Source organism: Streptomyces lanatus, from assembly GCF_014655715.1.
Classification (GTDB): Bacteria; Actinomycetota; Actinomycetes; order Streptomycetales; family Streptomycetaceae; genus Streptomyces; species Streptomyces lanatus.
Genome location: NZ_BNBM01000009.1, coordinates 57,000 through 114,670, shown reverse-complemented (window position 1 = coordinate 114,670; position 57,671 = coordinate 57,000). Strand labels below are relative to the sequence as shown.

The following is a 57,671-nucleotide window of genomic DNA, read 5'->3' as shown; positions in this document are numbered from 1 at the left end:
GATCCAGGTCGCCCGAAGCCTGGGCTTCACTCTCGGCCCCGCGTTGGTCACCGCCGTCTGGTCCCTGGCCGGTGCTCGGGCCGGGCTCACGCTCGCCGCCGGGGCCGCCGCAGTCGCCGTGCCCCTGCTCGCGCTGCGGGGCCGGCGGTCGGCAGCGGGGCGTGAGCGGACCACCGACACCGTCTCCCGTGACCGACCCAGGCCCTGGTCATGAGCGCTGCCCCGGCCGAACGGACCGCCACCGTCGGCTCCACGATCCAGGTCGCCCGAAGCCTGGGCTTCACCCTCGGCCCCGCGTTGGCCACTGCCGTCTGGTCCCTGGGCCGGTGCTCGGGCTCGCCGCCCGGGGCTGCCGCAGTCGCCGTACCTCTGCTCGCGCTGCCGGGGCGGCGGCCGGGCCCAAGCGGGCCACCGACACCGTCTTCCGCTGACCTAGGAGTGAACCATGTGCGGAATCACCGGCTGGGCGTCCTTCCACAGCGACGCCCGCGCCCAGGCCACGGTCATCGAAGCCATGACCGCCGCCCTCTCCCGGCGCGGCCCCGACGCCGCAGGTGTCTGGCTCGGCGAGCGGGCCGCCATCGGCCACCGCCGCCTCGCAGTCATCGACCTCGAAGGCGGCACCCAGCCGATGACCGACCGACGGCACGAGCCCACTGCCGTCCTCACCTACAGCGGTGAGATCTACAACCACCACGCCCTGCGCACCGAGTTGCGTCGCCGCGGACACGACTTCCGGACCCGCAGTGACACCGAGGTCGTGCTGCGAGCCTACGAAGAGTGGGGCGACGGGCTTGCCGAGCACCTGGACGGCATGTTCGCCTTTGCCGTCTGGGACGAGCGCGCCCAGCGTCTGTTCCTCGTCCGTGACCGGCTCGGCGTCAAGCCGCTGTTCTGGGCGGCCGTCGACGGTGGCCTGGCCTTCGCCTCCGAGCCCAAGGCGCTCTTCGAGCACCCCGAGCTACGGCCGAAGGTCGACGCGGACGGGCTGCGGGAGGCGTACAGCCTGCTGTTCAACACCGGGCCGGCGGTGTGGTCCGGTGTGCGCGAGGTGGAGCCGGGCGGCCTGCTCGTCCTGGACCGGGACGGCATCCGGGAGCGTCGTTACTGGCAGTTGGAGGCCGGTGCGCACGACGGCGACCGGGACGCCGCCGTGGAGCGGATCGGACACCTCGTCGGTACGGCCGCCCGCGGCCAGCTTGAGGCCGACGTACCGCTGTGCAGCCTGCTGTCCGGCGGTATCGACTCCACCGTCCTGACCGCCCTGCTCGCCGATGAACTCCGGCTGCGCGAGGGCCCGGACGCCCGTATCCGTTCCTACGCCGTCGACTACAGCGACCAGGCCGACAGCTTCACCGGCGACGTCCTGCGCACCGGCCATGACACGCCGTACGCCCAGGAGGCGGGCGCGTTCATCGGCACCGAACACAGCACGGTCGTACTGGATCCGCTCGCCCTGCTCGACCCCGAGCACCGCAGAGCCGTCGTCGTGGCCCGGGACTCGCCGATCGGCGTCGGCGACATGGACACCTCGCTGTATCTGCTGTTCGGGGAGATCCGGCGGCACTCCACCGTCGCCGTGTCCGGAGAGGCGGCCGACGAGGTGTTCGGTGGTTACCCCTGGTTCCACAGCCCCAGGGCCCTCACCGCAGACACCTTCCCCTGGCTGCTGGTCACCGGCGACGACGCGGCCATGCCGCTCAACCCCGAACTCGACCTGCGCATCGGCGAGTACCGCGACGACACCTACCGCACCGCCCTCGCCGCCGTGCCGCACCTCGACGGCGAGAGCCCCACCGAGCACCGGCAGCGCGAGATGCAGCACCTGTCCCTGACCCGCTGGCTGCGCCAACTCCTGCACAGGAAAGACCGGTTGAGCATGACGCAGGGTTTGGAAGTCCGCGTCCCTTACTGCGATCACCGGCTCGTGCAGTACGCCTTCGACACGCCCTGGGCGCTGAAGAGCTTCGACGGGCGGGAGAAGAGCCTGCTGCGCGCCGCCGGGGCCGGGCTGGCGCCGGACTCGGTCCTGCACCGCCCCAAGAACCACTACCCGGCCACCCACCACCCCGACTACAACCGCGGACTCCAGGACTTGGCCCGTGACGCCCTCGCCGACGAGCAGGTGCGGGCCCTGGCCGACGAGGCCCGCATCAAGCCCTGCCTAGACACCCCGCCCGAACACCTGGAGTGGGGCCACCGCCTCCGCCTGGAACGCGTCGTCGACCTCGCCCTATGGCTGGACCACCACCGCCCCGAACTCGCCCTCTGAGGAGCACCACCACCCATGACGTCCCTCACAGACCCGATCCCGCTGATGGGCTGCCCGTACAAGGCCGACCCCTATCCGCTGTACGAGCGGATGCGCGACGCCGGTCCGGTCCATCGCGTCCTGTTCCCCAGTGGCGTCCGGGCCTGGCTCGTCACCGGTTACGACGCCGCCCACGCCGCCCTCAACGACGACCGGCTCGGCAAGAACCACGACCGGGGCAACGACCGCTGGCGCGAGCGCGCCTCGATCATGCCCGAGCCGCAGCACTCCCGGCTCCAGGTCCACCTCCTCCACCAGGACCCACCGCGCCACACCCACATGCGGCGCTTCGTCACGGACGCCTTCACACCGCGCCGCATCGAGCAACTGACGCCGCGCTTCCAGGAGTTGGCCGACGCTCTGGTCGACGCGCTCCCCGACACCGGCCCCGCCGACCTCGTCGCCGGATTCGCCGCCCGCTTCCCCTTCCAGGTCCTCGCCGAAGTCATCGGCCTGCCGGAGGAGTTGGCGACGCGCTTCGACCGCGACTGGGGCAAGGTCGTCCAGCCGGTCGGGCCCACGGACCCCGGGCGGCCGCTGTACGAGGCCCGGCTGCACGGCCTGGAGAGCTATATCGCCGAGATCGTCGCCCACAAGCGGGAGCAAGGGGACGGTGATCTGCTCGGCCGCCTCGTCGCGGCCCGCGACCAGGGTGAACTGGCCCAGGAAGAGCTCGACTCGATGATCTTCCAGCTGCTGGTCGCCGGACAAGAACCGGTCACCAACCAGATCACCACAGCCCTGATCGCCCTCTTCCGTCACCCCGCCCAACTGGCCCGACTGCGCGACGACCCCGGCCTCATGCCCCGCGCCGTCGAGGAACTCCTGCGCCACGACAGCGCCTTCGAGCTCACCACCTGGCGCTTCTTCGACCGCGACAGTGACCTGTCCGGCACCGAGGTCCCGGCGGGCGACTCCGTGATCGTCTCCCTGTGCGCGGCCAACCGCGACCCGCGCCGTTTCCCCGACCCCGACGCCCTCGACCTCGACCGCAGCCCCAACCCCCACCTCGCCTTCGGCCACGGCATCCACTTCTGCCCCGGCGCCGCCCTCGCCCGCACCGAACTCCGCATCGCCCTCGGCACCCTGCTCACCCGCCTGCCCGGACTGCGCCTCGCCGTCGAGGACGAGGACATCGAGTGGATCCCGGCCGTCCTGGGACGCGGCACGAACCACCTTCCGGTGGCCTACGACCGACGGCTGTGAAACCAGGCCGGGCCATTGACCTGACCCCGCAACACCCCGCCCGCGACGGAGGACCCATGCCGCCGACGACGACCGCACCCGACCCCCTCACCACAACCCGTATCAGCACCGCCATCCTCAACCTCCTCCTCCCGCACCACCGCACCACCGACCAACCCCACGCCCCGGCCGAGGCGTTCCCCCATCAACTGCGCCGGATCGCCGACTTCGTCCGCGCGGACGCCCCCGTCGTCCTCACCCTCCCCGGCTTCCCCTGCAAGTCACCCAACCCGGCCAAGACCCTCGGCCACCTCCCCGACATGGGCGAACGCCTCTCCCTGACCTTCCTCGACACCCTGTGCGCCGAGATCGAGGAGATCCACCCGCCCGGCGCCCAGGTCGTCATCTGCTCCGACGGCCATGTCTTCGGCGACCTGATCCGGGTCCCTGATGAACACATCGACGCCTATGCGGACGAACTACGCGCACAGATCCGGAAGTTGGGACTCCGCCACCTGACCGTCTTCGACCTGCGTGACGTCCTCGGCGACCTCCCGCACGACGCCAAACGCGCCCATGTACACGACCGCTACGCCCCAGCCCTGGACGCCCTGCGCGCCGAGGTCCGCGCCGACGCGCCCACCCTCGCCCTGTACCGGGGCATCACCCGTTTCCTGGTCGAGGACACCGCCGACCACGCCGGCAGCACCCGCTCCGCGCTGCAACGCGAGTGCCGTAGACGGGCGTACGGCGTCATCCAGCGCAGCCGCGCCTGGGGTCGGCTGATCGCCGATCACCATCCGCGTGCCGTACGGCTGTCGATCCACCCCCAGCCGGTGGGCGCGGCGAAGTTCGGCATCCGGCTGCTCGACGCCCCCGATGTGTGGACCACGCCCTGGCACTCCGTCGCCCTGCGCGAGGCGGACGGCGGGTGGACCCTGATGCCCCATGCCAGGGCGCGACGCCTGGGCCGGCTGGTCCACCGGGACGGCAGGCCCAGCCACTACGAGCGGGCGTGACGACTCACCGCTGGTGTAAAAGACGAGGCCAGGGCCCATTGTCAGTACCCCGTGGTTGCATCGGGATGTCATCGGCACTCCAAGGGGGAACCACCGGCCATGGGCATGTACATCTCGTTCATCAGCGCGACCACGGAAGAGCTGGACAAGGCGGTCGAGGACCCGGGCTGGGCGGTGGACCACGTCGATGAGCTCTACGAGAGCGAGGACTCCGCGGTTCCGGACCGGCCCAGCGCCGACCTGGACAAGGCGTGGGGCGGCCTGCAGTTCCTGCTGGACGAGGCCGAGATGGGACTCGAGTTCATGATGGACGGGTTCGTGATCGTGGAGGAAGGAACCCTGTTCGGGTGGTCCGTTGAGGACGTGCGGACCGCGGCACGGGAGCTGCGGGCCACACCGTGGCAGCGGCTGGCGGTCCACTACGACGCGGAGCGGATGAACAAGGAGGACGTCTACCCCCGCGTCTGGGACAACGAGGGTGAGCCGGAGTGGCTCGAGAGCGCCTACGGCGAACTGGTCGAGTTCTTCGGCGCGGCGGCCGACCGCGGCCTCGGTGCGTTCATGACCTTCAGCTTCTGAGGAATCCGACAGCTTCCAGTTCCGCGGAATCCGACAGCTTCCAGGGAATCCGGGAGGGCCCGCATGCTGATCGAAACGACATCCCCGCTCGCCCACGCCGTCGTGGAGGCGATCCGTACCGGCCACGTCGCGGCGCTCCAGGATCTGCTCACCGCGCATCCCGGGCTGGCCACGGCACGCGTCGGCAACCTGAAGACGGCGCGAACCCTGCTGCACCTCGCCACCGACTGGCCGGGCCATCTGCCCGACGGTCCCCTGACGGTCGCCACGCTGGTCACGGCCGGCGCGGACGTGAACGCCCGGTTCACCGGCGCGCACCGCGAGACCCCGCTGCACTGGGCGGCCAGTTGCGACGACGTGCGTGTCCTGGACGCCCTGCTCGACCTCGGCGCGGACATCGAGGCCGACGGAGGAGTCATCGGCGACGGCACACCCCTGGCGGACGCCGTGGCCTTCGGACAGTGGACCTGCGCACGGCGCCTGGTGGAGCGCGGCGCCCGCACCACGCTGTGGCAGGCCGCCGCGCTCGGCGAGACCGACCGTGTCGCCGCCTGCTTCGCCTCCGACGCCGACCCGCCCGGAGCCGAGGAGATCACCGCCGCCCTGTGGTGCGCCTGCCACGGCGGACAGCACGACATGGCCGACTACCTGCTGCGACGGGGCGGTTACCTCAACTGGATCGGCTACGACCGGCTGACCGCGCTGGACGCCGCCCGCCGCGAGGGCCACGACACGCTCGCCGGGTGGCTGCGGGAACAGGGGGCGAAGTCCGCCGAGGAGTTGCTCTGACGCCCTGCCGCCGTCCGAGGTGCGGGTGCCAGGGGAGGGGTGAACACTGGAGAGGGCGGGGCCACTGCGCCCTGCCGACATCGACACGAGGTGCGAACGGATCCGCGCACCACGCCCCCGCAGCCCGCCCGGACGTCAGGAATCGCCATCCGTCCGCGGCTCACCGTCCTCACACGGAGGGAGCCGGCCATGGGTGGCTTCGGCGGAACAGCGCTGGAAGGCCTGCGCGAGGGGATGCGGGGACCCGTCATCACCGCACAGGATCCGGGCTACGACGAGACCCGCGCCATCTACAACGCCATGATCGACCGGCGCCCCGCGGCCTTCGCCCAGTGCGTGGACGCCGCGGACGTACGGACCGTGCTCTCCGTCGCCCGGGACACCGGAGTGGAGCTCGCGGTGCGCGGCGGCGGCCACAGCGGACCCGGACTGTGCCTGGTCGACGACGCGCTCGTCCTCGACCTGTCGACGATGCGCGGTGTGCGCGTGGACCCGGGCGCTATGACCGCGCAGGTCGCCGGCGGCGCACAGCTCGGCGACCTGGACCACGCGGCCCACACCTTCGGCCTGGGAGTGCCGGCCGGCATCATCTCGATGACCGGCGTGGGCGGCCTCACCCTCGGCGGCGGCCACGGCCATCTCACCCGCAAGTACGGCCTGACCATCGACAGTCTGGTCGCCGCCGATGTCGTACTCGCCGACGGAACCTTCGTCACCGCGTCCGAGGACGAGCACCCCGATCTGTTCTGGGCGCTGCGGGGCGGCGGCGGGAACTTCGGCGTCGTCACCTCGTTCACCTTCCGGCTGCACCCGGTGGGCACGGTCGGCGTCGCCGTGACCGTGTGGCCCGTCGACCGCACGCCCGAAGTGCTGCGCTGGTACCGGGAGTTCCTGCCCGCCGCGCCACCGGACCTCAACGGCTTCTTCACCCTGTTCACCATCCCGCCTGGGCCGCCGTTCCCCGAGCCGATCCACGGCCGGAAGATGTGCGGCGTCGTCTGGTGCTACACCGGCGACCTGGAAGGCGACCGTCTGGAAGAGGTCCTGGCCCCCGTGAACGAAGCGGCGCCGTCCGCCTTCCACTTCACCACGCCCATGCCCTACCCCGCCCTGCAGGGCATGTTCGACGAGCTGATCCCCAAGGGCTACCAGTGGTACTGGCGCGGCGACTTCCTCGACACGATCTCCGACGCCTCGATCGACGTCCACCACAAGTACGGCGAGAACCTCCCCACCGAACTGTCCCTGATGCACCTGTATCCCGTGGACGCCGCGGCCCATCGGACCGGCGCCGATGACACGGCCTGGGCCTACCGGGACGCCGTCTGGTCCGCGGTGATCGCGGGCGTCGACCCGGACCCCGCCAACGCCGGGCTGATCCGGGAGTGGTGCGTCGACTACTGGACCGATCTGCATCCGCACTCCATGGGCGGCGCCTACATCAACTTCATCGGCGAGGGAGAGAGCACGGACCGCGTCCACGGCACCTACCGCGGCCACTACGACCGGCTCGCCGCGACCAAGCGCACCTACGACCCGGACAACTTCTTCCACGCCAACCAGAACATCCCGCCGGCCACCGGCTGATGTCCTCGCGCCCCGTCGTTCACCCGGAACCGCCCCCTGGGGTAGGGTCCGCAGGGGTGTTCGGCTACTCACTGGTAGTGCGCCGGTGCGGGGAGTGTCGGAGGGCGACAGGACGATGGAATCCCAGGTGGGCGAGGGCGGATCCGTGGGCGTGGACGGCACCCGCCTGGAGGAGCTGACGCCGCAGCCGCTGCTGACCCGCGACTACGAGACCCGCCCCTCGCTGGTGTACGAGCGCCTCAGGCAGCAGCACGGCCCCGTCGCCCCGGTCGACCTGCTGGGCGTTCCCGCCTGGCTGGTGCTCGGCTACCGCGAGGCCCTGAGGGTGCTCCAGGACGACGACGGCTGGCCGAAGGGGCTGGAGAACTGGCGGGCCCGCACCGACGGCGAAGTCCCCGCCGACTGGCCGCTCGGCCCGTCCCTGGAGGTCAACCACATCCTGATCCAGGGCGGCCCCGGATACGGCTCGCTGCGCGGCGCGTGGGACGCGGCGCTCAAACCGTTCCAGGATCCCGGCCACCCGCAGGCGAAGCGGCTGAAGGCGGCCGTCACCGCCTACGCCGACGAACTGATCACCCTGGTCGGACAGGGCGGCGGCACCGGTGTCGCGGACCTGTCCGCGCAGTTCTCCCGTCCGCTGCCCCTGATGGTGGCCAGCCATCTCCTCGGCTTCCCCGGATCGCAGGGCGACGACGCCCTGATGGACATGTGGCGTGTCCTGGACGCGGGCCCGGACGCCGAGCCGGCCCTGGAGCGGCTGCTGGCCACGCTCGCCGAACTGGCGGCCGTCAAGCTCAAGGAGCCCGGCGACGACTTCCCCTCCTATCTCCTGGCCGCGCACCCCGACCTGTCGCTCGACGCGCTGGCCCGTGAGCTGTTCATGCTGCTCGGGATGACCTCCGATCACGTCGGCATCCTCATATCGAACACCGTCGTCGAGGTCATCTCCGGCGACGGCGGGGGAGTGCGCGCCAGCATGTCGGCGGGGATGATCCGGGAGACCATGAACCGGGTCGTCATGCGCAAGCCACCGCTGGTGAACTTCGTGCCGCGGTTCGCCGCCAAGGACACCCCGCTCGGCAACTACACGATCCGCGCGGGCGACCCGGTGTGGGTCTCCGCCGCCGCGGCGCACGCCGACCCGCTGTTCGCCGACCATGTCGCGGCCGGCAGCACCATCAGCACCCGGGCGCATCTGTCCTGGGGCGCGGGCCGCCGCCAGTGCCCGTCCCGGGAGCTTGCGTCGACGGTCGCGGCGGTCGGCGTGGGCCGGCTCTTCGAGCGGTTCTCCGACCTGGAACTCGCCCTGCCGGCCGACCAACTCCCATGGCGTTCCTCGCCGTTCATGCGGGGCCTGCGCTCACTGCCCGTACGGTACGAACTCGCCCCGGTGATCGAGCGACCCACGGCACCTGGCCGGGCCGAGAACCTGCCCGCGGTACCGGACGCGGCCGATCCGGTGCTGCCGGACCAGTCCGCGCGGCAGCGCTCGTCGCTGTGGCGCTATCTCACGGGGCTGATCCGCGGCGGACGCTGATCCCCGGCGGCGGTTGATCGACTGGAGGCCCGTCCGGCACCGGCGTACCGTCGAATGGTGGCGGGAACCAGCCACCTGACACCCGCCCACGGCTATGCCATGAGCAATCCGGAGCCGACACCCGAAGCACGGACCAGCCCGCAGGAGACGGAGCGGAGCGAGGGCCGTGGCAGCGGTATGGCGTTGCTGGTCATCGCGTCCTGCCAGCTGATGGTGGTGCTCGACATCACCATCGTGAACATCGCCCTGCCGGACATCCAGCGCTCCCTCGACTTCTCCACGACGAGCCTGTCCTGGGTGGTCAACGCCTACACGCTCACTTTCGGCGGACTGCTGCTGCTCGGCGGCAGGATGGGCGACATCCTCGGCAGACGGCGGGTGTTCGTCTTCGGCGTCCTGCTGTTCGTCCTCGCCTCGCTGCTCGGCGGACTGTCGCAGAACTCCTGGCAGCTCCTCGCCGCCCGCGCCCTCCAGGGTGTCGGTGGCGCCATCGCGTCCCCGACCTCCCTCGCCCTGATCAGCACGACGTTCCGTGAAGGCCCTGAACGCAACCGGGCGTTCGGCGTCTTCGCCGCGGTCTCCGCGGGCGGTGGCGCGATCGGGCTGCTGGCCGGCGGGATCCTCGTGGAGTGGCTCAACTGGCGCTGGGTGCTGTTCGTCAACGTGCCCATCGGGCTGCTCATCGTGCTCGCCACCCCGCGCTGGATCCGGGAGTCCGAGCGCCACCCCGGGCACTTCGACATCGCGGGCGCGATGACCTCCACCATCGGCATGGTGCTGCTGGTGTACGGGTTCATCCGGGCCGCGCAGGACGGCTGGCGGGATCCGGTCACCCTGGGCTCGTTCGGGGCGGCCGTCGTCTTCCTGATCCTGTTCGTCCTGGTCGAGCAGCGCTCCAGACAGCCGATCACGCCCCTGCACATGTTCGCCGACCGCAACCGCGCCGGCACGTACGGCATCATGCTGAGCCTGGCCGCCGCGATCTTCGGCATGTTCTTCTTCCTCACGCTCTTCGCGCAGAACGTGCTGGACTTCAGCCCGCTCCGCACCGGCCTCGCCTTCCTCCCGGTGAGCGCCGTCATCGCGGTGGGCGCGGGGCTCGCCTCCCAGCTCCTGCCGAAGTACGGGCCCAAGCCGTTCATGGTGACGGGCGCGATTTTGGCCGCCGCGGGACTGGGCTGGCTGACCCTGACCGACGTCGACTCCACCTACCTCGGCAGCATCCTCGGCCCGATCCTCGTCTTCAGCCTCGGCATGGGCATGGAGTTCGTGTCCCTGACCCTGATGGCGCTGTCCAATGTCACCGTCCAGGAGACCGGCGCCGCCTCCGGCCTGCTCAACGCCACCCAGCAGGTCGGCGGATCCCTCGGACTGTCCATCCTGGTCACGACGTTCGGCACGGCCAGCAACAACGAGGCCGACAAGCAGATCCCCGCGTTCCTGTCCCAGGCGACCCCACTGGAACGGCTCCAGTTCGAACGCACCGGCCGGCTCCCGGCCCAGTACGCCGACGAGATCCTCGCCTCCGGAGTCTCCGCCGCCTTCATCGCGGCCGCGATCTTCACCGCCATCGCCGCGGTGATCGCCCTGCTCGTCATCCAGGTCCGGCCCTCCGACCTGGAGCGGCTCCAGGGTGGGGGGATGCCGACGCCCTGAGGTGTTCGAACCTCGTTGGCAATCGTTGGCGCACCCGTCACCCGATGCTCTTACTGTGCGCGTCATGAGAAGAATTTCGATCATGGTCAGTGCCGCGGCACTCACCTTCGGCCTCGCGTCCCCCGCCGTGGCCCACCCCGGCGGACAGGGCTTCGGCCGGGCCACGCTCACCGGCTTCGCGGTGCTGCCGGCCGAGACGTTCGTGCCGGGCAGCGAGCCGTCCGGTGCCGCCATCGGCGCGGGCCCCTTCAACGGGATCGCGGCGCCGTTCGCGCATCAGCCGGTGCAGGGCTTCAGCGGAGTCGTCAACCGGCGTGACGGCACCTTCGAGGTGCTGTCGGACAACGGCTACGGCAACAAGGCCAACAGCGCCGACTTCCTGCTCCGCGTCCATCGCATCAAGCCGGACACGCGCACCGGGAAGGTCGCGGTGCTCGGCGGGTTCAACCTCAGCGACCCCTACCGCCATGTGCCGTTCCCGCTCACCCGGGCCGACCGGGTGCTCACCGGCGCCGACTTCGACGTCGAGTCGATCCAGCGGATGCCGGACGGGACGTACTGGATGGGCGACGAGTTCGGCCCCTGGCTGCTGCACTTCTCCGCGAAGGGCCGTCTGCTCGAGGCGCCGATCGCGCTCAAGGGGGTGAAGGCGCCGGAGAACCCGTATCTGAACGGCGCCCAGCCGGACATCGCCGGCAGCAAGGGCTTCGAGGGCCTCGTCCGTTCCGTCGACGGCCGCCGCCTGTATCCGCTGCTCGAAGGCACGGTCAACGGTGACACCCCCGGGGACCTGCGGTTCAGCGAGTTCGACCTGCGCACGCGCGCGTACACCGGGAAGCGGTTCGTCTACCGCCTGGAGTCGACCGCGAACGCCATCGGCGACGCCATCGCCGTGGACCGGCACCGGTTCCTGGTGATCGAGCGGGACGGCGGACAGGGCGACACGGCGAAGTTCAAGCGGATCTACCTGGCCGACACCCGGGACCGTGACGGCGACGGCCTGATGGACAAGACCCTGGTCGCCGACCTGCTGGACATCGCCGACCCGAAGGGGCTCGGCGGCTCCGGGGAGACGTTCCGCTTCCCGTTCCAGACGATCGAGGACGTCAACCTGGTCGACGACCGCACGCTCGCGGTCCTCAACGACAACAACTTCCCGTTCTCCTCGGGCCGTACGGCGGGCAAGGCCGACGACAACGAGTTCATCACCATCCGGCTCTCGGCCCCGCTGCACGCGGACCGGCGCGCGTTCCGCTGACCTGCTGACCGACCGGCACCTGTGACGGTTGCGGCCTTCCCTTCGATGAACGAATCGCGGGGAAGGCGTGCAACCGGTGATGCTGATGTGACGACCAACACCCCGTTGTGGCGGAAAGTGATGAATTCCTTACGCAAGACGTGCGTAAGTGACGGTAATTCAAGCAACGCGACACGGAGGTTTAAAGTGCAACCGTTCACCCTCAAGTACGCCTTGCCCAGAGGGATTTCCGCCGCGGTGACGCCGTATCACTTCGACCCGGCGCGACAGCTGAACATGCTGCCCAACGGCCGTCCCGCCGTCAGTGACCCGGATCTCCTGCTCGCGGTCGGCACGACGACGTCCACCGCCGGGTCCGCGACCCACTTCGACGACTGACGAACCGGGCCGCGCATGACGGTTCTGATCCTGACGTCCGAGGAGGACGTGACCGCCGACATGGTGGTGTCGAAGCTGCACGGGACGGGGACGCCCGTGCTGCGCCTCGACCCCGCCGACCTGCCGGGCAAGGCCGTGCTGTCCGCCGACTACGCCCACGGCGACTTCGACGGCCATCTGTCCGTCAACGGACATGTGCTCAGCATGGGAGGCCTGCGCTCCATCTGGGTGCGCAGACCCGGCGAACCGGCCGCCCACGCGGCCGACCCCTCGCCCTGGCTGACCGCCGAGACCCGACAGGCGCTGTACGGGATGCTCCACTCCGCCGCCGCACGGTGGATGAACCATCCCCGCAGCGCCGACCAGGCCCGGCTCAAGCCCTGGCAGCTGAGGGTCGCCCACCTCAGCGGCTTCGCCGTACCGCCGACGGTCTTCACCACGGCACCCCGGCTGGCCCGCGAGTTCGTCGAGGAACACCGGGACGTCGTGGTGAAGTCCGCCTCGGGCCCGCCGCCGGGCGACCCGGCACTGGCCCTGCCGACCACCCTCATCGGCCCCGACGCGGACTTCTCCGCCGTCGCGGCCGGGCCCGCGCTGCTCCAGCGCTACGTCCCCAAGCGCGCCGACATCCGCCTGACCTGCGTCGGGCCACGGCTGTTCGCCGCGCGCAAGACCGCGGAACCGGGCCAGGTCGACGGCCGCTACGGCGACACCGGGCAGGGTTGGGAGCCGGTCCCGGTCCCCGAGCGCATCGGCAAGTCGGTGCACGAGTACGTCACTCTGGCCGGACTGGCGTACGCGGCCTTCGACTTCGCCGAGGACGAGGACGGCATCTGGTGGTTCCTGGAGTGCAACCAGGGCGGCCAGTTCGGCTTCGTCGAGCTGGAGACCGGGCAGCCGATCTCGGAGACCGTCGCCCTGTGGCTGGCGCAATGGAGATCGGACCGGAACCCTGTTCGACTACGTTGAGGAGAGCAGCGGCCAAGGGGAGGACACGCGATGACCACGCGGCGGACGATCGCGCCGGAAGAACTCGGCACACTGGACCTGGCCGATCCCCGGCTGCACGCCGAGAGCGATCTGTCCGCCGTGTGGCGGCATCTGAGAGAGCATCAGCCCGTGCACTGGAACCCGGCGACCGACACGGCGCCCGGCTTCTGGGTGGTGACCCGGCACGCCGACGTCACCGCCGTCTACCGCGACAGCGCCCGCTTCACCTCCGAGGGCGGCAACGTCCTGGAGACGCTGCTCGCCGGTGGTGACACAGCCGCCGGACGCATGCTGGCCATCACCGACGGGGACCGGCACACGGGGCTGCGCCGTGTGCTGATGTCCGCGTTCTCGCCGCGGGCGCTGGAGCCGATCGTGGCGAGCGTGCGGCGCACGGTGGACCGGCTGCTGCGCGACGCACTGGACCAGGGCAACTGCGACTTCGCGGCCGACGTGGCCGCCGGCATACCCCTCGGCGCCATCTGCGACCTGCTCGGTGTCCCCGACCGCGACCGGGCCCACGTACTGAGCCTGACCTCCTCCGCGCTGGGCTCGCACGACGCGGACAGCACGGCGACCGACGCGTGGATCGCCAAGAACGAGATCCTGCTCTACTTCGCCGAACTCGCCCGCGACCGGCGCGACAGCGGCCACTCCGACGTCATCGCCCTGCTGGCGGGGAGCGAGGTGAACGGGCTGCCGCTCGACGACGACGAGATCATGCTCAACTGCTACAGCCTGATCCTCGGCGGCGACGAGACGGCTCGGCTGTCCATGGTCGGAGCCGCCCTCGCCCTGCTGGAACACCCCGACCAATGGCAGGCCCTCAAGCGCGGCGACGCCGGCATCGCCACCGCCGTCGAGGAGATCCTGCGCTGGACGACGCCGGCCCTGCACGCCGGACGCACCGCGACCGCCGCCACCGAGATCGGCGGCCGGCCGGTCGCGGCGGGCGAGATCGTCACCGTGTGGAACGCCTCCGCCAACCACGACGAGCGCGTCTTCGACACACCCGCCGAACTACGTCTGGACCGCACCCCGAACAAGCACGTCACCTTCGCCTACGGCCCCCACTTCTGCCTCGGCGCCTATCTGGCCCGCGCGGAGATCGGGGCCGTGCTGGCGGGCCTGCGGGACCTCGTGGCCGAGATGGAGCAGACGGGCCCCGCGACACCCGTCTACTCCAACTTCCTCAGCGGCCTCGGCACGCTGCCGCTCCGGCTGAAGGCCGCCTGACCCTAAGCGGCCAGCTCCTTGCGAATACGGTCCAGCATGAACGCCGAGGACTCCTTCGCCCGCTCCTCCCAGGCGAAGACGCAGGCCGTGGCGACGCCGTCGAAGTCCAGCCCGCGCAGCGTGCCGAAGAAGGCGTCCCAGTCGACCTCGCCCTGCCCGATGTCCAGGTGCTGGTGGATCCGGGCCGGGGTGCCGGGCGGGTTGAGGATGTAGCGCAGCCCGGAGGAACCCTTGTGGTTGAAGGAGTCCGCGATGTGCACATGCTGGAGCTTGTCACCGGCGTAGCGCATCATCGCCGCGATGTCCGCCCTCGGGTCCGCGCCCGAGAGATGGAACGAGTGCGGGGCGCAGTACAGATAGTTCACCCAGGGCTTGTTGATCGCGCGGACCAGGTCGACCGCGGGGGTGTTCTCCTCGCAGAAGTCGTCCGGGTGCGCCTCCAGGTTCAGAGCGATGCCTTCACGCTCGAACACCGGGAGCAGCTCCTCCAGCGAGCGCCAGAAGGCCGCCTCGCTCTCGGCGGCGCGCTCGGGGCGGCCGTTGAACTCGCTGTTCATCAGCTGACAGCCGAGGTCGGAGGTGATCTCGATCATCCGCTTCCAGTAGCGGACGGCCGTCCGCCGCTCCGTCTCGTCCGGTGAGGACCACTTGTACAGCGGCAGCACGGAGGACAGCTGGACGCCGTGCGTGCGCAGGGCGTTCTTCAGCTCCGCGACTCGCTCGTCGTCCGCCCGCGGGTGCAGGAAGAACGGCATGAAGTCGTCGCGGGGCGACAACTCGATGTACTCGTAGCCGAGTTCGGCGACCGTGCGCACCATCGCGTCGATGGGCAGGGCACGGAACATGTACGGGTCGAGGGCGATCTTCACGCGGCACCTCCGTAGAAGGCGGGGCGGGGCTTGATGTCGGTGGGGACGACGCGGCCCGAGTGCAGGGCCTCGACGGTCGCGGCGGTGATGACGGTGGCGGCATAGCCGTCCCAGGCCGACGGCCCGGTGGGCTCCTCACCGGCGGCGATGCCGGTGATCCACTCACGGAACTCGGTGTCGAAGGCGTCCCGGAAACGGCCCACCCAGTCCGTCAGCACCTCGGTGCTGTGCTGGGCGGCAGTGCGTACGCCGACCGCGGCGGGGTCGGGGAGGCGCACGAGGCCTTCCTCGCCGACCGCCTCGCACTGGATGTCGTAGCCGTACCGGCAGTTGACGAAGACCTCCAGATCTATGCGCACGCCCTTCGCGGTCTCGAAGAGCATGATCTGCGGGTCCTTCAGGTGCGCGAACCGCTTGCTCGTGGCGCGCGGGGTGATGACCTGGGTGGACACGATCTCGTCGTCCAGCAGCCAGCGCAGTACGTCGACCTCGTGCACGGCCGTATCGAGGGCGGCCATCTCGGAGGTGTAGGACTCCGGGACGGTCGGGTTGCGGTGGGCGCAGTGCACGATCAGCGGCTCGCCGATCCGGCCGGCGTCGATGACCTGCTTCATCTGCCGGTAGCCGGCGTCGTAGCGTCGCATGAAGCCGACCTGGACCAGGCGCCGACCGTGGGCGACCTCGGCCTCGACGATCCGCAGACAGTCCTCGGCGGTCGTGGCCAGCGGCTTCTCGCAGAACACCGGCTTCCCGGCTGCTACGGCGCCCAGCACATGCTCGGCGTGGGTCGGCCCCCAGGACGTCACGAGGACGGCGTCGACGTCGTCCGCCGCGATCACGGCCGCGCCGTCCGGCAGCACCCGGGCGCCGACCGGGGCCGCCGCCTCCTCGGCCCGGGCGGCGTCGATGTCGGTGACCGCGGTGACACGGGCGCCGGTGACGGTGTCGGTCAGGCGCCGGATGTGCTCCTTGCCGATCCAGCCGGCGCCGATGACGCCTACACGTACAGTCATGTTTTTCCTCTGTCCTAACTAGGAGTAACGCGCCCGGAGTTCGGCTTCGAGGGTTTCCAGCGAGCGGCCCTTCGTCTCCGGGACGTAGAGCTTCACGAAGGTGAGCGAGGCGAGGCCCGCCACCACGAACAGGAAGAAGGTGTTGGAGATCCCGATGCCGGACACCAGCGACGGGAAGACGAGACCGATCACGAAGTTGGTCAGCCACAGCACCACGGCCGCGACCCCCATGCCGAAGCCGCGCATCCGCATCGGGAAGATCTCCGACAGCATCAGCCAGGTCACCGGCGAGATCGCGCCCTGCTGGAAGGCGAGGAAGGTGACCGTCATGGCGAGCACCGCGTAGGCACGGGCGTCACCGGACGGCAGCACCAGGGAGAACACGCCGATCAGCAACAGGGCGGCGGTGGTGCCCATCTGGCCCACCATCAGCATCGGTCGGCGGTTGACCCGGCCGAGCAGCCAGATGCCGACGAAGGTGGCCAGTACCGAGATCACGCCGTTGGCGATGTTGGCGGTCAGCGCGCTGTCGGAGGCGAAGCCGGCGTCGGTGAGGATCTGGGTGCCGTAGTACATGATCGTGTTGACGCCGGTGATCTGCTGCACGATGGCGATGCCGAAGCCGATGAACATCAGCTTGCGGATCCACGGCGTGGCCTTCATGTCCTGCCAGCCGCCGAGCTTCTCCTGCTCCTCTTTGACTGCGAGCGCGGACACCTCGGCCAGCTCGGCCTCGGCCCGCTGCCGGGACCTGACCTGCTTCAGCACCTCAAGGGCTTCGTTGAACCGGGTCTGCGAGGCCAGCCAGCGGGGGCTCTCCGGCATCACCAGCATGCCGAACCACAGCACGACGGCCGGGATCGTGGCGATGACCAGCATCCAGCGCCACACCCCGCCGGACTCGCCGCCCACCCGGGCGATGATCGCGTTGGAGGTGAACGCCAGCAACTGGCCGCTGACGATCATCAGTTCATTACGGGTGACCAGCGCGCCCCGCCGCTCGGCGGGGGAGACCTCCGCGAGATAGACCGGCACCGTCACCGAGGCACCGCCCACCGCGAGGCCCAGCACGAAGCGGGCCACGACCATGACGGCGGTCGTCGGCGCCAGCGTGCAGCCGAGCGCGCCGACGAAGAACACCACCGCGAGGACGAGGATCGTACGACGCCGTCCGCGCGCGTCCGACAGACGTCCACCGGCGACGGCGCCCAGGGCCGCACCCAGCAGCAGCGAACTGGTGACCATGCCCTCGGTGACCGCGGTCAGGCCGAGGTCGTCGGTCATGTACGGCAGGGCGCCGTTGATGACGCCGGTGTCATAGCCGAAGAGCAGTCCGCCGAAGGTGGCGATGACGGTGATCAGCCGCAGCCGGCGCGAGACTGCCGCAGGGGCGGCGGCAGAGGTGTCGGTGGCCGGGGTTTCCCTGACATCCATGGGCCGCCTCCTCACTGCTGGACAGGAGTGTTGAGGGCGGGGCGTCGCGTGCCGGTCAGCCCGCAGCCCGCCAGGTGTTCACGCGTGCTCACCGCGATGGGCAGCGGCACCTCGGGCGCGCACGGGTACAGGTCCTGCTCGACGATCACGAACAACTCGGCGTCCAGCCGGGCGAGTTCCTCGATCACAACGGCGGGCCTCGGCACACCCGCGGGCGGCGACACGCACACCCCGCGCTTCACGGCCTCACCGAACGACAGGTCCTCCGCTGCGACCTGGGCCAGGATCTCCGGGTCCATCTGCTTGATGTGCACATAGCCGACGCGCTCGCCGAACCGCCGGATCAGATCGACGTTGTCGCCACCGCCGTACGCGACATGCCCGGTGTCCAGGCACAGGTTCGTCCAGCGGCCGTCGGACTCGTTGAGCAGCCGCTCGATCTCGGGCTGGGTCTGGATGTGGCTGTCGGCGTGCGGGTGGATGACGAGGCGTACGTCGTAGTCGTCGAGGAGCAGCCTGCCCAGCCGGTCGGCCGCCTTGCCGAAGCCCGCCCACTGCTCGGCGGTCAGCTCCTGCGACTCGGTGAACGCGCCGGTCTTCTCGTCCCGGTACATCGGCGGGATGAGGACCAGGTGATGGGCGCCCGCGGCGGCGGTCAGCTCGGCGACCTGCCGGACATGCGCGAGCATCTCGTCCCAGACCTCGGGCCGGTGCAGCGCGCCGAAGGCGGTGCCGCCGGAGACCTTGAGACCGCGCGCGTCGAGCTCGTCCTTGAGCCGCTCGGGGTCGATGGGCAGATAGCCGTACGGCCCGAGCTCCAGCCACTGGTACCCGGCCGCGGCGAGCTCGTCGAGGAAGCGGGTGTACGGGACCTGCTGGTCGTCCTCGGGGAACCAGACGCCCCATGAGTCGGGGGCCGAGCCCAGGCACAGATTGCCCGCGGTGGTGCGGAGCGAGGTTGGCGCCGTTGCCATGACAAGTCCTTCGGGGAGGGGACGGTCGTCAGCGGACGTATCCACGGATCTTCTGTCGGGTCCAGGTATTTCCTGTCGCGCTCTACTAGCGCGCTCTAGTGCGAGTACGATGACCCTGGTCCAAATGTCATGTCAATAGCTTGTTGCCGGGAGATTTCGCGACCTCGTTAAGGTGAACGACGTCGAAGGGTGGGTTCACAGGTGGATGCAGCAGGCCGGCAGCGGCCCACGATGGCGGACGTCGCCGAGAAGGCCGGAGTGTCCCGGGCGCTCGTGTCGATCGTCTTCCGCGATCTTCCGGGCGCCGGTCGCGAGACACGTGAGCGGGTGCTGCGCGTCGCCGACGAGATCGGCTACCGCCCGGACAACGCGGCCCGGCTGCTCGCCCGTGGCCGCAGCCGCACGCTCGGTGTGATGTTCATCGTCCACCAGACCTTCCACACCGACCTCATCGCGGGCATCTACCCGGAGGCCGAGCGGCTCGGGTACGACGTGCTGCTGTCCGGGACCACCCCGGGCCGCGGCGAGGACAAGGCCATCGAGGCGCTGCTCGGCCACCGTTGCGAGGGGCTGATCCTGCTCGCCCCCGACGCCGAGCCCAGCCGTCTCGACCGGCTCGGACACCGTGCGGCGACCGTCTCGGTCGGCCGTCGTGCGCCCGGCGCCCATGTGGACTTCGTGCACAGCGCCGAGGGCAAGGGCGTGCGCCAGGCCATGGACCACCTCGTGGAACTGGGCCATCGCCGGATCGTGCACATCGACGGCGGGCGCGGACCCGGCTCGGCCGAGCGCCGGCGTGCCTACCGGGCCGCGATGCGCCGGCACGGACTGACGGACGAACAGCGGGTCGTGCCCGGCGCCCACACCGAGGAGTCGGGCATCGAGACCGGGCGTCTGCTGCTGGCGGAGCGCGACCGGGGGCTGCCCCTGCCCACCGCGGTCCTCGCGGGCAACGACCGGTGCGCGATGGGCCTGTTGATGACCCTGACCCGGGCCGGTGTCGAGGTCCCGCGCGACCTGTCCGTGGTCGGCTACGACGACAGCCATCTCTCCCATCTGATGCCGATCGGCCTGACCACCGTCCGCCAGGACGCGGTCCTGCTGGCCGAACACGCGGTCCGCTTCGCCGTCGAGCGCCTGGAGAACCCGGAACTCCCGCCGCGCGAGGCGGTGCTGGACCCCAAGCTGGTCGTCCGCGGCACGAGCGGGCCGGCCCCTGAGGAGCCGGCCCGCTGACGGACAACGGCGAGGCCGACCGTGCCCCGTCGCGGTCACGGCCGACCTCGCCTGCTCATGTGCGCGCCTAGCGCGTGCCCTTCGCGGCGAACTCGGCCACCGCGTCGACGTTGTCCTTGGTGATGAAGGCGGGCCCGGTCAGCACCGGAGCGGTGCCGCCGCCGCTGAAGTTGCCGTTGGTCTTGTACAGCCACAGGGAGTCGACCGCGAGGTAGCCCTGGAGGTACGGCTGCTGGTCGACGGCGAACTCGACCTTGCCGTCCTGCACGGCCTTGACCAGCTCCTTATTGAGGTCGAACGTCGCGACCTTGGCCTTGCTGCCCGCGTCGGACACCGACTGCACCGCGGTGAGCGCGAACGGGGCGCCGAGCGTGACCACCCGGTCGATGGAGGAGTCCTGCTGGAGCTTGGCGGTGATCGTCGACTTCACCGACGGCATGTCGGTGCCGTTGACGTAGAGGATGTCCGTCTTCCCCTTGAACCCCTTCTTCAGACCGGCGCAGCGGGCCTCCAGCGCCACATGGCCCTGCTCCTGGATGACACAGACGGCGTGCTTGGCGCCCGTCTCGTTGAGGCGCTCACCGAAGGCGTTGCCTGCGATGTTCTCGTCCTGGCCGAAGTACTCGAGCATGCCGAGTGCCTTCCAGTCGTCCAGGCCGGAGTTGAAGCCGACGACCGGGATGCCGGCCTCCGTGGCCTTGGCCACCACGGCCTTCATCGCGCTCGGCTTCGCCGCGGTCAGGGCGATGCCGTCGACCTTCTGGTCGATCGCGTTCTGCACCAGGTTGGCCTGGTTGCCGGCGCTCGGGTCGCTGGAGTAGACGAGCTTCACGTTGTCCTTGGCCGCGGCCGCCTCGGCGCCCTTGCGGATCAGGTCCCAGAAGGTGTCGCCCGGGGCGGCGTGCGTGATCATGGCCACGGTCATCCGGGGCGTATTGGCCTTGCCCGCCGAGGCGTCCGCCGATCCCTCCTCGGACTCCTTCCCGCCGGAGCTGCTGGAGCAGCCGGCGGCGAACAGGGTGGCCGCCAGGGCGGCGGCCGTCAGGGTGGCGGCTCGGTGGTGTCTGCGCATGTCCCATGCACCTCGCTGTGCTGGTCGGGGCGGGTTCTCAGGTGGGGGAGGTTCACGGGTACCGCCCGCTGGATTACGGCTGGAGCGCTCCACTAGCGCGCTCTAGTGGCAGGTACTATGCGGCGGTCCGCAAGCGATGTCAATGGGTTTGTCAGGACGTATCGACAAAGCCGAGGTGGCGACGCGAAACCACCCCGCCTCCGGGAGGAAGAACTCCGGGAAGACGGGGTGGTGAGGGTGCTGCGGGTGGTGAGGGCCGGACCTCGGCTCAGGCGGGCCGTATCGCGCTGTGGATCGCCTGCTCCCCGGCGTAGTGGATCGACTCCTCGCGGATGGCCACCCCCGGCCCCGGGGCGTGGATCATCATGCCGTTACCCGAGTAGATCCCCACGTGACCGGCGTGGAAGAGCACCAGGTCGCCCGGTTCGAGGTAGGCCAGGGCGACCCCCTGCCCTGCCGTCGCCTGCTCCTGGGCCGTGCGGGGGAGTGCGATGCCGGCGGACTTCCAGGCGGCCTGGGTGAGACCGGGGCCGTCGAACGCCTCCGGTCCCGTGGTGCCCGAGACGCAGGGCTTGCCGAGCTGTGCGCGGGCGAATTCCAGGGCCCGGACGGCACGGGTGTCCTGGGACGCCGTGGAGGCGAGCGTGGCGGCGGTGGCCGGAGCCGCAGCCGGTGCCCCGCCGACGGCCGGGGCCGTGAGCAGATCGGCGAACGGGGCCGTGAGCGGGTCGGGGGCAGGGGCTGGGGCCGGTGCCGCCGTCGGCCAGACCGACGCGCCCGGCGGGACCGTGGTGAGGTCGGCGGCCGACTGCGCCTGCAAAGCCTGCCATTGCGCCTCGGCCGAGGGCTGGGCCTGGGCCGGTTGGGCCGCGCTCCAGGTGCCGGCCGCGGGCAGGGTGGCCGCCGGCGAGGTGAGTGGATCGCTCAGCCGTGTCGCATACAGGGACAGCAGCTCACGGGCCCGGTCCAGCTTGCGCTGGTTCTGCTCCTTGGCCGTGCGCAGCCCGGACCGCTGCTGCGGGGTGGTCGCCGGTTCGGCGGCGGCCGGGGCCGGCGCGGCGGTTGCGGCGGGCAGGGCTGGGACGGCCGGGAACGCCTGCGTGGCCCAGGAGGCCGTCTGAGGTGCCTCGGGGATGGCGGGCAGGACCTGGGTCGCCTGGAGGTCCGCCGACCGTGCCTCGGGGGCGGGCGGCAGCGCGGCGATCGGGCGTGCCGTCAGTTCCGCCATCGGAGCCGCCGTGGCACCCGGCCCGGCGGGCAGTTCCAGCGCCGGGCGCCCGGGCTCCCGCGCCCGGTCGAGGTCGGCCGTGGCGCGCGCGGGCCTGCGCTGGGCGGGCCGGTCCGGTGTTCTGTCGCTCGGCAGGGCGGCCGGCACGGTCGGACCCAACTTCGCACGAGCGACGTCGAACCACTGCCGGGTGACATCGTTCAGCGCGGGGTCGCCGCGTCCGCTGTCCTCCCCGGCGGACCGGGGGGCGGCGGCGCGCTTGCGCGGTCCCGTCGACGAGGCACGGGTGGCGTTGAAGGTTCCCGTGTCGGACTCGGCCCGGTCGTAGAGAGAGTTGATCCGGCGGCTGACCTCTTCGCGGCTGGGTGACTCGTCCGCGAGCGAGGGGGTGGCGCCCGCCGTCTGGGCGAGCAGGGCCACCGAGGTGAGGGCCGCCGACGCGAGTGCCGAATTGCGCATGCCGGGCAGGCTCAGGGCCCCCGGCCGCGCGGTGCCTTCCGGCGCCATGCGACGTACTCCTTCCGTACTCCGCCTACCGAGTTAGCTGACGGGTTCGGGCGGTGTGGTTCCGGAAGGTGTGCCCTACGACCCCTGCCCCGTAAGGCAGTTGGGCCGATTCACCCCAAGTTTCGGTTGGGTCCCCGGCTCCGATGAACCTCCGTGGCACACCGGACTCGGCGGAGGCCGCGCGTCCCGACGGGGTTCGCCGGAGTTCGTCGTGCGGCCTGATCCGTAACCTAGCCAACTTGTGCGCCTCCCGTGAAGGTTGAGGCGCCAAATGTCCGATACGTTTTTGTGACCTTCGACGCTTACGGGGGTGCGGAGACCGGATTCACTTCACGGTGCGCCCGCGCCGCCACGCTTCGTAGTGGTCCAGGACCGTCTGCTCGATCGGACGGTAGGCGAGGCCCAGTTCGCCGAGGCTGCGGCTGTTGTCCACCCGGAACCGTATGCCGAGGTGTTTGCGGATGTGATCCTGCGTCAGTCCGAAGGCGGGGCCCAGGACACGGACCGGCCAGTGCGGCAGCGCGGTGCGCGGGAGGCGGAGGTCGCGGGGGTAGCGGGTCCTGAGGATGCGGGACATCTCATGGAATGACGTCATCGTCTCGGCGGCCACGATGTACCGGCCCCTGGCCTCCGGGTTCTCGGCCGCCGCGATGTGCGCGTCGGCCACGTCGCGCACATCCACCGTGGTGAAGCTGAAGTCCGGGGCGCCGTAGAAGAAGTAGCCCCGGAACAGCTCCTGGAGCAGGAACAGGCTGCCGGACTCCGAGGCGGGCGTGAGAGACGGCCCCAGGATCAGGCCCGGGTTGACCGACACCATGCGCCAGCGGCCCTGCGCGGCCTCCGCGTCCCACGCCGCACGCTCGGCGACCGTCTTCGCGTAGTGGTACGGGTTGTTCTCCACCGTGCTGGTGGTGTTGAAGTACCGCTCCGTCAGCACCCCGTCGTCCATGGCCAGGACGTCCGCGTAGTCACCGAAGATCGCGCCCACGGTGGAGGTGAACACCAGCCGGTCCACCGTGGGCGTCCGCTCGACGGCCGCCAGCACATTGCGCGTGCCGAGCAGGGCCGGGTCGACCATGTCCCGGCGGCCGTCCTTGATCTTCTCCGGCATACGGAACGGCGACGCCACATGGAACACCGTCCCGCACCCCGTCATCGCCTCGTCGAAGGAGCCCTCGGACAACAGGTCCGCCTCGAACAGCGACAGTCGCCCCGGGTGTGCCTCCTGCATCCCCCGCAACGGCCGCAGCTTCGCCGTGGCGGCCGTGTCGCGCACCGTGGCGTGGACCCGATGGCCGCGCTCCAGAAGCCGCTTGACCAGATGACTGCCGACGAACCCACTCCCACCGGTCACCAGCACCGTCTCCGAGCCGCCCACGCCCTCACCCCTCTCCTGCGGTCGGGGCTCACTGTAGGAGGCTCTGTCACCAGCGCGGCAGCCGCAGCTCGTACTCGGGCTGGATCCGCCGCATATACCCCGTGTCGTCCCGGGAGCGCACGCCCGAGTCGAGATACAGCCGGTGCAGTCGGCCGAGGGCGTCGTGATCCAGCTCGACGCCCAGCCCCGGGCCGGCCGGGACCTCGACCGCCCCGTCACGCAACTCCAGTACGCCGGGGACGATCACGTCGTCGGCGAAGTTCCACGGATAGTGCGTGTCACAGGAGTGGTCGAGGTTGGGGATGGCCGCCGCCACATGGGTCATCGCGGCGAGGCTGATGCCCAGGTGCGAGTTGGAGTGCATCGACAGCGCGAGCCCGAACGCCTCGCAGACGGCGGCCAGTTCACGGGTACGGCGCAGCCCGCCCCAGTAGTGGTGATCGGTGAGAAGCACCTGGATCGCGTTCAGCGAGATCGCCGGCCGCAGATGCTCCCAGGCGATCACACACATGTTGGTGGCGAGGGGGAGCGGCGAGCCCTCGGCGACCTCGGCCATTCCCTCGATGCCCCTGGTCGGGTCCTCCAGATACTCCAGTACGCCGTCCAGCTCACGGGCGACGTACCGCGAAGTCTCCACCGTCCAGGCCGTGTTGGGGTCGAGCCGCAACGGCTGCCCGGGGAAGGCCTCCGCGAGTGCCCTGATCGCCGCGATCTCCTCGTCGGGCGGAAAGACGCCGCCCTTGAGCTTGAACGACTCGAACCCGTACCGCTGCTGCATCAGCCGGGCCTGCTCGACGATCCCGGCGGGGTCGAGCGCCTCGCCCCAGTCGTCGCCGACGGCAGGGCGGCCGTCGAGGGGCGGATGTTCGGCCCACTTGTAGAAGAGGTACGCCGCGAAGGGCACCGCGTCCCGCACCTTGCCGCCCAGCAGATCGCTGACCGGGCGGCCGAGCAGCCTGCCCTGGGCGTCGAGGCAGGCCACCTCCACAGCCGAGGTGGTCCAGCCGCGCTCGTGCGAGCTGGGTACGGTCGGGAGCAGGGCGGCGTCGATCGCCGCCGAGATGGCCGTCGTATCGAAGACATCCATGCCGACGACGACGTCCGCGGCGGCCTGAAGTCGCTCCAGGCGGGCGACGCCGCCCGGGGACTCACCGAGGCCCACCGTGCCGTCCTCCAGGACGAGTTGGAGGATGACACGCAGGGCGAGCGGCTCGTGGACGCCGTTGGAGTTGAGCAGGGGCGGGTCGCGGAAGGCGATCGGGGTGACGATCAGCTCGCGGACGCGGGTGCCAACGGTGGTGCTCATGCGCGGACCGCCTCCAGGCCGTGGTCGATGAGTTTCGCGAGCCGGGCGACATGCTCCGGCGTGGGGTCGAGCAGCGGCGCCCGTACGCCGCCGACGTCCAGGCCCCGCAGGGTCACCCCGGCCTTGACGAGCGCCACGGCGTACCCCGGGACCTCGTCACGGAGTTCGACGAGAGGGCCGTAGAACTCGTCCAACAGCTTGCCGACCAGCGCCTCGTCACCCTCGCTCAGCGCCCGGTGGAAGGCCAGCGCGATCTCCGGGGCGAAGGCGAACACGGCAGACGAGTAGAGGTCGACGCCGATGCCCCGGTAGGCGGGCGCGGTCATCTCGGCGGTGGGCAGGCCGTTGAAGAACCGGAAGTCGGCGCAGCCCGGTACGGCATGCACCGCGCGGACGATGCGATGCATGCGCTCGATGTCGCCGAGGCCGTCCTTGAGGCCGACGACCTTGGGCAACGTGGCGATCTCGGCCGCCGTCGCCTCGGTGAGGCGGGCGGTGCCCCGTTGGTAGAAGATCACCGGCAGTTCGGTGGCGACCGTGACCTCCTCGACGTACCGCACCAGGCCCTGCTGCGGCGCCGTCACCAGATACGGCGGCAGCAGCAACAGACCGTCGGCTCCCGCGCCCGCGACACGCGCCGCCTGTTCGCGGGCCACCGGGGGCGGGCCGCCCGCCGCGGCCAGGACGGGCACGCGTCCGGCGACCGTCTCGACGGCGACCCGCGTGGCCCGTTCGATCTCGTCGGGCGTCAGCGCATGGAACTCGCCGGTGCCGCAGGCGACGAACACCCCGCCCGCGCCCGCGGCCACGCCGGACTCGATGTGCTGCGCGAGCCGTTCCTCGTCCAGCGAGCCGTCCGCGGCGAACGGCGTGACCGGGAAGAACAGCACTCCTTGGAACTTCATTTCTCCCTCGTAACTGCGGTGGGGTCAGCCCTTGGTGGCCCCGGCGGCGATGCCGGTGACCAGCGAGCGCTGGAGGAGCAGATAGACGATCAGGCTGGGTATCAGGGCGATGACGGCACCGGCCAGGACCACTCCGGAGCCGACCTCGGGGTCGGTGCGCAGGACGGACAGGGCGACGGTGACCGTGTAGTCGGTGGGGTCCTTGGCGGCGATCAGGGGCAGCAGATACTGGTCCCAGATCATGATGAAGCCGAGCACCCCGGCCACGCCGAGCGCCGGCTTGCACAGCGGCAGGACGATCTGCGCCAGCATCCGCAGCTCGCCCACGCCGTCGAGGCGGGCGGCCTCCTCGATCTCGTCGGGGATGTCCCGCATGAACTCGGTCAGCATCATCACCGAGAAGCCCCAGGCACCGAGCGGCAGGATGACGCCCCACACCGTGCCCTTGAGGTCGAGGTGGACCACGGGCACGTCGCCGAGGACCAGGGACAGCGGGATCGCGATGACCTCCTCGGGAAGCATCATCGTCAGCATGAACAGGGTCAGGATCAGCGCTTGGCCGCGGAACCGGTGCCGGGCCAGCGCGTACGCGGCGAGCGTGCACACCACGAGCTGGAGCAGCAGTCCGCCGCCGGCTATGACGAGCGAGTTGGTGAAGTAGTCCCAGATGCCGCGCTCACCGGCCACCTTGAAGTTCAGCAGCGTGCTGTCGTGCGGCAGGAACGACAGCGAGGAGCCGCTCGCGTTCGCCGTGAACGCTCCCGAGAGAATCGTCAGGAAGGGCGCCGCGAAGATGCCGAGGGCGATCGCGCAGAGCAGGATCCGGAAGGTCCACGCGAGCCCTGGCTTGTCGCTCCAGCCGAGAGCGGTGTCGAAGCGGGCCGGGGTGGTGCGCTTCGCGCGGGGCCGCCGTCCGGCCGGGGTGTCAGGGGCCGCCGGCCGGACCGGGTCGATGACGGGGGCGCTCATCGCGCGTCTCCCCTCTTGCGGAAGTAGTTGACCGTGACGGTGAGCAGCAGCGTCACGCAGAGCAGCACGACCGAGGCCGCCGAGGCGCCGCCGATGTCGTTGCGGGTGAAGCCCAGGGTGTAGGCGCGGGTCATCCAGACCTCGGTGGACCCGGCGGGGCCGCCGCCGGTGAGGACGTAGACCTCCGTGAACACGCGCAGTCCACGGATCGCCGCCAGGGTCAGCACGATGCCCAGAGCGGGGCGGATCGCGGGCAGCGTCACATACCGCAGCCGCTGCCACAGCGAGACACCGTCCATCGCGGCGGCCTCGTACAGCGAACGGTCCACGCCCGCGAGTCCGGCGAGGATGATCACCATGTTGTAAGGGGCCCAGATCCAGATGCCCATGGCCATCGTGGAGTAGAGGGCGAGGTTCGGGTTGTCGAGGAACTGGACCGGGCCGAGGCCGAGGAGATGCAGGCCGCTGTTGAGGAGGCCGTCCGAGGTCGGGTAGTACATCAGCCGCCACAGCTCACCGACGACCGCGGTCGCCGTCACCGCCGGCAGGAACACGGCGGTTCGGATGATCTTCAGCGAGCGGGCCTGGCCCTCCAGGAGCAGCGCCAGGACGAAGCCGAGCAGGATGGCGCCGAGCGACTGGCCGAGGCCCAGGACGAGTGTGTGCCCGATGGCGTCCTGGAAGCGATGGTCGGTCAGGACGCGGGTGTAGTTGTCCAGGCCGATCCACTGATCGCCCAGGAAGGGACGTACGTCGAAGAAGCTGAGCCAGATGCCCTTGGCCATCGGCCAGAACTTGAAGACGAGGGCGAGCAGCAGTCCGGGAGCCAGGAACAGCCAGGGGACGACGGTCTTCTTGCGCGGGAGTCTGCGTGCCACGGGCGTGGTGACGGTTGCGGTCATTTCAGCAGGTCCTGGTCCTTGAGGTCACCGGCGAGGGTCTCGTCCAACTCCTTGAGCTGTGAGCGCACATCACCGCCGCAGTACGTGAAGATCGCGTTGAGCGCGTCGGCGGTGTCCTGCTTGATCGGGGCGAAGTCCGGCGCGTTCGGGAACTGCTCGGAGGCGTCCTCGTAGGCCCGCTGTACGACGCTCCAGCGGGCGTCGCCGTGGACCTTCGCCGCGTTCAGCGTTGAGTTCACGGGGATGCGGACGACTGGCTGGTTCTCGCCGGTCATGGCGAGGCGCTGGCCCTCGGGCGAGATCAGGAACGCGGCGAGCGCCCGTTCCTGTGCGGTCTTGCCGGTTCTGGCGCCGAAGTAGATGTTCTCGCCGTCGGCCAGCACATCGCCGCCCGCCGGACCGGCCGGGGCGGGGATCACCTCGTACTTGTCCTTGCCGAGGGTCTGGTCGAAGGTGGCGATGTTGTAGGGGCCGGTCAGGTACATCCCGGCGTTGCCGTCCTGGAAGTTGGTCGCCGTGGAGGTGACGGCGGTGAGGGCGCCGGGTTGGGTGACACCGTTGTCGCCGCAGAAGAGGTTGTCCTTCATCCAGGTCACGGTGTGCACGGCGGCCGTCGAGGCCATCGCGGGGCGGTAGGTGTCGTTGCCGTCCGGCGCGATGATCTCGGCGCCGCCCTGCCAGAGGAAGCTCGCGCCCCACCAGGCGGCGTAACCGTTCTGGGCGCTGCCCGGGACGACCATGCCGTAGGTGTCGGCCTTGCCGTCGCCGTCCGGGTCCTTCGTGGCGAATGCCTTGGCGACGGAGAGCATCTCCTGCCAGGTCGTGGGCGCCTTGAAGCCCAGCTTGCCGAGCCAGTCCTTGCGGATCATCAGGGTCTGGGCCTGGCGGGAGTAGGGGATGCCGTAGTGCTTGCCGTCGATGCCGACCGTGGACGCCCAGGTCTTCTCGGTGATCTCGTCCCCGCCTCTGATCGACGCCGGGTCGATCGGCTTGAGCAGGCCCTGGCTCTGGTAACTGCCCATCAGGGCCGTGTCGTTGATCATCACGTCCGGCAGGTCCTTGGTGGACGCGCGGCTCTGCAGCTGCTGGTCGAAGTTGATGACCGGCTGGTAGTCGATCTTGATGCCGGTCTTCCCGGTGAAGGCGGCGAAGACCCGTTCGTAGGTGGCGGCGGGGTCCGGATTGCTCCGGGTCCACACCTCCAGGGTGTTCGGGTCGTCGCTGCCCGCACTGCCCGAACCGGCGCCGCATGCGACCGTTCCGAACGCGAGCGCCGTGGCGACGAGCAGGGCGGCCGGGCGGCGACTTCGTCGGTGATCCCGCATGGGCACACTCCGTGGATCCGTGGAGTTCATATGCATGAACTCACTTCACGCATCTAAATGATCGGCCAAGCTACGAATCGTTTCAGGCGTATGTCAAGACATGGCTGACAGATTTCACCGGTCCCATAAGGAGCGACGTCAATAGGGCGTATTCGCGTCACCCCCGGAAAACCAGCCACGGACGGTTGTGTGCGACTCGGGGAGATCGCACGTGCGTACGACCAGTCGAACGGTGTGGGTAAGGGCTTTCTGCGGAGGGTCGGACCCTGCCGGGCGTCTCGTCGCGGTCCCCGCTGTGCAGGATCTGTGAACCACCTGGCCGGGGCGCGCCGGTGCCGTGTGCGGATGCCGGGAGGGCGTCTTCACCAAACCCTCGCTCCGGGTGGCCTGAAGGCGCCTTGCTGGGTCAACTTCGAACGCACCAAGGTGGGTTGAGCACTCGAGCATCAGGAGTCACAAGCGCTTTGCTTGGCCCGGGACGGCCGACAAGTCCGGGGTACTGACGGGGGACTGATGCGGTGCGCACCAGCCGCCGCGACCGACCGCGCGGCCACTCGCGCACCCGTCCGGCACTTCTCCCTGTGCCGTCTCTTGGTGCCTTCGTCCCGGTGCCCGAGACAGGGATTAGGAGGGGGAATGCCGATGAGCGCGGTGAGCGCCGCCAAGCCGACGTATCCCGGCGTCTACGTCGAAGAGCTTCCCAGCAGCACCCGCACGATCTCGACCCTGACCACGTCCGTGACCGCCTTTGTGGGCCACACCCGACGCGGTCCGCTCAACGAGCCGGTACGCGTCACCAGCTTCACGGAGTTCGAGCGCCGCTTCGGCGGACTCAGCGCACAGAGCGCCGTCGGCTACGCGGTCCACCAGTTCTTCGGCAACGGCGGCACCGTGGCGGTGATCGTCCGTGTCGCCAAGGCAGGCAGTGGCAAGGCCGCCTGCGTCACCCTCAAGTCCACCGAGGGCCACAGCGAGGGCCCCGTCCTCGAAGTGCACGCCAAGGAGCCCGGCGTCTGGGGCAACGGCCTGCGCGTCGCCGTCGACCACGACACCCCGTGCCCCGACGAAACCTTCAACCTGAGGGTCTACGACGCCAAGGGCGACGCCCGCGAGAGCTTCACCGGCCTCTCCATGGACCCCGCGAACGGCCGCTACGCGCAGACCGTCATCAACTCCGGCTCCAAGCTGATCCGCGTCGAAGCCGTCGGCGAGGGCCGCCCCGACCCGTCCGGCACCGTCTCCAAGCCGTTCGGCGACGAACTGCCCAACCTCGAAGTCGACCTGACGGTCAAGATCGGCGAGGTGGAGCGCGAGTTCAAGCTCTACGACCCCGACTGCGACGGCGAAGCCCCGTGCAGCGTCGCCGAGTTGGCGCTGCTGCTCGAGCGCAAGCTGCGCGCCCTGCCCGACGCGCCCGGCAAGCACGCCTTCGCCGGCGCCGAGGTGACCGCCTTCGGCCGCCGTATCCAGGTCGTCGCCGGCTCCACCGACCCCGAGGACGTCGTCCGCTTCCTCGGCGAGTGCGCCAACGACCTGGGCCTTGAGGCCTCCGTCAACCCGCCGGTCTTCCCGCTGGAGGGCGGCGAGGACGGCGAGGCACCCGGCCCGCGCGACCTCATCGGCTCCGAGGGCGACAAGTCCGGCATCCAGGCTCTGCGCGGCGTCGCCGACGTCAACCTGCTGGCGCTGCCCGAGCTGGCGGCGTACGAGAAGGTCGAGGACGCCCTCACGGTCATCTCGGCCGCCCAGCGGCTGTGCGCCGAGCGGCGGATCTTCCTGCTGGTCGACGCCCCGAGCACCTGGGTCAGCGTCGACACCGCACGCGCCGGGCTCGCCGCCTTCGACGCCGTACGCGGCAACCACGCCGGTCTGTACTTCCCGCACCTCCAGCTCACCGACCCGCTCACGGGCCGGCTGCGCTCTTTCCCGCCGTCCGGCGCGATCGCCGGCGTCGTCGCGCGCACCGACTCCGAGCGGGGCGTGTGGAAGGCCCCGGCCGGCACCGAGGCACGGCTCGCAGGCGTGCACTCGCTCACCGTCAATCTGACGGACCGCGAGACCGGCCTGCTCAACCCGCTCGGCGTCAACTGCCTGCGCACCTTCCCGGTCACCGGCCCGGTCGTCTGGGGCGCGCGCACGCTGGAGGGCTCCGACGCGCTCGACAGCGAGTGGAAGTACGTGCCGGTGCGCCGCCTGGCCCTCCATGTGGAGGAGAGCCTCCAACGCGGCCTGCAGTGGGTCGTGTTCGAGCCCAACGACGAGAACCTGTGGCAGCAGATCCGGCTCGCCGCCTCCTCGTATCTGCACACGCTCTTCCGTCAGGGCGCCTTCAAGGGCGGCACCCCGCGCGAGGCGTACTTCGTCAAGTGCGACAGCGACACGACGACCACCGAGGACATCGAGAACGGCATCGTCAACGTCCTCGTCGGCATCGCACCGGTCCGCCCTGCGGAGTTCGTGATCGTCAAAATCCAGCAGACGTCCGGGCAGTTCGCGCTCTAGGCGCGGGGAATCGTGGAGAACTGAAGGAATCCGATGGCTGAGTTCACGGTCAACGCGCATCGCTTCGACCCCTACAAGAACTTCAAGTTCCTGGTCCTGTGGGACGGTCGTACGGTCGCGGGCATCAGCAAGATCAGTCCACTGAAGCGGACGACGGAGGTCGTCAAGCACCGCCACGGAGGCGATCCGTCGTCCCCGCGTAAATCGCCGGGCCGCTCCGAGTTCGAGGGCATCACCCTGGAGCGCGGCGTCACCCACGACCCCGAGTTCGACCGCTGGGCCAACAAGGTCTGGCAGGTCGGAGCGGGGCTGGGATCGGAGGTCTCGCTGGCCGACTTCCGCAAGGACATCGTCATCCAGGTCCTCAACGAGGCAGGCCAGGTCGCCGTCTCGCACAAGCTGTACCGGACCTGGCCGAGCGAGTACCAGGTCCTCGGCGAGATGGACGCCAACGCCAACGCGGTGGCCATCCAGTCGCTGAAGCTGGAGTGCGAGGGCTGGGAGCGGGACTACGAGGTGCCCGAGCCGGAGGAGCCGTCGTTCCTCAACCCCGCTTGATCGGCGGGTAGTCGAGGGGGGACGAGATGGCGATCACCGGGGCGGCCGAGCTGCTGGCCACCTGGGAGGCGGGCCTCGCCGAGGCACCGACGGGGCGCGCCCTGCTGCTGCACCGCACGGCGCGCCCGGACGTCGACGCGACGACCCTGCCGGTACTGCCGGTGGGGGAGCGCGAGGCCGACCTGTTCGCGCTGCGCCGCGCCCTGTTCGGGGAGCGGATGCAGGTGCGGCTGGCGTGCCTGGTGTGCGGCGAGGACATGGAGTTCGACCTGGACGCCGGGGAATTCGCCCGGTCGCTGGGCGGGCCGGGTGGTTCGGTCGTGCGCGTCCAACAGGACGGCTGGGACGTCGAGTTCCGGCTGCCCGGCGTCGCCGACCTGACGGCGGCGGCCCGTTCGGCGGACCCACGTGCCGCTCTGCTCGCGCGCTGCCTCGTTTCGGCGGCGCGCGACGGGGCGGTGGTGGCCGCCGCCGAGCTGCCCGTCCCGGTGCAGCGCCGGATCGCCGAGGCCGTCGAGGCGGCCGACCCGGGCGCCGATGTGACGCTCAACATCGCCTGCCCCGAGTGCGGCGCGGCCACCCGGGCCGAGCTGGACATCGCCTCCTACCTGTGGACCGAACTGGACGCCTGGGCAAGGGACTTGCTGCTCGACGTCCATCTGCTCGCCACGTCGTACGGCTGGAGCGAGCCGGAGATCCTGGCGCTCAGCCCGCTGCGGCGCCGCTACTACCTGGAGCTGTGTGCGGATGTCTGACACCGACGGGGCACCGGTGCCCGACTTCCTCGACCGGCTGATCGCCCGGCACGCACCGGCCGACGCACGCATGAATGTGGTGCGGGTACGTCCCCGGCTGCCCGGCCCGTTCGAGCGGGTCGAGGCGGTACGGGGCACAGCGCCGGAATCCGACGAGGGCTCCGAGCTGTTGTGGCCCTCCACGACGCCGTCCGCCGCACGGCCCGGGGACCCACCTGGTCCGGCACCCGCCGCCCGACTGCACACCGAACGCGAGCGGACGATCGTACGCACCGAACGCACCCCGGCCGACCACCCGGCACCGCGCCTTTTGAATCTTCCCGAGGTGCCGCTGCTGCGCCCCGTCGCACCGGTCGAGCCCGGCCCCCGGCCGGCGCCGGAGGCCGTGCCGCGGGCGGCGGGCCAACGGCGCTCCGAGCGGGGCGCCACCCAGAGCGCGGCGTCCGTACCCATCCCCCCGGGCGCGGACGCCGCCAACGCCGCCGCCGTGTCGACCCCCCTGCGGCCCAGTGCCGCTGACACGGCGGCGGCCAGGGACGCCGTACGACAGGCCGCGGCCCGGCGCCCGGGGAAGGCGCCGGAGCAGGTGGTCCAGGTGCAGATCGGGCGGCTCGAGGTGACGGCGGGACCGGCACCGTCCGGGGGCGGCCGGCAGCGGACGCCGTCGACGGGACGGCAGGGGGCGACCGTGAGTCTCGCGGAGTATCTGGCGCGAGGGCGGGAGTGACATGACCGATCGAGGAACCGAGGAACCGACGCCATGAGCAACTCACTCGCCATCGCCCATGTCACCCAGGCCCTCGCCGTGCTGCTCGAGAACAACGTGGGCCCGGAGTTCGGCGAGGCCGTCAAGGTCGAGCCGCGCAAGCCCCCGGCGGACGCGCCGGACCACCCCACCATCAACGTGTTCCTCTACCAGGTCACGCCCAACACGGCGATGCGCAACAACGACCTGCCCACCCGGGCGTCCGACGGCACGCTGGTCAAGCGGCCGGCCGCCGCGCTGGACCTGCACTATCTGATCAGCGCCTACGGCGACGAGTCGGAACTGGTCGGGCAGCGGCTGATCGGTTCCGTCGTGCGCACCCTGCACGAGATCCCGATCCTGCCGAAGGACGTCATCGAACAGGCCGGTGAGCGCCCGTACTTGGCGGACAGCGACCTCGCGGAGGCGGCCCAGCGGGTGCGGTTCACGCCGACCGTGATGGACGTCGACGAGACGTCGAAGCTGTGGGGGATGCTCTACCAGACCCCGTACTCGCTGTCGGTGGTCTACCAGGCGTCCCTGATCCTCATCGACGGCCGCGAGAAGCCGGTGCCGGGGAAGCCGGTGGAGCGGCCGGAGGTACGGGTGCTGCCGTTCGGGGCGCCCGGGGCGCCGGTGCCGCCGGATGTCGTTGCGTCAAATGGCACCTCTGAGACGGTAGTTGATGAGGCGGATCCGGTGCCGGGAAAGGCCGTCGCCAAGGTCGCGGCGAAGGCGGCCAAGGCGCCCGAGAAGGCGGCTGCCCCTGCGAAGACGGTCGCGAAGGCTCCCGCCAAGACGCCCGCCAAGGCCCCCGCGCGTGGCCGTAAGCAGGCGAGCAGGTCCCCGAAGGCGGGCGGCGGGGCCGAAGGCTCCGGGAACTGAGGCGGCATTGGCAGCGACGGGGGCAGGTGAGGACATGGCGGCGAACGAACCGGGCACGAACGGTACTTCGGGTACGGATGGAGAGGGCGTCGGTGCGACGCTGACCGCGGAGATTCGGCGCGTGCTTTCCCGGGTCGACGCCCATGCGGCCGGAGCAGCTGATGGCCCGGCGCCCGCCGTGAGCACGGCTCCCCTGGCCGCTCCCGGCACCGCCCCCCTCGACGCCCTCGTCAGCTGCTTCGGCCTCACCCCCTTCGAACGTGACCTCGTCCTCCTCACCGCTGCCGACGAACTGGATCCCACCACGGCGGCCCGCTGCGCCGCGGCGAGCGGGGATCCACAGCGCGCGTACCCGACCTTCTCCCTCGCCCTGGCCGCCCTCGCCGAACCGCACTGGAGCGCGCTCACGCCCGTCGCGCCGCTGCGTCGCTGGCGGATCGTGGAGCTGGACGACGAGTCGAGGCTGACGACTTCCCGCCTGCGCCTGGACGAGCGGATCCTGCACTTCCTGCTGGGCTCCCCCTACCTGGACGCCCGGCTGCACGGCCGCCTGCGCCGCACGCCGGTGCCGGGGCAGTTGCCGCCGTCGTACGACCTGGTCGCGAGCCGTGCCGCCGAGGGCTGGACGACGGGGGCGAGCTCCGACGCGCCGCTGCTGGTCGAGGTGACCGGCGGTGATCTGCGCAGCCGGGCCGACATCGCCGCCGCGGCGGCCGCGCGGTCCGGGCTCGGGCTGTACGCCATGGGTGCCGAGGACGTACCGACCGACCCCGCCGAACGCGACGGGCTCGCCCGGCTCTGGCAGCGCGAGGCGATCCTGCTGCCCGCGGCGCTGCTCCTCGAGGTCGGCGACCTGGACCGCGACCAGCGGGCGGCGACGGAGGCGTTCCTGGCCGGGGCGGCCGTACCGGTCGTCGTGTCGAGCGAGGACCCGCTGCGCACGGAGCGGTCGCACGGCGCCCGGGTGACCGTGCCGCGGATGGACGACGAGGAGCAGGTCGAGCTGTGGGCCCAGGCCTTCCACCCCGTGGCCGACCTCCACGACGGTGAACTGCGTTCCCTGGTCGCCCAGTTCCAGCTGCCCCCGCACGTCATACGCTCCGCCGCCGCCACCGTACGGCGCAGGCTGCCGTACGAGGACGGCCTGGACGCCGCTCAACTCGCCTGGCGCGCCGGTCTCGAGGAGGCCCGCGTCGGCATGGACCAGCTGGGCCGGCGGATCGAGCCGGAGGCCGGCTGGGACGATCTGGTGCTGCACGAGCGGCAGGTGAACGTGTTGCGCGAGATCGTCGCGCACGTCCGTCAGCGGGCCACCGTCCACCAGGAGTGGGGCTTCGCGGGCACCCTGCGCCGCGGCCTCGGCGTCACCGCGATGTTCGCGGGCGGCTCCGGCACCGGCAAGACGCTGGCCGCCGAGGTCATGGCGAAGGAGCTGGGCCTCGACCTGTTCATAGTCGATCTCTCCCAGGTCGTCAGTAAATACATCGGCGAGACCGAGAAGAACCTCCGCCGGGTCTTCGACGCCGCCGAACGCGGCGGCGCCCTACTGCTCTTCGACGAGGCCGACGCCCTGTTCGGCAAGCGCAGCGAGGTCAAGGACAGCCACGACCGCTACGCCAACCTCGAAGTCAGCTACCTGCTGATGCGGATGGAGGCCTACCGGGGCCTCGCCATCCTCACCACCAACATGAAGAAGGCCCTCGACACCGCCTTCATGCGCCGTATCCGCTTCGTGGTCGACTTCCCCTTCCCGGCCGAGCACGAGCGCGCCGAGATCTGGCGCCGGGTGCTGCCGTCGCAGGCGCCGCTGAAGGACATCGACCCAGGTCTCCTCGCCCAACTCACCGTCGCGGGCGGCTCGATCCGCAACATCGCCCTGTCCGGGGCCTTCCTCGCCGCCGAGGAGGGGGACCGGCTGCAGATGCGGCACATGCTGGCCGCCGCCCGTACCGAGTATCTGAAGCTCGAGCGCTCCTTGACGCCGACGGAGGTCCGCGGATGGGTGTGAACAGGGAACCGAGCGCGGTTCGGGTGGAGATCGGCGAACTCGCCCTGCACGGCTTCCGGGCCGACCCCGAGCGGGTCTCGGCCGCCTTCGAGCAGGAGCTGACCCGTCTGGTCCGCACGCACGGCGTCCCGCTGGCCGCCGACGGCGCCCTGAGCGTCGACGCGCTCACGGGCCTCCCGCCGCTGCCCGCCGGACTGTCCGCCCGCCGCCTCGGCCAGGAGCTGGCCCGCGTCGTGCACGAAGGGCTCAGCGGCCACGGGGAGGTGACGCGATGAGCAACTCCCAGGCGCAGGAGGCCCGTTCCGAGTCGGCCGAACAGCGCCGCCGCAAGCGCAAGGAACGCGCCGCCAAGTCCCGTACCCCGGAACCCAAGGACATCGTCAGCGGCGCCGGCCAGCCCCTCGACCCCGGCGTACGGCGGGAGCTGGAGGAGCAGCTCGGGCACGACCTGAGCCGCGTACGGCTGCACACCGACCGCGACGCCGGACAGCTCACGGGCCTGCTCGGCGCGGACGCGGTCGCGGTGGGCCAGGACGTCTTCTTCGCCCCGGGCGCCTTCAAGCCCGGCACGGACGAGGGCCGCCGCCTCCTCGCCCACGAACTCCTGCACACCGTGCAGAACCCGCACGGCCTCGGCACCCTGCGCGCCGGACGCGACCTCGGCGCCGTCAGCCTGCCGCAGCAGTCCATCGAGCGTGAGGCCGAGACGGCGGCGCAGAATCTCGTACGGGACCCGGAGTCCCGGCCTGAGACGGCCGACGTCGAGGAGGGTCAGGCCACACCCGGCTGGCTGCGCTACGCCACCCTCGACGCCGACCGGATGCGCGCCGAGGCCGTCGACCCGGCCACCCTCGTGGACCGCCTCGCCAACAACGTACTGCGCTCCCTGCGCGGCGACCCGAGCGACGCCTCCGGCCGGGTACGGCTCCAACTGGGCCGGATGTCCGACCAGTTGGCGGACGACGTGGTCGACCGCCTGGAAGGACGACTGCTCAGCTCCGAGTACGAGCAACTCCTGGACCTCTTCGAGGAGTCGGGCACGACAGGCCCGCTCGAACTGCAGCCCGCCGAGGTGCCGCTGCCCGAGGTCGACCTCTTCGCCGAGCTCGGCGTCGAACGCGTCCAGTGGAAGCGGAAGCAGGAGACGGCCGGCGGCACCAAGGAGAAGCGCGCCTCCGACGCCCGCGAGGAGCAGAAGGACGCCAAGGACCGCGACGAGAAGGCCGGTTCGAAGCGCAGCCGGGCACAGTCCGACGCCGCCACCGAGGACCAGGAGGCGGCACAGCGCACGGAGCAGGAGGACGAGCGCAACGCCTCCCGGCAGCAGGCCAGACAGGAGCAGCAACAGGAGGACGAGCAGGCCGCCGGCGACCGCGAACGCGTCGACGAGGCCGCCGACCGGCACACCGAAGGCCAGCAGGAGGGCGCCGAGCAGGCCAAGGAGGAACGCAAGGAACAGCGCGAACGCGAGGAGGCCGACCCGCAGCAGGCGAGCGCGCCGGGCGCCGACAAGCGACGGCGGCGCGACGAGCAGACCCAGCCGGCCGCCGGTTCCAAGCGCGAGGAACTGGACCCGAAGCAGAAGGGCCAGCCCGGGCCCGTACGTCCGGAGAAGGTGGACGAGCGGGGCGAGCAGCGGGACTCGGCGCTGTCCGAGCACGGCCTGCACGAGAAGGACGAGCACGAGGACGACGTCCGCGAGGAGGAGAAGCCGCTCGGCCTCGAAGCCGGCGCCGACGGCGAGATCGAGGGCAAGGACGAGAAGGGCGGGGCGGCGGCCGAGGCCAAGCCGGAGCCCTCGATCAAGCCCGAGGACCATCTCCCGGACGCCGACCTCGACCTCAGCGCCGTACCGACCGCCGAGCAGCTGAAGCCCGGTGACCCCGAACCGTCCGTGCCGTCCTTCCCCACGCCCCCGCCCACCAAGGCCGAGAAGATCGAGCGGGAGCGCGAGCAGAACGAGCAGGAGGAGGACGAGAACGCGGCCGGTCCCGAGGCCAAGGCCCCCGGGCAGGACGAGGGTCCCGTCGAGGGCGAGGCGCCGCCGCCCGAGGGCGGGCCCGTCGCCCAGGCCGACGACCGCAGCGCCAAGGACCTCCAGGAGACCGAGAAGCCACTCGACCAGGAGGTCGGCCCGGACCCGGCGAACGAGGACAAGGAACGGCCCGAGCCGGAGGCCGAGAAGCCTGATCCCGCGCAGGAACAGGAACGGGAGCAGGCCAAGGAGCCGGAGGCGGCCGAGGAGGAGCGCGACCCCGACGAGCGGCCGGATGTGCGGGAGGAGCCGCAGGCCGGTGCGGAGCAGGGCCCCGGTACGGCGGCCGCCGCTTCGGCAGCGCCCTCGGTGACCGCCGCCCCCGCCCCGGCTCCCGTACGCAAGCCCGCCGGTGCGCAGACCCCGAAGACGGCGGCGGAGGACCGTAACCCGTCGCCCGCCGCGCGGCGCGGCGCCGCACCGCCCAAGCCGGAGCGCGAGGCGCCGAAGGCGAAGTCGCAGGTGCCGAAGGAATCCGGGCCGGTGGCGGCGCCGCGAGGACCGGTCGGCGGCGCGGAGAAGGGGCCCGGACCGACGACGGCCGCCGGGCCCGGCGCCGCGCCGTCCGCAGGCCAGGCCACGGTCAGCCCGGCGGACGGTCAACGGGCCGACGGCCCCGCCCAGCCCGCGGGGGCGGCCGCGCCCCAGCCCGAGGCGTCCCTGGAGAAGGACGGCGGTGGCTGCGCGCCGCCCGAGCCCGCCGCGGAGAAGGACGACGGGGGCGGGGGCAGTTGCGGGGGCGGTGGTGAAGCCGCGCCCGAGGAGAAGGAGCAGAAGGCCCCGGACGTCTCCGGGCAGGACCCTAAGGCCGCCGTCCAGACCGTGAGCAAGCTCGCGCCGGACCAGGCCGCCGCAGCCATGCCCGGCGTGGACCAGGCCGCGGACAAGAAGGTCGGCGAGGAGCAGCAGCGCCTGGACGCCGCGCCGCCCACGCGGGAACGGCCGTCCGGCGCCCCGCAGACCCGTTCGGCACCGCCCGAGGCGGCGCCGGTGGCCGCGCAGGTCACCGGCAAGGTCGAGAAGGTCGGCCCGGAGAACCAGGGCGACAAGCAGAAGGCCAAGGGCAGCGACAAGGCTCAGGGCGCCACGCCGAGCGCCCCTCCGCCACCGCCTCCCGCCGTGCCGACCGAGGGGCTCAGCGAGTCCGAGGCGCAGAACGTGGAGGCGGCGGCCGATGCCGTGCCCACGACCGACCCGGCCCTGGAGAACAAGACCGTCGGGCCCGCCCCGAAGATCCGCCTCGAGGGCGCCAGCGATCCGACCCGCACGGACGACCAGCAGAAGGCGCTGAAGGAGAAGCAGTCCGACATCCAGTCGACCGGCCGTGAGGACGCGGCCAAGCCGATGGGCGAGGACCAGATCTTCCCCGACGCACCCCAGGAACAGCTCACCGGCAAGGCCTCGGGCGGCGGGGGCGGCAAGGGCGGTGCGCTGCGGGCCATGTCGCCGCCGAAGGCCGGTGTCGGCAAGGTCGCCCAGGAGGAGAAGGGCGGCGAGATCCGTGGCGCCGCCGGGCAGGCTCAGGGCGACCTGGCCGCCAAGGAGCAGGAGCAGCGGCAGGGCGAACAGCAGGCCAAGCAGGACAAGCAGGCCGAGATCGACCGCGAGGTCGCCCAGAACACCGACAAGCAGACCGCCGAGCGCGGCAAGGTCGCCCGTGAGACCCAGACCCAGCGCGAGCAGTGGCGGGCCGAGCAGGACAAGCACGTCGAGGACGCGGACAAGCAGTCCGACGAAGAGCACACCGCCAAGAACAAAGAGATCGTCAAGGCCCGCGACGACAAGGACAAGGAGGTCGACGACCGCAAGGGCAAGGACAACGAGTCGATCGACAAGGAGCGGGAGAACGCCGAGAAGGAGGCCGAGAAGAAGAAGGAGGAGGAGAAGCCGAGCGGCGGCTTCTTCGGCATGCTCGCCGACGCGGTGGGCGACTTCTTCAAGGGCCTGCTCGAAGCGGTCACCAAGGTCTTCGAGGCGGCGCGGGCCGCCGTCAACGGGATCATCGACAAGTTCAAGGAGTTCGCCAACGCGGCGATCGACTTCGTACGCGACCTGGCGATCTCCGCGATCAACGCGCTCGCCGACGCCTTGATCGCGATCGGCGACGTACTCCTCGCGGCCTTCCCCGAACTCCGCGACAAGTTCCGCAACGCCATCGAGGGCATGCGGGACGCGGCGATAGCCAAGGTCAACGAGCTGGCGGACGGCCTGAAGAAGGCGGTAAACGCACTCCTCGACGCGCTGGCGGCAGGCCTCAACAAGCTCCTGGACGTCCTGGAGGCGGGCCTCAAGGGCGTCATCAAGGCCTTCCAGGCGGTCATCGAGGGCGCGATCAAGTTCGCCCAGGCCGCGATCGAGGCGCTGGGCAAGTTCGCGGCCTTGATCGCGGACATCGCCCCTGACCCCGGCGGCTGGATCTCAAAGGCGGGCTCCGCTGCCAAGACCGGCATCTCGGACCACCTGTGGGGCGCCATCAAGGTCGCCGTGAAGCGCTGGTTCGACACCAAGGTCGAGGGCATCCTCGGCCTCGGCAAGGCGGTCATCAACGTCCTGGTCAAGGGCTGCGTCTCGCTGAAGCAGATCGGCAAGATGGCCTGGGACGCGATCATCGCCTCCCTGCCGATGATGATCGCCTCGTTGGTCATCGAGAAGGTCGTCTCGATGATCGTCCCCGCGGCCGGCGCCATCCTGACCATCGTCCAGGGCCTGATGGCGGCCTGGCAGAGCATCAGCTCCATCCTTGCGGCGTTCTCGAAGTTCTGGGCGTACCTGAAGGCGGTGAAGGCGGGCCCGGCCGCGTGCCTGTTCGCGGAGGCGGTGGCGGCGGGTGTGGTGGCCCTGCTGGACTTCATCGCCAACTTCCTGATGATTCGCCTGTCGTCGGCGACGAAGGGGGTGGGCAAGCGGCTTCAGGGGATGGCGCAGAAGATCACGGATGGTCTGAAGCGGACGGGGAAGGGCGCGAAGCAGGCTGCGGGGGACGCGGTCAACAACGCGCGGGGGGCGTTGCGGAACGCGAACCAGAAGGTGGCGGCGCCGGGGGCTGCGCCGGCGAGGCCGAAGGGCGCGACCACGCCTGGGCCGAAGGCACCGGTGAAGCCGAAGGATACGGCTACGCCTAAGGGGCCGGCGAAGCCCGAACCGGCGAAGCCGGAAGGTGCGAAGTCGAAGGACGCGGCACCGGCGAGGCCTGCCAAGGACAAGACTCCCGACCGCAAGGCCCAGACGCCGCCCAAGAGGAAGAAGGAGATCGACGGTCCCAAGCCGGCCAAGCCCAAGAAGCCCAAGTCTCCTGCGGGCAAGGCGGTCGCCAAGTCCAAGGGGGCGGTCAAGTCCGCCCTGAAGAAGGTAGGAAACGCAGCGAAGACGCTGGGCAAGAAGCTGAAGAAGTCGAAGCTCGGCAAGACGCTGAAGAGCAGTGCGTCCAAACTGCGAGATTTCTATAAGAAGAAGAAGGACCGGCTGAGGGACGACAAGCGGAGGCAACAGGAGCAGAGGAAGCAGGAGCAGGATCGGCGACGTAAGAACGAAAAGTCGAAGGAGTCGAAACAGACCCGGCTGCAGAAGATCGTGGCCCGTATTCGGCCGCAGCTGCAGCGGATGCTGTCCAAGGGTGTACGACGCCCAATTCTCAACGCGACCCTGGCCGGACTGCGCTTGTGGAACCGGCTGAGCCGCCTGTCTGTGCAGGGCGGACATCGCTTCGATGTGGAAGCCGCCCTCAATCCGAGCACGGTGGCAGTCGCGGGAGTCACCCTCGACCGGGATGAGCTGCTGACGTTTATCCGCGAGGAAGCGAACCGAGTTCAGGCCCACTCCTCGACGGCGGAAAAGGCAAAGGGGTACTCCTTCGATTCCGAAGGGAAGAAGCTCGATGTCGGCGACACGGCCCAGTCCCAGGCAATCGCCCACAAGCTCCGAGACAAGGTGCTGAATGACGGTAGCGCGCTCAAGGTCAGCACAACCGACGGAGCGACCGCGGGACTGAAGCAGGGCTTCAACAGTCCGCGCAACCAGCGCGTCTCCCAACCCGGCGTCCCGGCCGAGGAACAGCTCCCGCCCGACTACGAGAACATGTTCAAGGACATGCCGGAGGGCCAGCAGCGAGAGGTGGCCCAGAGCATGCTGGACGACCTTCGGGGGCAGTCTCAGGGCGGAAAGGCCGTCCCGCAGAGCCAGCGCGTGTTTCTCCACACGCTCGCGGCAGTCGAAGAGAACAGATCGCAGAGTGATCTGGTGTACCGCGCCCTTGCCTACGACTTGGCAGCCAACGATCCGAAGAACTTCACGGCCGAACAGAAGAAGCTCGGAATGACGACCTTGCATGGTGTCGTCAACAAGCTTCCCTTGGCTCCGAAGGGGGCGCAGGGCGAGGCGCGGCAGCTGAACCTGTACTACGCCTTCAAGGAGATGCAGTCTGTACAGAAAAATCCAGCAGCCTTGGCAAGAATGATGGCCCGGCTGAGTAAGAAGGAGGGGCTGAAACCCGACGAGCTTCAGCGCATGACGAAGATCAGTAAGGCCAAGTATCTGACGGCTCGCGGCATCAGTCCCACGGAGCGGAAAGATGCTCGCCGCACCAAGAATGACAAAAATGCATCTGACGAGGCGAGGGAGGAAGCACGCAGGAAACTGCAGCAGTGGGACGACGAATATATGCAGCACGCCTGGCGGCAGGCAGCCACGAACGACCAGTTGAATGTCTCCGGCAAGGCCAATGCGATGGCTGAACGCGAGATCAAGTTCCTCCAGGGGTGGGCGGCCACGTTGAACCTTGACTTCGCGAACGAGGGAGATCCCAAGAAGGCTCTGTTCGACAGTATCCGGGCCAAGATACGTGACATCTATAGAGTCTGACCCACCACCTCGAACCACCCCAGCAACAAGGAGTGCACACCATGCCGGACCTCAGCCGAACGAGCCGCAGGCTGATCCTTCACGATCGGGTCGAGGGCGCCGACATCCAGGAACTGGCGCAGCGTGCCGGTTGGACCTTCCTCGGTGACATCGACCGTGACCCCGAGCGGGGCGTCTTCTACGAAGCGAAGTGGGACATCGGGAACGGCGGGTCGGCGCATTACATTGTCGACGAGTTCGCGGATGTGCCGTACATGGTCGTAGTGCACGAAGACCCCTCTGTCACGGATGAGACTCTGGCGACCATCGAACAGTCGCTCGCTGTGTGGACCGTCGATGAAATGTTGGAAGACTGCTATGTCAACGTTTGGCCGGCTGGCTGGGTCAAGGCTCTGCTCCGTGTCGGAGCAGGCGCGCCCTTGAGCGCAGTTCCGGAAATTGTGGAACACATCGAGTTCTCGGCCGAGCACAAGTATGCGGAGGTCCGACGGGCCGCTGTATGGGCCATGACGTACACGGCATGGCCGGAATTCCAAGGCTGCCTGACCCGTCTTTCCGGGACAGACGAGGACGAAGAAGTAGCGCGTGAAGCAGGGCTGGCCCTGGAACAACTGGCAGAGAGCGGAGTGATTGAGCTGTGACCCGATATCGCGACATCCCCAAGCCCATCCGCTCGGGCCTGGTGGTCGTCAACCCCGACACCGGCACCCCCCAACGCATCATCATCCTCCAGTTCAACCCCGACACCCTGGAACGCTCCCTCGCCCCCCAATCCGCCGGCGGCCAGAACGCCGAAGGCGGCGGAACCGGCGGCGGCGACCGTAACGAGGCGCTCCGGCTCAAGGGCCCCGCCGAGGAGACCTGGAAGTTCACGGCCGAGATCGACGCCACCGATCAGTTGGAGATCGCCGCCCCCGACGGCATCCACCCCCAGCTCGCCGTGCTGGAAATGCTGGTGCAGCCGACGACCGCGCAACTCCGCGACGCGGCACGGCAGACGCAGAAGGGGACCATTGAGATCACGCCGATCGAGATGCCGCTGACGCTGTTCACGTGGGGGAGTAAGCGCGTGATGCCCGTGAGGCTCACCGAACTGTCCATCAATGAGTCCGCGTTCGACGTCAATCTCAATCCGATTCGGGCGAGCCTCAGCATCGGGCTCAAGGTGCTCAGCGTGAGCGACCTGCCGGCCGGGCACCGAGGGGCCGATCTGTACATGGCGCACCTCGCGCAGAAGGAACGGCTCGCCGCGGCCGCCCGTGGGGGGAGCCTCGGGGCGCTCGGGCTCGGTGGGCGCGACACGTTGACCATGGGAAGGGGCTGAGCTGCGCATGGCCGAGGGCATACAGCCGTACGGGAGTGCTTTGGACGCCATCCCGGGGGCTCATCCCTATCCCCGGGACAGTCGGTATCACGATGCCGAGATCGGGGTTCACACGGCGCCTGACGGCACCGAAGTCCGGTACACCAAGCGGCGGCTGCTGCCTCCTCTCGACGCCCAGGAGACCGACGAGTACGTCGTCGGTGGTGGTGAGCGGCCCGATCTCCTCGCACAGCGGCTGTTCGGGGACCCTCGGCAGTGGTGGCAGATCGCCGACGCCAATCCCGTACTCGATCCGGAGGAACTGACCGCCGAACCGGGTCGTGTGATCGACGTGCCGCTCCCCGGCGGGTTCCCGCAGGGGGGTCGTCGCGGTGCCTGACGAACTGCCCGTCGGGCCGGGGCCGGTTCATATGTCCCTGCAGATGGGGCCGAGGCTCACCCGGCCCGTGCCCGCCGAGGTCATGGAAGCGCTGCTGTCCGCGCAGATCACGGCGACGGCGGGGGAACGGAGTGGGTTCCAGCTCGCCTTCGATCTCACCAAACGGGGGCTCATCCAGCGGAATTTGCTGCCTGAAGGATTCTTCGACCCCAAGACCCGGGTCATTGTGAGTGTCAGCGTGCGCGGTACCTCCCAGGTGCTCTTCGACGGGCTGATCGTGCGGCAGGAGGTCGGTGCCAGCAATCAGCCGGGGCAGACCACCCTCACCGTGACCGGCGAGGACCTGACCCTGCTCATGGATCTGGAGGAGCGCACCGCCGGTTATCCCAATCTGGCGCCGTCCCGACGCGTCCTGTCCATCCTCGGGCGCTATCGCGACTACGGCATCCGGCCCGACGTCAAGGACGAGCAGATCCTCCAACCCCCGCAGGAACAGCTCCGCGTCCCGTATCAGAGCAGCACCGATCTGCAGTACGTGACCGAGCTGGCCAAGGCCAATGGGTATGTCTTTTATCTTGAGCCCGGTCCGGCCCCCGGGCTGTCGTCCGCCTACTGGGGACCCGAGGTGCGCCTCGGAGTCCGGCAGCACGCGCTCAACGTCAACATGGACGCCAACTCGACCGTCGACCAGCTGACGTTCGCGTACGACGGGACCGCCCGCGAGGAACCCCAGGCCCGCTGGCAGAACCCCGAGAACCGGCAGGCCACGCTGCTCGGGCAGCCCTCGATCAGCCCTCTCCGCCCACCGCTCGGCCGCCGCCCCACGCCCGCGCTGCGGCGCAGGACCCTGGCCGGCACCGCCAAGCAGCAGATCCAGCAGGCCCAGGCCGAACTCCTCGCAAGGGCCGCGACATCCGCCGACGTCATCACCGGATCCGGGTCGCTCGACGTCACCCGGCACGGCTACCTGCTGCACCCACGCAGCCTCGTCGGAGTGCGCGGCTCCGGGCCGATGTACGACGGCGACTACTACGTCAAGTCGGTCACACACAGCCTGCGGCCTGGCTCGTTCACCCAGAACTTCACTCTCTCCCGGGAGGGCCTGGTCGCACGCGGCGACACCGTACGGCCGTGACAGCGGCAGTTACCCGAGCAACACCCGAAGACCACTGAAAAACAGGAGCAGTTGACGCATGGCGGCACCCAACAACCGGTACCTGGGCAAGTTCCGGGGCCGGGTGATCGACAACAACGACCCGCTGGCCATCGGGCGGATCACGGTCCAGGTCCCCGATGTGCTCGGCGACGAGCCCTCGACCTGGGCGCTGCCCTGTCTGCCCTTCACCGGGCAGGAGGCGGGGCAGGTCGTGGTGCCGCCGAAGGACGCCGGTGTGTGGGTGGAGTTCGAACAGGGCGATCCCAGCTTCCCGATCTGGACGGGCTGCTGGTACGGGGAGCGGGACGAACTGCCGCCCGACGCCCGGCGGGAGCTGGCCCGGCCCTCCGAGCTCAAGCCCGTCGTCGTCCAGACCCAGCTGGCGCACAAGATCGTGATGAACGACGTGACTGGCGCCGACGAGGGAATCCTGCTCCAGGCCAAGAACGGGGCGTACATCCGCATCACCGAGGCGGCGATCGTCATCGCCAGCGGCAACGCCCGCATCACCCTCCAGGACGGCCGGGTCATCGTCAACGAGGGCCAGCTGACAGTGGAACCGAAGCGTTAGGAACGGGGGAACGACGAACGTGTCCGGGACATCCGGGACTTCCGGGGCATCAGGGAAGCTGCTGGTCGCCGACACGGTGATCAGCTGCCCGCACGGGGGGCGTGCCACACCGGCGCACATGCCCGCCCCGGCGGTGCTGATCGGCGGCCGGGCGGCGGCCACCGCCGCCCATACCTACACCGTCGCCGGCTGCGTCCACACCGTGAACGGTGTGCCGCAGCCATGCGTGTCCGTGCGGTTCACGGCCCCCGCGAGCGGCGTCACCGTCGCGGGTGCCCCCGTGCTGCTCGACATCTCCGCGGCCCAGTGCTTCAGCGCGGCACTGGTCGCACAGGGACCACCCGTCGTCAACGCCGCGCAGCAGGAGGTGTCCACCCGATGACCCGGCCGGTCACCCGTTCCGACATCGCGTTCCCGTTCCGCCCCGACCGCCGCGGCCGTACCGCGCACGCCACCCGCGGCGAGCACATCCACGACCTCATCGAGCAGCTGTTGTTCACCAGCCCCGGTGAGCGGGTCATGCGCCCCGACTTCGGCTGCGGGCTCCTCGACCTGGTCTTCGCCCCCACCAGCCCGGAACTCATCAGCACCCTCGAACTCTCCGTCCAGGCCTCGCTCCAGCGCTGGCTCGGCGACCTCATCGATGTGGAGGCCCTCGACGTCGTCAGCGAGGACAACGTCGTCCGCGTCCATCTGTCCTACGCCGTGCGTGCCGACGGGTCCCGTCGCGACGACGTCTTCGAAGGGAGGGTCACGGCATGACCGGTACGACCGTCACCTCGCGCCGGGCCAAGGTTCGCGCCGCCCAGCTCAACGGGGTCGACTCCGTCGAGGTCAGCGACGACGGGCTGCTCCTCACCGTCTCCTTCCTCGGCAAGGCCCCGCACGGCCTCGGCCCCGAGAACGTCCGCATCGACGGCGGCCGCCGCATCACCGGCATCACCGCCGTCGACGTCAGCGTGGAGCGCGAGGAGGACCCCGAGCTCGACGACCGGCTCTACGTCACCCTCGACCAGGCCGGCGACACCTCCCGCTACCGGCTCTCCCTGGTCGAGACCGACCCGTACGGACGACCCGGGACCGAGCCGTACCGCGGCTTCGACCAGCGCTACCACAGCGCCACCTTCGTCTTCCGACCCGACTGCCCAACTCCCTTCGACTGCAAGGAGGTTGAGCAGACCAACGACGACTTCCCGTCCGCTCCCGTCATCGACTACACCGCCCGCGACTACGACACCATCCGCAAGCTCCTCCTCGACCGGCTCGCGCTCACCACGCCCGACTGGGTCGAGCGCAACCCCGCCGACCTCGGCGTGACCCTGGTCGAACTGCTCGCCCACACCGGCGACCGGATCAGCTACCAGCAGGACGCCGTCGCCACCGAGGCCTACCTCGACACCGCCCGCCGCCGGGTCTCCGTACGGCGTCACGTCCGGCTCATCGACTACGCGATGCACGACGGGTGTACGGCGCGCGCCTACGTCGCCGTCGAGACCGCCGGTGATCACACGCTCGCCCCGGGCACCTTCCGCTTCGCCTCCGTCGACGTCCGCACCCTCGACCCGCACGACCGCCCGGAGCCCGGCACGGTCGTGGACGAGGCCGAACTCGGTGACCTGGACGAGCGCGGCTCGGTGGAGGTCTTCGAACCCGTCGTCACCGAGGACCAGTTGGAGCTGCGCGTCGCGCACAACGCCATCCGGCTGTGGACCTGGGGAGGTGAGGTCTGCACCCTGCCCAAGGGCGCCACCTCCGCCACCTTGCGCGACGCATGGGTCGACGTGGAGACCTGCCGCGAGCGTCAACTCGACCTGAAGCCAGGCGACGTGCTCATCCTCGAAGAGGTCAAGGGGCCGCGCACCGGCACTCCCGGTGACGCCGACCCGGGCCATCGCCAGGCCGTCCGGCTGACCTCCGTCACCCCGGCCGTGGACCGCATCGAGGACCAGCCGGTCCTGGAGGTCTCCTGGGCCGCCGAGGACGCCCTGCGCTTCCCGCTCTGCCTCACGACACGCGGCGGCCGGGACTGCCTGCCGGTCGGGGACGTGTCCCTCGCCCGCGGCAATGTCGTCCTGGTCGATCACGGCCGTACGCTCCACGGACTGCCCGAGACGTTCACCGTCCCGCAGGTCCCCGCCGAGGTCGCCCCCTGCGACTCGCCAGCCTTCGGCTGCTACGACCGCAAGGAGGGCAACGCACCCGCCCGGCTCATCAACTCCCTCACGGACAAGGCGGAGTCGGGTGAGGCACTGAGGGCCGACGACGTCCGCGAGCTGTTCCAGGTGGTCGGCGAGGCAACGACCATGAGGGCCGGAATCGGCCTCGAACGCGCCGGTCAGCGCCATGAACGCGTCGTGCCCGGCACTGCGTACGCCCAGGCCGGCGCCCTGCGCACCCTTCTCGCGCAGTCCGTCTACCCGGGCATCCAGCCCCGCTTCCGACCTGTCCTCGGACGCAGGCCCGTCGTGCAGGCGGTGCCGTTCCCTGACCTCGGCACCGTCGCCGCCGGGCAGGCCGAGCGGATCGGCGCGATCCCGGGGCGGGTGCGACAGCGGCTGGTCGAGCTGTGGCGCAGCGCCCGCGACCGGGACGGGCTCTCCGAGCAGGAGATCGCCGAACTCACGGTGATCTACGGCCTGAAGATCCTGGAGCACATCGAACTCCACCGTCACCCCGTCCGTGCGCTGCGTGAACTCCTGTTCCGCAACGACCAGTTGCTCGACGCCAAGCTGCGCCGGATCGAGGTCCTCACGGCCCGCGCCCGCGCGGGCACCGTCCTGGACGGGCACATCGCCTGGGAGATCGCCCACAGCTGGGGCCCGGCGTACGCCGCCGGACTGCACCCCGACGAGTTGGTGCTGCGCGGCTCCGCCACCGCCGCGCTCGCCCAGGACCCGCGTCGCGCACTGCCCGCCGTACGACTCCACAACGACGAGATCTGGGAACCGCGCCGCGACCTGCTCGACAGCGGCCCGCGCGACCGGCACTTCGTCGGCGAGCTGGAGGACGACGGCCGGCTCGCCCTGCGCTTCGGCGACGGGAGGCACGGCGCCAGGCCGACGCCGGGGTCACGGCTCGCCGCGCACTACCGGCTCGGCGGCGGCACGGCCGGCAACGTCGGCGCGGAGGCCATCAACCACCTCGTCGTGCAGTCCGACTGCGAGGCGCCGCCCGCAGCCGTCGTACGCAATCCGCTGCCCGCCGTCGGGGGAACGGAACCCGAACCCGTCGAGCAGGTACGCCAGTTGGCCCCGCTCGACCTGCGCCGCACCCGGCTGCGCGCGGTCACCGCCGAGGACTACGCGGCCCTCGCCTCCGCCCTGCCCGGCGTCCAGCGGGCGGCGGCCGAACTGCGCTGGACCGGCAGCGTCCAGGAGGCGCATGTCGCGGTCGACGCGTACGGCACCGGCGCCCCGTCCGCCGAGTTGCTGGCGTCCGTCGCGCAGGCCCTGGAGCCGTACCGGCGCATCGGCCACGACCTCGTCGTCGGCGCCGCGCGACTCGTCCCGCTGGACATCGCGCTCACGGTGTGCGCCAAGCCGGGCCACCAGCACGGGCAGATCCTGGCCGAGCTGTACCGAGTGCTCGGCAGTGGTGTGCGGGGCTTCTTCCACCCGGACGCGCTGACCTTCGGCGAACCGGTGCGGCTCAGCCGCCTGGTCGCCGTCGCGGCTGCGGTGCCCGGCGTGGAGAGCATCAAGGTCACCCGGCTGCACAGGCTGTTCGAACCGGACCGAGGAGAGAGGGAGGACGGCGTGCTGCGGCTCGGCCCGCTGGAGATCGCCATCTGCGACAACGACCCGGACCGGCCGGAGAACGGCCGGCTGGCGATATCCCTGGGAGGTGCGCGATGACTATCGACGAGTGCACTTGCGGCGGCGCCTGCCGCGGCGGCCACGACGAGCGCCTCGCCCCGGCTCCCGTGCACAACCCGCCCGGGCGCACCGCGCTCGACTACCGCGTCGGTGAATACGGCTCCTTCCGCGCGGCCCTGCTTGACCGGCTCGCCTCACCCGCGTACCCGGCGCTCCAGGGCCTCACCGTGCGCACCCCGGACGACCCGTCGATCGGCCTCCTCGACGCCACCGCCGTCCTCGGTGACCTGCTCACCTTCCACTCCGAGCGCATCGCCGAAGAGGCCTACATCCGTACGGCCAACGAGCACCGCTCCCTCGTCCTGCTCGGCCGCCTCGTCGGCCACCGGCCGCGGCCCGGCGTCGCCGCCGCGACGCATCTCGCGTACGGCCTGGAACGCGACCCGCGCGCCGAGTCGCTGTCCGTGCTGATCCCGCGCGGCGCCCGCAGCCACAGCGTGCCGGCGTCCGCCGACGAGCAGTCTTTGACCTTCGAGACCAGCCGTGACCTCACGGCCCGCTGGGACTGGAACGAGCTGAAGGTACGGCGCCGGCGGCCGTCCCTCGTGACGCCCGAGGACCTTGAGCGGCGCTCGGAGATCTTTGTCGAGGGCACGGCCAATTCCCTCCATACCGGGGATCAGTTGCTGTTTGTCTTCGGCGAACAGGCCGGTGGGAAGCCGCAGTTGTTGCCTGTCGCGAAGGTGCGTGTGGATCGGGAGGACGAGGTCACGGCGATCTCTCTGCCGAAGTCTGCTCCGCCTACGTTGAAGGAGCTTGTTGACGAGGTGCGGCGGTGGACGGCTGCGCCGGCCGGGCCGGGGGAGCCCGGGGATGAGCCGCCTACGCCCGAGGTGCCCAACCCTCGGCCGGTCAGTCGGCTCATCGAGGACTTCGAGGATCAGGTTCTCGCGCCCCTGCGGGGGGATTTGGACGGGATCAAGAGTCCTGAGCGGCTTGCGGCGCGGCTTGCCGAGCCTGTTGCGCGGCTTGGTGAGGCTCAGGTGTTGGCCGAGCCGTACGAGGATGTCGCCGCCTGGTTCGAGCAGCTGGAAGCGGTGCTTGCCGAACTCGCCGAGCGGGCCTTGGAATTGGCACCGGCACAAACAGAGGCACCTGGTGGTCAGTCGTCTGCCGCGCCGTCTGGGCTGGTCGCGCCCCGCGGCGGAGCCGCAAATCGATACAGCCCCGCGCCCCTCAAAAGCGACGGGCGTGCCGCTGCCTTTGAGGCTCTCGGCGCTGTACTCCCGGCCCTGCGCGCCTCTACCCCCGCCCCCCGTGGCGGCAGCGGCCCCCAGCTCCCCGGCAGCGACACCGCCCGCCTCCTCTCCGCCCTCAACCCCGGACTCGGCGCCCTCTACCCCGCCTGGCGCAAAGCCGCCCCCAGCACCCCCCAGCTCCTCCGCGAACTGCTCGCCATGCGGGTCACCGCAGCCCCCTTCGGCGCCACCGCCCCGCTCAAGCCCGTGCAGGACGACCGCGGCCGCGTCATCCGTACCGTCGACTGGCCGCTCACCGGGGCCACGCTGGCGAGCATGCGCGTCGTGTATGACACCGGCGGCCGGACGCCGGTCCGTGCCGAGTTCCAGTACGGCGAGGGCAGTGGCTCCGACCAGCGTGCCGAGAATCTGAACGGCGCCCAGCCGGTGACCTTCCCACTCGGCACGGGTCAGGTCGAGCTGTCGGTGCGCTCCAGCCAGGACCGCGACCTGAACTGGCTCAACCGGCGGCCCATCGACTCCCAGGAGCCCGGCGTCACCGCCCGCTTCCTGCCCGGCCTGCCCGAGCGGACGCTCTTCGTGTCCCGGCCCAACGACGAGGGCGTCGTGCACTTCGGCATCCACAACGGCAGCTCCGAGCAGAAGGAACTGCGGCCCGGCGACTCCAAGCAGTTCACCCACGGCGAGTACGAGATCACCGCCAGGTACACCGTGGGCAGCACCGAGCCCAACGTCGAGGTCGTCATCGCCAGCAAGCCGGAGCCGCTCAACCGCCGCATCCTTCAGCTGGACACGGTCCACACCGGCATCACCGTCGGCAGCTGGGTCGCCATTCAGCGCCCTGCCAAGGGGGCCGAGAACGGCATCCCCGGCGACAAGAAGCTCGACTTCGTCACCACCCAGGTCGTCGCGGCGCGTACGGCGGCGTACTCGAACTACGGCATCACCGGACGCGGCACCGAACTCACCCTCGCCGACCCGTGGCTGGACGAGTTCGACGTACTGCTCTCCCACATCCGCGACACCACCGTGCACGCGGCCGGCGAACCGCTGCGCCTCGCCGACGAACCGCTCGGCGAGGACGTGCACGGCAACGAGATCGAACTCGCCGAGCTGTACGACGGGTTGCGGCCGGGCCGGACGCTCATGGTGAGCGGTGAGCGCAGCGACATCCCGGGCACGGCGGGGGTGACGGCCACGGAGGTCGTCGTCATCGCCGCCGCGGACCCTGCCGTCGATCCGCGACTGCCCGGCGACCATGTGCACACCCGGCTCACCCTGACCGCCGACCTCGCGCATCGCTACCGCCGTGAGACGGTCAAGGTCCTCGGCAATGTCGTCGAGGCCACCCACGGTGAGAGCCGCGAGGAGGCCATCGGCAGCGGGGACTCGGACCGGGTGAACCAGACGTTCGCGCTCTGGCAGTCCCCGCTGACCTGGCTCGCCGACGACAACCCTCTCGGCGCCACACCAGTGCTGGAGATCCGGGTCGACGGCGTCCTGTGGCACGAGGTCGACAGCCTCGCCGGACGTGGCCCGGTCGAGCGGGTCTACATCACCGGCTCCACCGCAGACGGCCGTACGACGGTGACCTTCGGCGACGGCATCAACGGCGCCCGACTGCCGTCAGGGAACGAGAACATCCGCGCCCGCTACCGCTTCGGCACCGGCAAGGCCGCCAACGTCGCCGCCGACCGCGTCACCCAGCCCATGACCCGGCCGCTCGGCGTCACCCAGGTGACCAACCCGCGCCCGGCGAAGGGCGGCGCGGACGCGGACGGCCCCGGCCTGACCCGCCGTACCATCCCGCTCGCCGTCTCCGCGCTGGACCGGCTGGTCTCCGAGTCCGACTACGAGGACTTCGCACGCTCCCGCGCCGGCATCGGCCGGGCCGCCGCGCGTGAACTCTTCGACGGGCGGCGGCGGGTGCTGCATGTGACGGTAGCGGGTACCGACGATGTGCCGATCGACGGCGACTCGGACACGCTCAGGGCGCTGCGCGGCGCGCTCACCGAGTACGGGGACATGAACCTTCCCGTCCGGGTGGACGTGCGGGAGCTCGTCCTGCTGCTCATCGCCGCCAAGGTGAAGGTTGCCCCCGACCACGCCTGGGAGATCGTGGAGCCCCGGCTGCGGCAGGCGTTGCTCGCCCGACTCGGTTACGACGGACGGGAGTTGGGCCGACCGGCCCGGCTCTCGGACGTCCTCGCCACCGCCCACTCCGTGCCCGGCGTCGACTACGTGGACGTCGACGTCTTCACCGGCGTCCCCGCGTCCGCCACACCCGAGGAGCTGACCGGGATCCTCGCCGATCCCGGCCCGCCCAAGGCATCGGTCCCGGCGCACCCGGCGACGTACGACGAGAAGACCCACACGGTCCGTGCCGCGAAGGGCGAGACGCTCTCCGAGATCTGCGCCAAGTACGGTGTCCCGCTCGCCGAACTCCTGCGCCTCAACCCCGACATCACCGACACCCGGCGCCTGGCGAAGGGCCGTTCGGTGTTCGTCTTCCGCGGTATCCGCCCGGCGCAGCTCGCGATGCTGTCGCCGAAGGCCGCGGACACCCTGATTCTGACGGAGGTCAAGTGATGTCCCCGGACGTCGAGTTGGAGACGGCTTCCCCGGCGACCACGTCCAGGGAACCCGACGGGCTCGCCGCGCTGCTGCCCCGCTGGCACCTGCTGCGCGACGCCGAGGAGGGCGAGTCGCTACGCGCGCTGCTCGCGGTGATCGCCGAGCAGCTGGACCGGGTCCGCGACGGCGTCGAGCAGGGCTACGAGGACCTGTTCGTGGAGACGGCGGCGCCCTGGGTGCTGCCGTACCTCGGTGATCTGGTCGGTTATCGCACCCTGCCCGGCTATGAGCGGGTCTTGACGACTGGGCTGCACGAGGGTGGCCGTGCCGCCCTCGCCGAGGCCGTGGCCCCGCGCGCCGACGTGGCCGCCACCGTCGCCAACCGCCGCCGCAAGGGCACCCTCCACCTCCTGGAGGAACTCTCCGATCAGGTCACCGGCTGGCCCGCCCGCGCCGTCGAGCTGTCCCGGCAGGTGTCCCACACCCAGTCGGTGAAGCTGGGCGCGGGCCACCGCACCGAGCGCGGCCGACTCGTCGACCTGCGCGACAACTCCGCGCTCGACCTCGCGGGCGGCCCCTTCGGCGCCACGGCGCGCACGGTCGACATACGACGGGCCAACTCCCGTCACAGGCAAGGTGGTTGGACGCCCGCCGGGGTCGCCCTCTTCGTCTGGCGGCTCAAGGCGCACTCGCTCACGCAGTCCCCGGCGTACTGCGTCGACCGCGCCCGCAACCTCTACACCTTCTCGATCCTGGGCAACGACACCCCGCTGGTCACCAAGCCGTTCCCGGAGCCGTCGCCCACGCACATCGCGACCATCGACAACGTCCCGGCGTTCATCACCCGCCGCCAGCTCCACGACCGGCTCACCGACTACTACGGCCCCGGCAAGAGCCTCGTCATCCGGCGCGACGGCGAGGACCAGCCCGTACCACCGCAGGACATCGTCGTCGCCGACCTGTCCGACTGGCGTTACCGGCCCAAGCGCGGGCAGGTCGCCGTCGACCCGGAGCTCGGGCGGATCGCGTTCGGGTCGCGGTCGGCGCCCCGGCAGGGCGTGTGGGTGGACTACCACTACGCGTTCGGCGCGGACATGGGCGGCGGAGAGTACGACCGGCCCGACCGTGAGCCGCGTCCCGAGGCCGAGTTCTACCGGGTCGGGCCCGGGCAGCCGTATCGGCAGATCATGGACGCCTACCGGGCCTGGCAGCACGACCGGCGTGCCGGCCGGACCGGGCCCGACGGCATCATCGAGATCACTCACAGCGGCGCCTACCAGGAGCAGCTGGACTTCGACCTCGACCCCGGCGACCGGCTCGAAGTGCGCGCAGCCGAGGGCACGCGGCCGGTGATCCGGCTGCTCGACTGGTACAGCAACCGCCCCGACGCCCTCAACATCCGTGCCGTGTCGGAGGATTGCGCCCCGCACGAGCGGCCGCGCATCGTCCTCGACGGGCTGCTGGTCGCCGGACGAGGCATCAACGTCACCGGGCCCATGGGCGCCGTCGTCGTACGGCACTCCACGCTCGTGCCCGGCTGGTCGCTGGAGCCCGAGTGCGACCCGCACTCGCCGGAGGAGCCCAGCATCGTCCTGGAGCGCACCACCGCGTGCGTCCAGATCGAGCACAGCATCCTCGGCACCATCGAGGTCATCGGCGACGAGGTGAGCGAGGACCCTCTCGACATCCACCTGCGCGACAGCATCCTCGACGCCACCGGCCCGAACCGCGAGGCCCTGTCCGCGCCGGACTGCCGCCACGCCCACGCGGTGCTGCATCTGCACCGCACCACGGTGATCGGCGAGATCTTCACCCACGCCGTGCAGATCGCCGAGAACTCCATCCTCACCGGGCGACTGCACGTGGCCCGGCGTGGCGTCGGCTGCATCCGGTACTCGTACGTGCCGCCGGGGTCACGCACCCCGCGCCGGTTCCGCTGCCAGCCCGACCTCGCCGGGCCCGAACAGGCCGGTCGCGTACGGCCGTTGTTCACTGCCGAGCGCTACGGGACGCCCTGGTACGGGCTGCTCGCCGACCGGTGCGCCGAAGAGATCCGGCGTGGCTCGGACGACGGCGCCGAGATGGGCTCCTTCCACGACCTGTACCGGCCCCAGCGCGAGGACGGCCTCAGGGCACGGCTCGCGGAGTACACCCCGGCGGGCACCGACGCCGGGATCTTCCACGTGACATGAACCGCCACGTGAGCGCCGCCGCCGTCAGCCCTACCCGCACTTTCCTGAACCAGGGGGACCCCCTTCATGCACGCTGACCTCTCCCGCCTCACGTTCCGCCCGCAGCGGCGTTACTCGGCGGTCATCGCCCAGCAGGGGCGCGTCCAGCTCGACGCCGACATCAACGAGCAGACGGCGATCCAGCTGCACCAGGCCCGCACCCTCGCCGCCGACCTGATCGGCCGGCACGGCGGGCCGCGCGACGCCGCGGGCTTCAAGGTCGACTACATCGGCGGCAAGCACGACATCGACACCCTGCACATCCACGGCGGCCGCTACTACGTCGACGGCATCCTGCTCGACGCGACCCGCCCGGCGCCCGGCGTGCCGGTCCCGGACGAGGACGCCGACGACGAGCAGGACACCGCCGCGCC

The 57,671-nt window shown here is 70.5% G+C and carries 45 protein-coding genes and 1 riboswitch (2 of these 46 cut by a window edge); of the genes, 33 read left to right on the top strand and 12 right to left on the bottom strand.

Translation table 11 applies throughout. The annotated features are described in order from the left end of the window. The 13 genes from IE325_RS23950 to IE325_RS23890 form a co-directional block, all read left to right on the top strand. Positions 1 to 214, top strand: the 3' portion of a protein-coding gene (locus IE325_RS23950) for a hypothetical protein (RefSeq protein WP_190072085.1). It extends 44 nt beyond the left edge of the window; 214 of the gene's 258 nt are visible here — the last part of the coding sequence; its start codon lies off the left edge, out of view; its stop codon occupies positions 212 to 214. A 231-nt stretch (positions 215 to 445) separates the two neighbouring features. Then, on the top strand, positions 446 to 2,272 hold the full coding sequence (asnB, locus tag IE325_RS23945) for an asparagine synthase (glutamine-hydrolyzing) (RefSeq protein ID WP_190072084.1): 1,827 nt from the start codon (positions 446 to 448) through the stop codon (positions 2,270 to 2,272). A 15-nt stretch (positions 2,273 to 2,287) separates the two neighbouring features. Then, on the top strand, positions 2,288 to 3,517 hold the full coding sequence (locus IE325_RS23940; protein ID WP_190072083.1) for a cytochrome P450 family protein: 1,230 nt from the start codon (positions 2,288 to 2,290) through the stop codon (positions 3,515 to 3,517). A 56-nt stretch (positions 3,518 to 3,573) separates the two neighbouring features. Then, positions 3,574 to 4,515, top strand: coding sequence for an L-tyrosine/L-tryptophan isonitrile synthase family protein (locus tag IE325_RS23935; protein WP_190072082.1), 942 nt, complete (start codon positions 3,574 to 3,576; stop codon positions 4,513 to 4,515). A gap of 99 nt (positions 4,516 to 4,614) precedes the next feature. After that, on the top strand, positions 4,615 to 5,094 hold the full coding sequence (locus IE325_RS23930) for a YfbM family protein (protein WP_190072081.1): 480 nt from the start codon (positions 4,615 to 4,617) through the stop codon (positions 5,092 to 5,094). Positions 5,095 to 5,157: 63 nt separating this feature from the next. After that, positions 5,158 to 5,883, top strand: a complete 726-nt coding sequence (locus IE325_RS23925) for an ankyrin repeat domain-containing protein (RefSeq protein ID WP_190072080.1) — start codon at positions 5,158 to 5,160, stop codon at positions 5,881 to 5,883. Positions 5,884 to 6,072: 189 nt separating this feature from the next. Then, entirely contained in the window at positions 6,073 to 7,470 is a 1,398-nt protein-coding gene (locus IE325_RS23920) for an FAD-binding oxidoreductase (RefSeq protein WP_190072079.1), read from the top strand. A 115-nt stretch (positions 7,471 to 7,585) separates the two neighbouring features. Next, a complete protein-coding gene (locus IE325_RS23915) occupies positions 7,586 to 9,007 on the top strand; it encodes a cytochrome P450 (protein ID WP_190072078.1) in 1,422 nt (473 codons plus the stop codon). 177 nt (positions 9,008 to 9,184) lie between these two features. Continuing rightward, positions 9,185 to 10,663: an MFS transporter gene (locus IE325_RS23910; RefSeq protein ID WP_190072315.1), complete on the top strand. Its 1,479-nt coding sequence runs from the start codon at positions 9,185 to 9,187 to the stop codon at positions 10,661 to 10,663. A gap of 64 nt (positions 10,664 to 10,727) precedes the next feature. Continuing rightward, positions 10,728 to 11,921 (top strand): esterase-like activity of phytase family protein, encoded by a 1,194-nt coding sequence (locus IE325_RS23905; RefSeq protein ID WP_229911953.1) that lies wholly within the window; start codon positions 10,728 to 10,730, stop codon positions 11,919 to 11,921. Between the two features lie 186 nt (positions 11,922 to 12,107). Beyond that, a complete protein-coding gene (gene tgmA, locus IE325_RS23900) occupies positions 12,108 to 12,299 on the top strand; it encodes a putative ATP-grasp-modified RiPP (RefSeq protein ID WP_229911951.1) in 192 nt (63 codons plus the stop codon). 15 nt (positions 12,300 to 12,314) lie between these two features. Further along, positions 12,315 to 13,268, top strand: a complete 954-nt coding sequence (locus tag IE325_RS23895) for an MvdC/MvdD family ATP grasp protein (RefSeq protein ID WP_190072077.1) — start codon at positions 12,315 to 12,317, stop codon at positions 13,266 to 13,268. A 30-nt stretch (positions 13,269 to 13,298) separates the two neighbouring features. Then, the gene (locus IE325_RS23890; protein WP_190072076.1) at positions 13,299 to 14,525 is read left to right on the top strand and encodes a cytochrome P450; all 1,227 of its coding nucleotides are present in this window, start codon (positions 13,299 to 13,301) and stop codon (positions 14,523 to 14,525) included. A gap of 2 nt (positions 14,526 to 14,527) precedes the next feature. Here the strand turns inward: IE325_RS23890 and IE325_RS23885 are convergent, their stop codons facing one another. From IE325_RS23885 to IE325_RS23870, 4 genes are read right to left on the bottom strand one after another with little or no spacing between them, the layout of a single operon-like run. Continuing rightward, positions 14,528 to 15,394 (bottom strand): sugar phosphate isomerase/epimerase family protein, encoded by an 867-nt coding sequence (locus tag IE325_RS23885; protein WP_190072075.1) that lies wholly within the window; start codon positions 15,392 to 15,394, stop codon positions 14,528 to 14,530. Beyond that, complete coding sequence (locus IE325_RS23880) at positions 15,391 to 16,407, bottom strand: Gfo/Idh/MocA family oxidoreductase (protein ID WP_190072074.1); 1,017 nt, start codon at positions 16,405 to 16,407, stop codon at positions 15,391 to 15,393. Before IE325_RS23880 ends, IE325_RS23885 begins: the two co-directional genes overlap by 4 nt. Positions 16,408 to 16,425: 18 nt before the next feature. Then, positions 16,426 to 17,841, bottom strand: a complete 1,416-nt coding sequence (locus IE325_RS23875) for a sugar porter family MFS transporter (RefSeq protein ID WP_190072073.1) — start codon at positions 17,839 to 17,841, stop codon at positions 16,426 to 16,428. Between the two features lie 11 nt (positions 17,842 to 17,852). Next, entirely contained in the window at positions 17,853 to 18,815 is a 963-nt protein-coding gene (locus IE325_RS23870) for a TIM barrel protein (RefSeq protein ID WP_190072072.1), read from the bottom strand. 231 nt (positions 18,816 to 19,046) lie between these two features. Between IE325_RS23870 and IE325_RS23865 the strand changes: the two genes are divergently transcribed. Next, positions 19,047 to 20,051 carry a LacI family DNA-binding transcriptional regulator gene (locus IE325_RS23865; RefSeq protein ID WP_190072312.1) on the top strand — a complete coding sequence of 335 codons (1,005 nt, stop codon included), beginning with the start codon at positions 19,047 to 19,049 and terminating at the stop codon, positions 20,049 to 20,051. A gap of 67 nt (positions 20,052 to 20,118) precedes the next feature. On the opposite strand, the gene IE325_RS23860 is transcribed toward IE325_RS23865, so the two are convergent. The 8 genes from IE325_RS23860 to IE325_RS23825 form a co-directional block, all read right to left on the bottom strand. Further along, positions 20,119 to 21,123 (bottom strand): sugar ABC transporter substrate-binding protein, encoded by a 1,005-nt coding sequence (locus IE325_RS23860; protein WP_190072071.1) that lies wholly within the window; start codon positions 21,121 to 21,123, stop codon positions 20,119 to 20,121. Between the two features lie 268 nt (positions 21,124 to 21,391). Continuing rightward, positions 21,392 to 22,858, bottom strand: a complete 1,467-nt coding sequence (locus IE325_RS23855) for a C40 family peptidase (RefSeq protein WP_190072070.1) — start codon at positions 22,856 to 22,858, stop codon at positions 21,392 to 21,394. A 6-nt stretch (positions 22,859 to 22,864) separates the two neighbouring features. Next, a riboswitch (cyclic di-AMP (ydaO/yuaA leader) is annotated at positions 22,865 to 23,041 on the bottom strand. Between the two features lie 142 nt (positions 23,042 to 23,183). Beyond that, positions 23,184 to 24,236, bottom strand: a complete 1,053-nt coding sequence (locus tag IE325_RS23850) for an NAD-dependent epimerase/dehydratase family protein (RefSeq protein WP_190072069.1) — start codon at positions 24,234 to 24,236, stop codon at positions 23,184 to 23,186. 46 nt (positions 24,237 to 24,282) lie between these two features. Continuing rightward, the gene (locus IE325_RS23845) at positions 24,283 to 25,542 is read right to left on the bottom strand and encodes a glucarate dehydratase family protein (protein ID WP_190072068.1); all 1,260 of its coding nucleotides are present in this window, start codon (positions 25,540 to 25,542) and stop codon (positions 24,283 to 24,285) included. After that, positions 25,539 to 26,447 (bottom strand): 5-dehydro-4-deoxyglucarate dehydratase, encoded by a 909-nt coding sequence (locus IE325_RS23840; RefSeq protein WP_190072067.1) that lies wholly within the window; start codon positions 26,445 to 26,447, stop codon positions 25,539 to 25,541. Before IE325_RS23840 ends, IE325_RS23845 begins: the two co-directional genes overlap by 4 nt. 24 nt (positions 26,448 to 26,471) lie before the next feature. Beyond that, on the bottom strand, positions 26,472 to 27,416 hold the full coding sequence (locus tag IE325_RS23835; RefSeq protein ID WP_190072066.1) for a carbohydrate ABC transporter permease: 945 nt from the start codon (positions 27,414 to 27,416) through the stop codon (positions 26,472 to 26,474). Beyond that, positions 27,413 to 28,318, bottom strand: a complete 906-nt coding sequence (locus tag IE325_RS23830; protein ID WP_190072065.1) for a carbohydrate ABC transporter permease — start codon at positions 28,316 to 28,318, stop codon at positions 27,413 to 27,415. The genes IE325_RS23835 and IE325_RS23830 overlap by 4 nt, the downstream gene beginning before the upstream one ends. After that, entirely contained in the window at positions 28,315 to 29,643 is a 1,329-nt protein-coding gene (locus tag IE325_RS23825) for a sugar ABC transporter substrate-binding protein (RefSeq protein WP_190072064.1), read from the bottom strand. The genes IE325_RS23830 and IE325_RS23825 overlap by 4 nt, the downstream gene beginning before the upstream one ends. 636 nt (positions 29,644 to 30,279) lie before the next feature. Between IE325_RS23825 and IE325_RS23820 the strand changes: the two genes are divergently transcribed. The 19 genes from IE325_RS23820 to IE325_RS23730 all read left to right on the top strand — a co-directional run. Next, positions 30,280 to 32,145, top strand: a complete 1,866-nt coding sequence (locus tag IE325_RS23820; protein ID WP_190072063.1) for a phage tail sheath subtilisin-like domain-containing protein — start codon at positions 30,280 to 30,282, stop codon at positions 32,143 to 32,145. A 33-nt stretch (positions 32,146 to 32,178) separates the two neighbouring features. After that, positions 32,179 to 32,703 (top strand): phage tail protein, encoded by a 525-nt coding sequence (locus tag IE325_RS23815; protein ID WP_016434446.1) that lies wholly within the window; start codon positions 32,179 to 32,181, stop codon positions 32,701 to 32,703. Between the two features lie 26 nt (positions 32,704 to 32,729). Continuing rightward, entirely contained in the window at positions 32,730 to 33,458 is a 729-nt protein-coding gene (locus IE325_RS23810) for a T4 family baseplate hub assembly chaperone (RefSeq protein ID WP_190072062.1), read from the top strand. Further along, complete coding sequence (locus tag IE325_RS23805) at positions 33,451 to 34,185, top strand: hypothetical protein (RefSeq protein WP_190072061.1); 735 nt, start codon at positions 33,451 to 33,453, stop codon at positions 34,183 to 34,185. The genes IE325_RS23810 and IE325_RS23805 overlap by 8 nt, the downstream gene beginning before the upstream one ends. Before the next feature lie 33 nt (positions 34,186 to 34,218). Then, entirely contained in the window at positions 34,219 to 35,088 is an 870-nt protein-coding gene (locus IE325_RS23800) for a Pvc16 family protein (RefSeq protein WP_190072060.1), read from the top strand. 34 nt (positions 35,089 to 35,122) lie between these two features. Further along, the gene (locus IE325_RS23795) at positions 35,123 to 37,096 is read left to right on the top strand and encodes an ATP-binding protein (protein ID WP_190072059.1); all 1,974 of its coding nucleotides are present in this window, start codon (positions 35,123 to 35,125) and stop codon (positions 37,094 to 37,096) included. Further along, complete coding sequence (locus tag IE325_RS23790) at positions 37,087 to 37,371, top strand: hypothetical protein (protein ID WP_190072058.1); 285 nt, start codon at positions 37,087 to 37,089, stop codon at positions 37,369 to 37,371. The genes IE325_RS23795 and IE325_RS23790 overlap by 10 nt, the downstream gene beginning before the upstream one ends. Continuing rightward, a complete protein-coding gene (locus IE325_RS23785) occupies positions 37,368 to 43,988 on the top strand; it encodes an eCIS core domain-containing protein (RefSeq protein WP_190072057.1) in 6,621 nt (2,206 codons plus the stop codon). The genes IE325_RS23790 and IE325_RS23785 overlap by 4 nt, the downstream gene beginning before the upstream one ends. Positions 43,989 to 44,029: 41 nt before the next feature. Further along, entirely contained in the window at positions 44,030 to 44,629 is a 600-nt protein-coding gene (locus tag IE325_RS23780) for a hypothetical protein (RefSeq protein ID WP_190072056.1), read from the top strand. Next, positions 44,626 to 45,312 carry a hypothetical protein gene (locus IE325_RS23775; protein WP_190072055.1) on the top strand — a complete coding sequence of 229 codons (687 nt, stop codon included), beginning with the start codon at positions 44,626 to 44,628 and terminating at the stop codon, positions 45,310 to 45,312. Before IE325_RS23780 ends, IE325_RS23775 begins: the two co-directional genes overlap by 4 nt. A 7-nt stretch (positions 45,313 to 45,319) precedes the next feature. Further along, positions 45,320 to 45,691: a LysM peptidoglycan-binding domain-containing protein gene (locus tag IE325_RS23770; RefSeq protein ID WP_190072054.1), complete on the top strand. Its 372-nt coding sequence runs from the start codon at positions 45,320 to 45,322 to the stop codon at positions 45,689 to 45,691. A gap of 43 nt (positions 45,692 to 45,734) precedes the next feature. Continuing rightward, on the top strand, positions 45,735 to 46,826 hold the full coding sequence (locus tag IE325_RS23765; protein WP_190072311.1) for a hypothetical protein: 1,092 nt from the start codon (positions 45,735 to 45,737) through the stop codon (positions 46,824 to 46,826). 58 nt (positions 46,827 to 46,884) lie between these two features. Next, entirely contained in the window at positions 46,885 to 47,418 is a 534-nt protein-coding gene (locus IE325_RS23760) for a phage baseplate assembly protein V (protein WP_190072053.1), read from the top strand. Between the two features lie 19 nt (positions 47,419 to 47,437). Then, positions 47,438 to 47,800, top strand: a complete 363-nt coding sequence (locus IE325_RS23755; RefSeq protein ID WP_190072052.1) for a hypothetical protein — start codon at positions 47,438 to 47,440, stop codon at positions 47,798 to 47,800. Beyond that, positions 47,797 to 48,180, top strand: coding sequence for a GPW/gp25 family protein (locus tag IE325_RS23750; RefSeq protein WP_190072051.1), 384 nt, complete (start codon positions 47,797 to 47,799; stop codon positions 48,178 to 48,180). Before IE325_RS23755 ends, IE325_RS23750 begins: the two co-directional genes overlap by 4 nt. Then, positions 48,177 to 51,272, top strand: coding sequence for a putative baseplate assembly protein (locus tag IE325_RS23745; protein WP_190072050.1), 3,096 nt, complete (start codon positions 48,177 to 48,179; stop codon positions 51,270 to 51,272). The genes IE325_RS23750 and IE325_RS23745 overlap by 4 nt, the downstream gene beginning before the upstream one ends. Beyond that, positions 51,269 to 55,081: a putative baseplate assembly protein gene (locus IE325_RS23740; protein WP_190072049.1), complete on the top strand. Its 3,813-nt coding sequence runs from the start codon at positions 51,269 to 51,271 to the stop codon at positions 55,079 to 55,081. The genes IE325_RS23745 and IE325_RS23740 overlap by 4 nt, the downstream gene beginning before the upstream one ends. Further along, a complete protein-coding gene (locus IE325_RS23735) occupies positions 55,081 to 57,258 on the top strand; it encodes a hypothetical protein (RefSeq protein WP_190072048.1) in 2,178 nt (725 codons plus the stop codon). The genes IE325_RS23740 and IE325_RS23735 overlap by 1 nt, the downstream gene beginning before the upstream one ends. Positions 57,259 to 57,324: 66 nt before the next feature. Next, positions 57,325 to 57,671, top strand: the beginning of a protein-coding gene (locus tag IE325_RS23730) for a DUF6519 domain-containing protein (RefSeq protein WP_190072047.1). The gene runs 1,204 nt beyond the window's last position; 347 of the gene's 1,551 nt are visible here — the first part of the coding sequence; its start codon is at positions 57,325 to 57,327; its stop codon lies off the right edge, out of view.

What these genes read in the sequence shown, in the direction of transcription:
- asnB (WP_190072084.1), top strand. Translation starts at nt 446, where the DNA reads ATGTGCGGAATCACCGGCTGGGCGTCCTTCCACAGCGACGCCCGCGCC.
- IE325_RS23940 (WP_190072083.1), top strand. Translation starts at nt 2,288, where the DNA reads ATGACGTCCCTCACAGACCCGATCCCGCTGATGGGCTGCCCGTACAAG.
- IE325_RS23935 (WP_190072082.1), top strand. Translation starts at nt 3,574, where the DNA reads ATGCCGCCGACGACGACCGCACCCGACCCCCTCACCACAACCCGTATC.
- IE325_RS23930 (WP_190072081.1), top strand. Translation starts at nt 4,615, where the DNA reads ATGGGCATGTACATCTCGTTCATCAGCGCGACCACGGAAGAGCTGGAC.
- IE325_RS23925 (WP_190072080.1), top strand. Translation starts at nt 5,158, where the DNA reads ATGCTGATCGAAACGACATCCCCGCTCGCCCACGCCGTCGTGGAGGCG.
- IE325_RS23920 (WP_190072079.1), top strand. Translation starts at nt 6,073, where the DNA reads ATGGGTGGCTTCGGCGGAACAGCGCTGGAAGGCCTGCGCGAGGGGATG.
- IE325_RS23915 (WP_190072078.1), top strand. Translation starts at nt 7,586, where the DNA reads ATGGAATCCCAGGTGGGCGAGGGCGGATCCGTGGGCGTGGACGGCACC.
- IE325_RS23910 (WP_190072315.1), top strand. Translation starts at nt 9,185, where the DNA reads ATGGCGTTGCTGGTCATCGCGTCCTGCCAGCTGATGGTGGTGCTCGAC.
- IE325_RS23905 (WP_229911953.1), top strand. Translation starts at nt 10,728, where the DNA reads ATGAGAAGAATTTCGATCATGGTCAGTGCCGCGGCACTCACCTTCGGC.
- IE325_RS23895 (WP_190072077.1), top strand. Translation starts at nt 12,315, where the DNA reads ATGACGGTTCTGATCCTGACGTCCGAGGAGGACGTGACCGCCGACATG.
- IE325_RS23890 (WP_190072076.1), top strand. Translation starts at nt 13,299, where the DNA reads ATGACCACGCGGCGGACGATCGCGCCGGAAGAACTCGGCACACTGGAC.
- IE325_RS23880 (WP_190072074.1), bottom strand. Translation starts at nt 16,407, where the DNA reads ATGACTGTACGTGTAGGCGTCATCGGCGCCGGCTGGATCGGCAAGGAG.
- IE325_RS23875 (WP_190072073.1), bottom strand. Translation starts at nt 17,841, where the DNA reads ATGGATGTCAGGGAAACCCCGGCCACCGACACCTCTGCCGCCGCCCCT.
- IE325_RS23870 (WP_190072072.1), bottom strand. Translation starts at nt 18,815, where the DNA reads ATGGCAACGGCGCCAACCTCGCTCCGCACCACCGCGGGCAATCTGTGC.
- IE325_RS23865 (WP_190072312.1), top strand. Translation starts at nt 19,047, where the DNA reads ATGGCGGACGTCGCCGAGAAGGCCGGAGTGTCCCGGGCGCTCGTGTCG.
- IE325_RS23860 (WP_190072071.1), bottom strand. Translation starts at nt 21,123, where the DNA reads ATGCGCAGACACCACCGAGCCGCCACCCTGACGGCCGCCGCCCTGGCG.
- IE325_RS23855 (WP_190072070.1), bottom strand. Translation starts at nt 22,858, where the DNA reads ATGGCGCCGGAAGGCACCGCGCGGCCGGGGGCCCTGAGCCTGCCCGGC.
- IE325_RS23845 (WP_190072068.1), bottom strand. Translation starts at nt 25,542, where the DNA reads ATGAGCACCACCGTTGGCACCCGCGTCCGCGAGCTGATCGTCACCCCG.
- IE325_RS23840 (WP_190072067.1), bottom strand. Translation starts at nt 26,447, where the DNA reads ATGAAGTTCCAAGGAGTGCTGTTCTTCCCGGTCACGCCGTTCGCCGCG.
- IE325_RS23835 (WP_190072066.1), bottom strand. Translation starts at nt 27,416, where the DNA reads ATGAGCGCCCCCGTCATCGACCCGGTCCGGCCGGCGGCCCCTGACACC.
- IE325_RS23830 (WP_190072065.1), bottom strand. Translation starts at nt 28,318, where the DNA reads ATGACCGCAACCGTCACCACGCCCGTGGCACGCAGACTCCCGCGCAAG.
- IE325_RS23825 (WP_190072064.1), bottom strand. Translation starts at nt 29,643, where the DNA reads ATGCGGGATCACCGACGAAGTCGCCGCCCGGCCGCCCTGCTCGTCGCC.
- IE325_RS23820 (WP_190072063.1), top strand. Translation starts at nt 30,280, where the DNA reads ATGCCGATGAGCGCGGTGAGCGCCGCCAAGCCGACGTATCCCGGCGTC.
- IE325_RS23815 (WP_016434446.1), top strand. Translation starts at nt 32,179, where the DNA reads ATGGCTGAGTTCACGGTCAACGCGCATCGCTTCGACCCCTACAAGAAC.
- IE325_RS23810 (WP_190072062.1), top strand. Translation starts at nt 32,730, where the DNA reads ATGGCGATCACCGGGGCGGCCGAGCTGCTGGCCACCTGGGAGGCGGGC.
- IE325_RS23805 (WP_190072061.1), top strand. Translation starts at nt 33,451, where the DNA reads ATGTCTGACACCGACGGGGCACCGGTGCCCGACTTCCTCGACCGGCTG.
- IE325_RS23800 (WP_190072060.1), top strand. Translation starts at nt 34,219, where the DNA reads ATGAGCAACTCACTCGCCATCGCCCATGTCACCCAGGCCCTCGCCGTG.
- IE325_RS23795 (WP_190072059.1), top strand. Translation starts at nt 35,123, where the DNA reads ATGGCGGCGAACGAACCGGGCACGAACGGTACTTCGGGTACGGATGGA.
- IE325_RS23790 (WP_190072058.1), top strand. Translation starts at nt 37,087, where the DNA reads ATGGGTGTGAACAGGGAACCGAGCGCGGTTCGGGTGGAGATCGGCGAA.
- IE325_RS23785 (WP_190072057.1), top strand. Translation starts at nt 37,368, where the DNA reads ATGAGCAACTCCCAGGCGCAGGAGGCCCGTTCCGAGTCGGCCGAACAG.
- IE325_RS23780 (WP_190072056.1), top strand. Translation starts at nt 44,030, where the DNA reads ATGCCGGACCTCAGCCGAACGAGCCGCAGGCTGATCCTTCACGATCGG.
- IE325_RS23770 (WP_190072054.1), top strand. Translation starts at nt 45,320, where the DNA reads ATGGCCGAGGGCATACAGCCGTACGGGAGTGCTTTGGACGCCATCCCG.
- IE325_RS23765 (WP_190072311.1), top strand. Translation starts at nt 45,735, where the DNA reads ATGGGGCCGAGGCTCACCCGGCCCGTGCCCGCCGAGGTCATGGAAGCG.
- IE325_RS23760 (WP_190072053.1), top strand. Translation starts at nt 46,885, where the DNA reads ATGGCGGCACCCAACAACCGGTACCTGGGCAAGTTCCGGGGCCGGGTG.
- IE325_RS23750 (WP_190072051.1), top strand. Translation starts at nt 47,797, where the DNA reads ATGACCCGGCCGGTCACCCGTTCCGACATCGCGTTCCCGTTCCGCCCC.
- IE325_RS23745 (WP_190072050.1), top strand. Translation starts at nt 48,177, where the DNA reads ATGACCGGTACGACCGTCACCTCGCGCCGGGCCAAGGTTCGCGCCGCC.
- IE325_RS23740 (WP_190072049.1), top strand. Translation starts at nt 51,269, where the DNA reads ATGACTATCGACGAGTGCACTTGCGGCGGCGCCTGCCGCGGCGGCCAC.
- IE325_RS23735 (WP_190072048.1), top strand. Translation starts at nt 55,081, where the DNA reads ATGTCCCCGGACGTCGAGTTGGAGACGGCTTCCCCGGCGACCACGTCC.